This is a genomic window from Gordonia sp. VNK21 (assembly GCF_046098115.1).
GTDB lineage: Bacteria > Actinomycetota > Actinomycetes > Mycobacteriales > Mycobacteriaceae > Gordonia.
Map to the genome: position 1 here is coordinate 1 of NZ_JBJURU010000004.1, position 41362 is coordinate 41362.

At 70.6% G+C, this 41362-nt stretch carries 37 protein-coding genes, 1 tRNA gene and 1 riboswitch; of the genes, 22 read left to right on the forward strand and 16 right to left on the reverse strand.

What is annotated here, in order from left to right; translation table 11 throughout:
• Window positions 1-2123, forward strand: a 2123-nt coding sequence (locus tag ACJMNC_RS05740; protein WP_408946991.1) for a (Fe-S)-binding protein, incomplete at its 5' end; no start/stop codon positions are given.
• Between the two features lie 175 nt (window positions 2124-2298).
• Window positions 2299-3267 (forward strand): hypothetical protein, encoded by a 969-nt coding sequence (locus tag ACJMNC_RS05745; RefSeq protein WP_408946992.1) that lies wholly within the window; start codon window positions 2299-2301, stop codon window positions 3265-3267.
• A gap of 41 nt (window positions 3268-3308) precedes the next feature.
• Here ACJMNC_RS05745 and ACJMNC_RS05750 read toward each other — a convergent pair whose 3' ends face one another.
• Complete coding sequence (locus ACJMNC_RS05750; protein WP_408946993.1) at window positions 3309-4181, reverse strand: exodeoxyribonuclease III; 873 nt, start codon at window positions 4179-4181, stop codon at window positions 3309-3311.
• Between the two features lie 55 nt (window positions 4182-4236).
• Here ACJMNC_RS05750 and ACJMNC_RS05755 point away from each other — a divergent pair, with 55 nt between their 5' ends.
• From ACJMNC_RS05755 to ACJMNC_RS05790, 8 genes are all read left to right on the forward strand, one after another.
• The gene (locus ACJMNC_RS05755; protein ID WP_408946994.1) at window positions 4237-5499 is read left to right on the forward strand and encodes a pyridoxal phosphate-dependent aminotransferase; all 1263 of its coding nucleotides are present in this window, start codon (window positions 4237-4239) and stop codon (window positions 5497-5499) included.
• 123 nt (window positions 5500-5622) lie between these two features.
• Window positions 5623-7392 (forward strand): SDR family oxidoreductase, encoded by a 1770-nt coding sequence (locus ACJMNC_RS05760; RefSeq protein WP_408946995.1) that lies wholly within the window; start codon window positions 5623-5625, stop codon window positions 7390-7392.
• Between the two features lie 10 nt (window positions 7393-7402).
• Complete coding sequence (locus ACJMNC_RS05765) at window positions 7403-8332, forward strand: metal-dependent hydrolase (RefSeq protein WP_408946996.1); 930 nt, start codon at window positions 7403-7405, stop codon at window positions 8330-8332.
• Window positions 8333-8346: 14 nt separating this feature from the next.
• Window positions 8347-9468, forward strand: coding sequence for a PDR/VanB family oxidoreductase (locus tag ACJMNC_RS05770; protein ID WP_408947198.1), 1122 nt, complete (start codon window positions 8347-8349; stop codon window positions 9466-9468).
• Window positions 9469-9526: 58 nt separating this feature from the next.
• Window positions 9527-10291, forward strand: a complete 765-nt coding sequence (locus ACJMNC_RS05775; RefSeq protein WP_408946997.1) for a MerR family transcriptional regulator — start codon at window positions 9527-9529, stop codon at window positions 10289-10291.
• Between the two features lie 239 nt (window positions 10292-10530).
• Window positions 10531-11097 (forward strand): TetR/AcrR family transcriptional regulator, encoded by a 567-nt coding sequence (locus ACJMNC_RS05780; protein WP_408946998.1) that lies wholly within the window; start codon window positions 10531-10533, stop codon window positions 11095-11097.
• Window positions 11094-12665 carry an MFS transporter gene (locus tag ACJMNC_RS05785; RefSeq protein WP_408946999.1) on the forward strand — a complete coding sequence of 524 codons (1572 nt, stop codon included), beginning with the start codon at window positions 11094-11096 and terminating at the stop codon, window positions 12663-12665. The genes ACJMNC_RS05780 and ACJMNC_RS05785 overlap by 4 nt, the downstream gene beginning before the upstream one ends.
• 47 nt (window positions 12666-12712) lie before the next feature.
• Window positions 12713-13996: an acetyl-CoA hydrolase/transferase family protein gene (locus ACJMNC_RS05790; RefSeq protein WP_408947000.1), complete on the forward strand. Its 1284-nt coding sequence runs from the start codon at window positions 12713-12715 to the stop codon at window positions 13994-13996.
• A gap of 15 nt (window positions 13997-14011) precedes the next feature.
• Here the strand turns inward: ACJMNC_RS05790 and ACJMNC_RS05795 are convergent, their stop codons facing one another.
• Window positions 14012-14503, reverse strand: coding sequence for a hemerythrin domain-containing protein (locus tag ACJMNC_RS05795; RefSeq protein WP_408947001.1), 492 nt, complete (start codon window positions 14501-14503; stop codon window positions 14012-14014).
• 204 nt (window positions 14504-14707) lie between these two features.
• Between ACJMNC_RS05795 and ACJMNC_RS05800 the strand changes: the two genes are divergently transcribed.
• Window positions 14708-16147: a cytochrome P450 gene (locus ACJMNC_RS05800; protein WP_408947002.1), complete on the forward strand. Its 1440-nt coding sequence runs from the start codon at window positions 14708-14710 to the stop codon at window positions 16145-16147.
• Window positions 16148-16168: 21 nt separating this feature from the next.
• On the opposite strand, the gene ACJMNC_RS05805 is transcribed toward ACJMNC_RS05800, so the two are convergent.
• The 3 genes from ACJMNC_RS05805 to ACJMNC_RS05815 form a co-directional block, all read right to left on the reverse strand.
• Complete coding sequence (locus ACJMNC_RS05805) at window positions 16169-16693, reverse strand: hypothetical protein (RefSeq protein WP_408947003.1); 525 nt, start codon at window positions 16691-16693, stop codon at window positions 16169-16171.
• Between the two features lie 241 nt (window positions 16694-16934).
• Entirely contained in the window at window positions 16935-18587 is a 1653-nt protein-coding gene (locus ACJMNC_RS05810; RefSeq protein ID WP_408947004.1) for an amidase, read from the reverse strand.
• Between the two features lie 233 nt (window positions 18588-18820).
• Window positions 18821-18891, reverse strand: a tRNA-Gly gene (locus ACJMNC_RS05815).
• A gap of 130 nt (window positions 18892-19021) precedes the next feature.
• Between ACJMNC_RS05815 and dcd the strand changes: the two genes are divergently transcribed.
• On the forward strand, window positions 19022-19585 hold the full coding sequence (dcd, locus tag ACJMNC_RS05820; protein WP_408947005.1) for a dCTP deaminase: 564 nt from the start codon (window positions 19022-19024) through the stop codon (window positions 19583-19585).
• A gap of 12 nt (window positions 19586-19597) precedes the next feature.
• Window positions 19598-20683, forward strand: coding sequence for a hypothetical protein (locus ACJMNC_RS05825; protein ID WP_408947006.1), 1086 nt, complete (start codon window positions 19598-19600; stop codon window positions 20681-20683).
• A gap of 19 nt (window positions 20684-20702) precedes the next feature.
• On the opposite strand, the gene ACJMNC_RS05830 is transcribed toward ACJMNC_RS05825, so the two are convergent.
• On the reverse strand, window positions 20703-21017 hold the full coding sequence (locus ACJMNC_RS05830) for an AzlD domain-containing protein (RefSeq protein ID WP_408947007.1): 315 nt from the start codon (window positions 21015-21017) through the stop codon (window positions 20703-20705).
• Window positions 21014-21757 carry an AzlC family ABC transporter permease gene (locus ACJMNC_RS05835; RefSeq protein WP_408947008.1) on the reverse strand — a complete coding sequence of 248 codons (744 nt, stop codon included), beginning with the start codon at window positions 21755-21757 and terminating at the stop codon, window positions 21014-21016. The genes ACJMNC_RS05830 and ACJMNC_RS05835 overlap by 4 nt, the downstream gene beginning before the upstream one ends.
• A gap of 66 nt (window positions 21758-21823) precedes the next feature.
• On the opposite strand from ACJMNC_RS05835, the gene ACJMNC_RS05840 reads away from it, so the two are divergent.
• The 3 genes from ACJMNC_RS05840 to ACJMNC_RS05850 are packed head-to-tail and all read left to right on the forward strand — an operon-like array spanning window position 21824 to window position 25470.
• The gene (locus tag ACJMNC_RS05840; RefSeq protein WP_408947009.1) at window positions 21824-22387 is read left to right on the forward strand and encodes a helix-turn-helix domain-containing protein; all 564 of its coding nucleotides are present in this window, start codon (window positions 21824-21826) and stop codon (window positions 22385-22387) included.
• 33 nt (window positions 22388-22420) lie between these two features.
• Entirely contained in the window at window positions 22421-23782 is a 1362-nt protein-coding gene (locus tag ACJMNC_RS05845) for an FAD-binding oxidoreductase (RefSeq protein ID WP_408947010.1), read from the forward strand.
• An 11-nt stretch (window positions 23783-23793) separates the two neighbouring features.
• Window positions 23794-25470 carry a hypothetical protein gene (locus ACJMNC_RS05850; protein ID WP_408947011.1) on the forward strand — a complete coding sequence of 559 codons (1677 nt, stop codon included), beginning with the start codon at window positions 23794-23796 and terminating at the stop codon, window positions 25468-25470.
• A 10-nt stretch (window positions 25471-25480) separates the two neighbouring features.
• Here ACJMNC_RS05850 and ACJMNC_RS05855 read toward each other — a convergent pair whose 3' ends face one another.
• From ACJMNC_RS05855 to ACJMNC_RS05865, 3 genes are read right to left on the reverse strand one after another with little or no spacing between them, the layout of a single operon-like run.
• Complete coding sequence (locus ACJMNC_RS05855; RefSeq protein ID WP_408947012.1) at window positions 25481-26242, reverse strand: hypothetical protein; 762 nt, start codon at window positions 26240-26242, stop codon at window positions 25481-25483.
• Window positions 26239-27165: an ABC transporter ATP-binding protein gene (locus ACJMNC_RS05860; RefSeq protein ID WP_408947199.1), complete on the reverse strand. Its 927-nt coding sequence runs from the start codon at window positions 27163-27165 to the stop codon at window positions 26239-26241. The genes ACJMNC_RS05855 and ACJMNC_RS05860 overlap by 4 nt, the downstream gene beginning before the upstream one ends.
• A 58-nt stretch (window positions 27166-27223) precedes the next feature.
• Window positions 27224-28390, reverse strand: a complete 1167-nt coding sequence (locus ACJMNC_RS05865) for an ATP-grasp domain-containing protein (protein WP_408947013.1) — start codon at window positions 28388-28390, stop codon at window positions 27224-27226.
• Window positions 28391-28516: 126 nt separating this feature from the next.
• Here ACJMNC_RS05865 and ACJMNC_RS05870 point away from each other — a divergent pair, with 126 nt between their 5' ends.
• Window positions 28517-29455 carry an EamA/RhaT family transporter gene (locus tag ACJMNC_RS05870; RefSeq protein ID WP_408947014.1) on the forward strand — a complete coding sequence of 313 codons (939 nt, stop codon included), beginning with the start codon at window positions 28517-28519 and terminating at the stop codon, window positions 29453-29455.
• A 222-nt stretch (window positions 29456-29677) separates the two neighbouring features.
• Here the strand turns inward: ACJMNC_RS05870 and ACJMNC_RS05875 are convergent, their stop codons facing one another.
• The 3 genes from ACJMNC_RS05875 to ACJMNC_RS05885 form a co-directional block, all read right to left on the reverse strand.
• Window positions 29678-30454, reverse strand: coding sequence for a thiazole synthase (locus ACJMNC_RS05875; RefSeq protein WP_408947015.1), 777 nt, complete (start codon window positions 30452-30454; stop codon window positions 29678-29680).
• Complete coding sequence (gene thiS, locus ACJMNC_RS05880) at window positions 30447-30644, reverse strand: sulfur carrier protein ThiS (RefSeq protein ID WP_408947200.1); 198 nt, start codon at window positions 30642-30644, stop codon at window positions 30447-30449. Before thiS ends, ACJMNC_RS05875 begins: the two co-directional genes overlap by 8 nt.
• Before the next feature lie 52 nt (window positions 30645-30696).
• On the reverse strand, window positions 30697-31737 hold the full coding sequence (locus ACJMNC_RS05885) for an FAD-dependent oxidoreductase (protein ID WP_408947016.1): 1041 nt from the start codon (window positions 31735-31737) through the stop codon (window positions 30697-30699).
• A riboswitch (TPP riboswitch) is annotated at window positions 31730-31843 on the reverse strand. Its footprint overlaps the gene before it by 8 nt.
• A 49-nt stretch (window positions 31844-31892) precedes the next feature.
• On the opposite strand from ACJMNC_RS05885, the gene thiE reads away from it, so the two are divergent.
• The gene (gene thiE / locus ACJMNC_RS05890) at window positions 31893-32576 is read left to right on the forward strand and encodes a thiamine phosphate synthase (RefSeq protein ID WP_408947017.1); all 684 of its coding nucleotides are present in this window, start codon (window positions 31893-31895) and stop codon (window positions 32574-32576) included.
• 315 nt (window positions 32577-32891) lie between these two features.
• Window positions 32892-33269, forward strand: a complete 378-nt coding sequence (locus ACJMNC_RS05895; protein ID WP_408947018.1) for a hypothetical protein — start codon at window positions 32892-32894, stop codon at window positions 33267-33269.
• Between the two features lie 67 nt (window positions 33270-33336).
• Here ACJMNC_RS05895 and ACJMNC_RS05900 read toward each other — a convergent pair whose 3' ends face one another.
• Window positions 33337-33819 carry an NUDIX hydrolase gene (locus ACJMNC_RS05900; protein WP_408947201.1) on the reverse strand — a complete coding sequence of 161 codons (483 nt, stop codon included), beginning with the start codon at window positions 33817-33819 and terminating at the stop codon, window positions 33337-33339.
• 147 nt (window positions 33820-33966) lie between these two features.
• Here ACJMNC_RS05900 and ACJMNC_RS05905 point away from each other — a divergent pair, with 147 nt between their 5' ends.
• From ACJMNC_RS05905 to ACJMNC_RS05915, 3 genes are read left to right on the forward strand one after another with little or no spacing between them, the layout of a single operon-like run.
• A complete protein-coding gene (locus ACJMNC_RS05905) occupies window positions 33967-35412 on the forward strand; it encodes a hypothetical protein (RefSeq protein WP_408947019.1) in 1446 nt (481 codons plus the stop codon).
• On the forward strand, window positions 35409-36392 hold the full coding sequence (locus ACJMNC_RS05910) for a glutamate ABC transporter substrate-binding protein (RefSeq protein WP_408947020.1): 984 nt from the start codon (window positions 35409-35411) through the stop codon (window positions 36390-36392). The genes ACJMNC_RS05905 and ACJMNC_RS05910 overlap by 4 nt, the downstream gene beginning before the upstream one ends.
• A 19-nt stretch (window positions 36393-36411) precedes the next feature.
• The gene (locus tag ACJMNC_RS05915; RefSeq protein WP_408947021.1) at window positions 36412-38847 is read left to right on the forward strand and encodes a tetratricopeptide repeat protein; all 2436 of its coding nucleotides are present in this window, start codon (window positions 36412-36414) and stop codon (window positions 38845-38847) included.
• A 30-nt stretch (window positions 38848-38877) separates the two neighbouring features.
• Here ACJMNC_RS05915 and ACJMNC_RS05920 read toward each other — a convergent pair whose 3' ends face one another.
• Window positions 38878-40104, reverse strand: coding sequence for an acetate kinase (locus ACJMNC_RS05920; RefSeq protein WP_408947022.1), 1227 nt, complete (start codon window positions 40102-40104; stop codon window positions 38878-38880).
• Between the two features lie 12 nt (window positions 40105-40116).
• On the reverse strand, window positions 40117-41362 hold a 1246-nt coding region (gene pta / locus ACJMNC_RS05925), incomplete at its 5' end, for a phosphate acetyltransferase (protein ID WP_408947023.1).

The window sequence follows — 41362 nt, forward strand, 5'->3', positions numbered from 1 at the left end:
AGAAGACCACCAAGGCCGTCGCCGAGCTGCTCGACATCGCCGCCGTCGACTTCCTGGTCCTCGGTCAGGGCGAGACCTGCACCGGCGACTCGGCCCGTCGCGCCGGCAACGAGTTCCTGTTCCAAATGCTCGCCCAGCAGAACATCGAGCAGTTCGACGAGCTCTTCGCGACTGCGCCGAATCAGCGCAAGAAGATCGTGGTGACCTGTGCGCACTGCTTCAACGCTCTGGGCAACGAGTACCCGCAGATGGGCGGCGAGTACGAGGTGGTCCACCACACCCAGCTGCTGAACCGCCTGGTGCGGGAGAAGCGTCTGGTGCCGGTGGCGCCGATGGAAGGCCAGCCGGTCACCTACCACGACCCGTGCTACCTGGGCCGTCACAACAAGGTCTACGACGCTCCGCGTGAGCTTATGGCCTCCACCGGATCCACGCTCACCGAGATGCCCCGGCACGGCGAACGGTCCATGTGCTGTGGCGCCGGCGGTGCCCGCATGTGGATGGAAGAGCAGATCGGTAAGCGCATCAACATCGACCGCGTCGACGAGGCGCTCGATGTGCTCGCCACCACCCCGGAGGCCGGGGAGTCGGGACCGACCAAGAAGATCGCGACCGGCTGCCCGTTCTGCCGCGTCATGCTCACCGACGGTGTCACCGCGCAGACCTCCGGCACCGACCAGGAGGACAAGGTCGAGGTGGTCGACGTCGCCCAGATGATCCTCGAAGGCGTGCAGCGCGGGCGCCAGGAGGTCAAGCGCGAGGGCAAGATCACCCACCCGATCCAGTCCGAGCTCGCCCCGGCCCCCGAGCCGGAGCCCGAACCGGAGAAGGCAGCCCCGGCCAAGGCCGCGGCTGCGGCACCGGCGGCGCCTGCCGCCAAACCCGCCGCCGGCGGTCTGGCCCCGAAGGGCGGACTCAAGAAGCCCGGCGGTCTGAAGAAGCCGGGCGGCGCCCCGAAGCCGGGCGGCGCTGCGGAGCCCGCCGCGGAAGCGGCGGCGGAGACCACTGCGGCGAACGGATTGAAGAAGCCGGGCGGGCTGAAGAAGCCCGGCGGCATCAAGAAGCCCGGCGGTGCTCCCAAGCCCGGCGGCGCAGCACAGCCGGCTGCCTCTGAGGCTCCGGCCGAGGCGGCAGCGGAGAGCGCGACCGCGCCGAACGGCTTGAAGAAGCCGGGCGGGCTCAAGAAGCCCGGCGGTATCAAGAAGCCGGGCGGCGCCCCCAAACCCGGCGGCGCAGCGCAGCCGGCGGCCGAGGCTCCGGCCGAGGCGGCACCGGCCGCCGAGGTCGCCGAGACCGCACCGAACGGCTTGAAGAAGCCCGGCGGCATCAAGAAGCCGGGCGGCGGACTCAAGAAGCCGGGCGCTGCTGCGAAACCGGCTGCGGCGGCTCCGGCCCAGCCGAGCGACGACACCGCCGACGCTCCCGCTGAGACGGCCCCCACCGCGGCGGCCACCACCGAGGCCACCGAGGGCAAGGCCAAGGGCTTCGGTATGGGCGGCGGCCTGAAGAAGCCGGGCGGCGGGCTCAAGAAGCCCGGTGCCGCGAAGCCCGCCCCGGCCCCGGCCGCGCCGAGCGCCGAGCCGGACGAGGAAGTGGCCGAGACCATCGAGGCCGTCGATCCGGGTGCCGCCGCCGAGGCCGAGGCCGTCCAGGCTCAGGCGGCCGAGGTCGAGGCTGCCGAGGCAGCAGAGGCGGAGGCGGCAACGTCGGCAGCCGCGACGACGGAGGCCACCGAGGGCAAGGCGAAGGGCTTCGGCATGGCCGGCGGCCTGAAGAAGCCGGGCGCCAAGAAGCCGGGCAGCAGCCCGGCGAAGGCCGCCGCGGCGCCGGTGGCCGAGGAGGCCCCGGTGGACGAGGCTCCCCTGGACGAGAATCCGGCCGATGAGGCACCGGCGGAGGACTCCGCGCCCGAGCCGGATGCGGCCGAGACCGCCGACGAGGCCGTGACCGCGGCCGTCGAGGCCGAGGCTGCAGAAGAACAGGCCGCCGAAGAAGGGGCTGCAGAAGAAGGGGCTGCCGAAGTGAAGGCTCCGTCGTCGGAGGCCCCGACCACCGCAGGCACCGCCGGTAAGGCCAAGGGCTTCGGCATGCCGGCCGGCAAGAAGCGTCCCGGCCAGAAGTAGCCCGGCGATCTCGCTCTGACTCGACCTCCGCTGCTATCAAATAGCAGCGGAGGTCGAGTCTGTGGCACCAGCGCCTCGTCGTGCGCCTGTGGACGGGCGGTCTCGCCATCCACAGGCGGCGTCGCACTACCCCGGTTATCGCGTCGCAGTCCCGGCCCGCGGCGACCATCGAGTCATGCCCACGACCGACGACGCTCCACCGGGCCGGGACGCTGCGCTCGGCGACCTGCTGTTCCGGCAGGACGGGGTGATCGCCCGTCGGCAGGCTCTGGCTGTGGGCTGCTCTCCCGAGTTCATCCGTTGCCGTCTGCGCCGGCGAGAGTGGGCCAGGCCGGTCCCCGGCGTCTACGTCACGCACACCGGTCCGCTCAGCTGGCGCCAGCGCGCCTGGGTCGCGATCCTCGACCTCTATCCGGCCGCGCTCGCCGGACGGTCCGCACTCACCCCGGGTGTCGGGGCGATCCACATCGCCGTCGCCTGCGAGCGCCGCGCACCGCGCCGGCCCGGAGTGGTCGTCCGGCGCCGGTCCCGGCTGCAGGAGAGCGTCGACTGGCACCTGAGCCCTCCGCGCCTCACCGTCGACGAGGCCGTGCTCGATCTCGCCGGTCAGGCGGCGACCGACCACCTGGCCGTCGCCGTCCTCACCGATGCGGTGGGCCGTCGGCTCACCACCGCGGACCGGATCCTGGCCGCGGCACGCCGCCGGCCCCGGCTGCGCCGGCGTGCATTCCTGCTCGCGGTCCTGCACGACATCGCGGCAGGCACCTGCTCGGTTCTCGAACACCGCTATCTGACCGACGTGGAGCGGGCGCACGGCCTGCCCGTGCCGCGTCGGCAGGCACCGACGACAGTCGGCCGCCACGGTTTCCGGGATGCGGACTACCCGGACCTCGGGGTGGCGATCGAACTCGACGGACGGAGCCGGCACGACGGCCCCGGCGCCCGGGACCGGGATCTGGAACGCGATCTGGATGCGGTTGCCGGTGCGGGCCGGACGACGGTGCGCCTGGGTCCCGGGCAGGTCTTCGACCGACCGTGCCTCACCGCCGCCAAGGTGGCGGCGGTACTGACCGCCCACGGATGGACCGGAACACTCGAGCGATGCCCGCACTGCCCGGGCGACGGCCCGGTCCCGCAGCCCTGAACCGCACCGGGATCCCGGACAGCACCGTCAGTACCGTCGCCTCAACCGTCGTCCTCGGCGTAGCCGACGATCAGCGGCGCATGATCGGACAGCCGTGCCTCGGGCGCGGGCTCCTTGTCGACGTGCACGTCCAGCGCCCGCCGCGCCAGGCCGGGGGTGGCGAGCTGGTGGTCGATGCGCCAGCCGACGTCCTTGACGAACGACTGTCCCGCCCAGCTCCACCAGGTGAGCGGGCCGGGGGCGTCGCCGTGCAGGGCGCGCACCACGTCCACCAGCCGCCGCGGCCCGGTGATCGACCCGAACCAGTCGCGTTCCTCCGGCAGGAAGCCCTCCATCTTCCGGGCCGGGCGCCAGTTGGTCACGTCCTGCGGCAGGTGCGCGATGTTCAGGTCGCCGATCAGCAGGAACTCGCGGCCGCTGCGGAGCGCGGTCCGCCGGTTGCGGTCCAGCTCGCGCGCGAAGGCCTGCAGGAAGCCCATCTTCCGGGCGTACTTGGCCCCGCCGTCGGGTCGCTCGCGCATCGATCCGGGACGCTGCAGTTCGGCCGGGAGGCCGCCCTTGGGCAGATACAGGCAGGCCACGGTGAGCGGCCGGTCGGCCAGATCCACCTCCAGGTAGCGCCCTTCGTGGGCGAAGGCACCCAGCCCGCGGGCGGTGGGCGCCAGCACGGACCAGCTGCGCACCGCCGCCGGCGCGGTCCTGGTGAGCAGCGCGACCCCGTTGCGGCCGGGAATGGAGCCGACGTCCACCGACGCCGTGTAGCCGTCGAAGGTGCCCACGTCGCCGGCCCCGCAGCGCAGCTCCTGCAGTCCCACCACGTCCGGGCCGCGTGATGCCAGCCAGTCGTCGAAACCGCGGCGGCGGGCGGCCCGGATGCCGTTGACGTTGAACGAGGCGACCGTGAAGCGGCTCATGACCACCAGACTGCCGCACCGGTCTGCGGGCAAAGGATTTGCCCCGGCTGACAGAATGGAACCCGTGAGCCGACCGCATGTATCGCACCAGAACCAGGATCTGCGCATTCTCGAGCAGTCCGACCGATTGCAGAACGTGTGCTACGAGATCCGTGGCCCGGTGCACGAGCATGCGGCCCGGCTCGAGGCCGAAGGCCACCGGATCATGAAGCTGAACATCGGCAACCCGGCCCTGTTCGGCTTCGAGGCGCCCGACGTGATCATGCGCGACATGATCCACGCGCTGCCGTATTCGCAGGGCTACTCCGAGTCACGCGGGGTGCTCTCGGCCCGCCGCGCCATCGTCACCCGCTACGAGCTGATCGACGAGTTCCCGTACTTCGACGTCGACGACGTCCTGCTGGGCAACGGCGTCTCCGAGCTGATCACCATGACCATGCAGGCACTGCTCAACGTCGGCGACGAGGTGCTCATCCCGAGCCCGGACTATCCGCTGTGGACGGCGATGACCGCGCTCTCCGGCGGCACCCCGGTCCATTACCGGTGCGACGAGGCCGCCGACTGGAATCCGGACATCGCCGACATCGAGGCCAAGATCACCGACCGCACCAAGGCGATCGTGGTGATCAACCCGAACAACCCCACCGGCGCGGTGTACTCGCGCGAGGTCCTCGAACAGATCGTCGAGGTGGCCCGCCGGCATTCCCTGCTGATCCTGGCCGACGAGATCTACGACAAGATCCTGTACGACGACGCCGTGCACACCAGCATCGCCTCGTTGGCGCCGGACATGCTGGTGCTCACCTTCAACGGTCTGTCCAAGGCCTACCGGGTGTGCGGCTACCGGGCCGGCTGGGTGGTGCTCACCGGCCCGAAGGGCCACGCGAAGGGCTTCATCGAGGGCCTCAACGTGCTGGCCTCGACCCGGTTGTGTTCCAACGTGCCCGGCCAGCACGCCATTCAGGTGGCGCTCGGCGGGTATCAGTCCATCGACGCGCTCTGCGCGCCGGAGGGCCGGCTCTACGAGCAGCGCACCGTCACCTGGCAGAAGCTCAACGAGATCCCCGGTGTGAGCTGCGTGAAGCCGCGCGGCGCCCTGTACGCCTTCCCCAAGCTCGACCCGGAGGTGCACCAGATCCACAACGACGAGCAGTTCGTCCAGGATCTGCTGCTCAACGAGAAGATCCTGGTGGTGCAGGGGTCCGGCTTCAATCTGCCCGATCAGCATCACTTCCGGATCGTCACCCTGCCGTGGAAGGACGATCTGACCGAGGCCATCGAGCGGATCGGCAACTTCCTCTCCTCGTACCGGCAGTAACACCTATCTCCGGCCTCGCACCCGGCGCCGAGCCCAGTTCAGAGGCCTGGATACCACCCTCTAGCCAATTACTGTTACTGCCGGTAACGTACATTTGCACCACACCTTCGAGGGAGCGTGCACATGGTTGTCTGGAATCGATCGACGGTCTCGACCGGAGACGTCGAACTCGCCGTTTTCGCCGCCGGTGATGCGGCCGAGCAGAAGGACCGGCCGACGGTCGTGCTGGTGCACGGCTGGCCGGACACCCACCACCTGTGGAACCACGTCGCCGACGGCCTGTCCGAGCACTTCCGCGTCTTCGCCTACGACACGCGCGGCTACGGCGAGTCCACCGTCCCCGACGCCGTCGATGCCTACCGGCTCGAGTACCTGGCCACCGACCTGTTCGCGGTGCTCGAGGCCGTGAACCCCGACGGCACCACCCACGTGGTGGGCCACGACTGGGGTTCGGTGCAGACCTGGGAGGCGGTCACCACACCGGGTGCCGACGAGCGGATCGCCTCGTTCACCTCCGTCTCCGGCCCCAACCTGGACTACCTCGGCGAGTGGACGCGCAGCAACCTCGCCGCCCCCACCCCGGGGAATCTGGGCCGCGCGCTGTCTCAGGTCGCCTCCTCGGCGTACACCGCGTTCTTCCAGCTGCCGGTGCTGCCGCAGGCCTTCTTCCGCACCTTCGGCTCGGAGCGCAACTGGGCGCAGTTCCTGCACGCCGTCGAGGGCACCCCGACGGAGAACCTGGACTTCGCGCCCACCCTGCGCGAGGACATGGTCTCGGGACTGCGCTTCTACAGCGCGAACATCCGCCGCAAGCTGGCCGCACCCGATCCGCGTCCGACCCTGGTGCCGGTCCTCGAACTGGTCAACGAGCGTGACATCGCGCTGCGTCCGGCGATCTACGAGCACACCCACAGCCATGCCGCCAAGCTGTGGCGCAAGAACAGCGCCACCGGACACTGGCTGCCGTACACCAATCCCGGGTACCTCATCGACTCCGCTCGCGAGTTCATTGCGCTGATCGAGAACGGGACGTCGTCGGCGCCCAACACCATCGACCGCGCCCGGCTGCTCGGGCCGCCGCCGGCCCTCGGCGGCAAGCTGGCCGTGATCACCGGCGCCGGCAGCGGTATCGGCCGGGAGACGGCCTACCGGCTGGCCGAACTGGGCTGCGAGGTGGTGCTGGCCGACATCGACGCGGGCGCGGCCGCCGAGACCGCCAGCGAATGCAAGGCCAAAGGCGTGCTGACCGCCTCCTATGCGCTCGACGTGGCCGATGTCGCCGCGGTGACCCGCTTCGCCGAGCAGGTCCGGGCGCAGCACGGCGTCCCCGACATCGTGATCAACAACGCCGGCGTGGCCGTCGCGGGATCGGCGCTCGCCGCCTCCGACGAGCAGATCGACCGGCTCTTCGACATCAACCTGCGCGGCGTGATCAGCGGCAGCCGTGCCTTCGGCGCGCAGATGGTCGAGCGCGGGGTGGGCGGCCACATCGTCAACCTCGCCTCCGCCGCAGCCTTCACCCCCTCCCGGGACCTGGGTCTGTACGCCGCCAGCAAGGCCGGGGTGCTGATGTTCTCGGAGTCGCTGCGCGCCGAGCTGGCCGAGCACCGGATCGGGGTGACCGCCATCTGTCCGGGCATCGTGCACACCAACATCACCCGCACGACCGCCTTCGCCGGTTCGGACGACGAAGCCGCCGAACAGGCCCGGATCGACGGTCTGTACGCCAAGCGCAACTTCACCCCCGACCGGGTGGCCGACGACATCGTCAAGGCCGTGCAGAACGACAAGGCCGTGGTCCCGGTGACCCCGGAGGCCAAGATCGGCTACCGCATCTACCGCTTCGCCCCGTGGGCGTCACGGATGGGTGCACGACGGAAGATCACCAGGTGAGGAGCTGACCATGACTACGAAGAACACCGGCGTCTCCCCCATCGAGGCCTCCCGCACCTCCCACTCCGACCCGCAGACCGACCCGGGCAAGGTGGAGCTGCACGCGCGCAACGTCCACTTCGACCTCTCGCAGGCGCCGCTGCACTGGATTCCGGGACACCCGGTGGCCTCGAACTTCATCAGCGTCCTGAACCTGATGCTGCCCGAGGGTGAGCGCTGGTTCGTCCAGACCTTCAACGAGGCGCTGCCGCTGGTACAGGACGACGAGCTGGCCGCCGACATGCGCGGCTTCGTCGGGCAGGAGGCGATGCACGCCGAGGCGCACGACAAGGCCGTCGAGGAATGGCTGATCGGGCACGGCATCGACGCCACCGGTTATCAGAAGCAGATGGAGTGGATCTTCCGCAAGGCGCTCGGTCCCCGCGAGGGCGGCACCCCCGAGGAACGACGCAAGCATCTGATCGAACGGCTCTGGCTGATCGCCGCGGTCGAGCACTACACTGCGATCCTCGGCGACTTCGCCCTCAACTCGCGCTGGGCCGACGTCGGCGCCGACCCGAACATGACGGACCTGTTCACCTGGCACGGCGCCGAGGAGGTCGAGCATCGGGCCGTCGCCCACGATGCGGCCTCCTACTTCGCCGACAGCGCCTTGCGCCGGGCCCGCGCCATGAGCGTCGCACTGCCCGTGCTCGCCGTGCTGATCGTCCGCGGCTTCCGGTTCATCATGAAGTCCGACGACTCGGTCCACTACTCGATGATCGGCAAGAACCTCGAGTACTTCCGCGGTGCGCGGGCCGGTGTGCTGCCCAAGATCCGGCATCTGCTCGGCGCCACGTTCACCTACTTCCGGCCCGGCTTCAAGCCGACCGATATCGGCGACACCGCGCAGGCGGTGGCGTACCTGGCGTCCTCTCCGGGAGCACGACGGGCCGCATGACTCCGGTGGACACCATGAATCACGTCTTCCATCCGCACACGACCGACCTGGAGACCGAGCCCCCGCATCTCTACGGCCGCTGGCGACGGGATCCCTTCATGCGCTTGCTCACCGGCCTGGGCAAGGTGTGGTTCCCGTTCTGGAGTCCGCTGGCGCCGCTGTACGAGACGGCGGTCGCCGATCATGTCCAGCAGCTGACGATCGTGGGCCGGGAGGTGGTCGCGCTCGACGAGAACGTCATCGCGCTGACCCTGGGCGCGGCCGACGGATCGATACTGCCGGAATGGCATCCGGGCGCGCACCTGGACCTGCATCTGGCCTCGGGCCGGATGCGGTCGTACTCGCTGTGCGGGGATCCGGGCGATCGCCGGCACTACCGGATCGCGGTCCGCCGCATACCCGAGGGCGGCGGCGGATCGATCGAGGTGCACGACACCCTGCGCGTCGGCGACACCGTGACCGTCAAGGGACCGCGCAACGCCTTCCCGCTGGCTCTGCCCGGCTACGGGTCCCCGGCCAGGAAACTGCGTTTCGTCGCGGCCGGCATCGGGATCACGCCGATCCTGCCGATGGTGGCCACGGCCGAGCGGCTCGGCCTGGAGTGGTCGATGATCTACAGCGGCCGCAGCGCCGAGTCGATCCCGTTCATCGCCGAACTCGCGCGGTACGGCAGCAAGGTGACCGTGCGCACCGACGACGTCGACGGGCTGCCGACGATGGCCGAGCTGACCGGACCCGAACCCGAGTCGGGACTGGCCGTGTACTGCTGTGGGCCGGTGCCGATGCTCGAGGCGCTGCGTCGCCATCTGGACGGCCGCCGTGACGTCGAACTGCACTTCGAACGGTTCTCGCCGCCGCCGATCCTCGACGGCACCGAGTTCACCGTGCGGCTCAACTCGACCGGCGAGACCATCACCGTGGCCGACGACGAGTCGGCGCTGACCGCGCTCCGCCGGGTCCGGCCGGGCGTCCCGTACTCCTGTCAGCAGGGGTTCTGCGGCACCTGCAGACTGCACACCACCGCCGGCGAGGTGGATCATCGGGACAGCCTGCTCACCGAGCCCGAACGCGAGGCGGGCTACTTCCTGCCATGTGTGTCCCGGTGCAGCTCGGCGCAGCTCGACGTGGACGCCTGAATCCGCAGCCGACCCCGAGCCGGACCGGCGCGCTGCGCCGGGTGCGATAATCGGCCCCATGACCGAATACCGGATCGACGATCTGGCGCGCGCCGCGGGCACCACCACCCGCAATGTGCGGGGATATCAGGACCGCGGTCTCATCCCGCGCCCGCAGCGCCGCGGCCGGATCGCCATCTACGGGGACCACCACCTCGAACGGCTCAAGGCGATCAACGGCCTGCTGCGGCGCGGTTTCACCATGTCGCACATCGCCGAGTTCTTCACCGGGGTGCAGCGCGGTGAAGATCTGGCCGCCGTGCTGGGGTTGAAGGGTCTGGTCACCGAGCCGTGGGGACGCACCCCGTCGGCCATGATCAGTGCCGGCGAACTGCGTGAGAAGCTCGGGAGCAGCGACCCCGAGCTGTTCGGCGCGCTGATCGAGCTGGATCTGATCGTCCCGGCCGACGAGGGTGAGCCGCCGTCCGAATACCTGATCAAGGACACCGAGACCATCGACGCATACGTGGAGCTGATGGAGATCGGCGCCCCGCTCACGTACATCCTGGGGCTGCAGCGGCGGCTCGACGAGGATCTGGCGCAGGCGGCGCGGACGCTGATCTCCGCGGGCCGGCGCGCGATCACCGAGGGGCGTTTCGACGGCTGGATCCCGGAAGGCCACGACGAGGAGGACTGGGCGGCCACCTTCATCGGGCACCTGCGCCGGACCGGCCGGGTCACCGCTCACAATTCGCTGAACCGGGCGCTGGACAAGGAACTGTCCCGCCAGCTCGACGACTATCTGAACATCGCCCGGCAGCGACGCCAGCAGCCGGAGTCCTGATCCGGATCGGATCGGGTAGCCGAAGCGGGCGCCACGCCCCTCAGCGCTACCCGATCGGGTCCGATGACCCGGCGGCGGACTCGCAGCCGCCACATCTCCACGTCACGACGCCCGCCTCACGATGCCCACCTCGTGATCGCCGGCTCGTGATCTCCCTCCGAGGTCCGCCACCGTTCTTCCACCCTTGTCAGATCTCCGCGATTTCTGTACATATGTACATATCGAGTTGAGGACGTACCGTGAGCGACGCGAAGAAACCCGGCCGGCGCCAGCAGATCGTCGATGCGGCCGCCGAACTGCTCTGCTCGGGTACCGGCGGCCGGCTCACCCACCGGCAGATCGCCGCGCACGCCGGGGTCCCGCTGGGATCGACCACCTACTACTTCACCGACCTCGACGACCTGATCGCCGCGGCCCTGGCCGAGCTGGCCGCCCAGATCGACGACGAACTGAGCCGCACCGCCGACCGGGTTGCCGCCGCCGGGGATCCGGTGAGCGTGCTGGCCCAGACGTTCAACGACTATCTGACGGACCTCGACCAGGTCCGCACCGAGACCGCCATCTACGTCGCCGGCCTGCAACGCCCGGAGCTGCGCGAACTCAGCCTCCGGTGGTTCACCGGCCTGGTCGATCTGCTCAAGCGGCACACCGACCCCGCGACCGCGACCGCGATGGCGGTCTTCGTCGACGGCGCCACTCTCTACACCGCCCTGCACGACCGGCCGCTGCCGCCCGAGCTGATCGAGCACACCACCACCCTGCTGCTGGCCGCCGCCGGCAGCGCACCCTCCGGAGTTGCAGAGTGACCAGAAGAACCGCACCGGATGCGCCCGGCGCACGCCGCAGCCGCCCGCCGACCGGCAACGACGACGGATCCCTGAGCACGCCACTGCCGGCCTGGCGCCGGTGGACGGCGCTGGCCGTGCTCTCCCTGGCACTGCTGACCGTGGTGATGGATATGACGGTGCTCAATGTGGCGCTGCCGTCGATCAGCGCGGAGCTGCGGCCCTCGGCCACCGCGCAGTTGTGGATGGTCGACGCCTACTCACTGGTCCTGGCCGGTCTGCTGGTCACGATGGGCGCCCTGGCCGATCGCTGGGGCCGCCGCCGGCTGCTGCTCGCCGGCTTCGCGGTCTTCGGCCTCGCCTCTCTCCTGGTGCTGTGGGCGTCGTCGCCGGCGGCCGTGATCGCGCTGCGTGCCCTGCTGGGCCTGGGCGGCGCCATGATCATGCCGAGCACCCTGTCGATGCTGCGGGTGATCTTCACCGACCTGCGGGAGCGGACCCTGGCCCTGGGTATCTGGGCGGCGGTCTCGGCGGCCGGTGCGGCGATCGGCCCGATCGTCGGCGGGCTGCTGCTCGAGGCGTTCTCCTGGCATGCGGCGTTCCTGGTGAACGTGCCGCCGATGGCGCTCGCCTTCGTCGCGACCTGCCTGCTGCTGCCCGAATCGCGTCTGCGCAACCCCGGCGGCTGGGATCTGCCGGCCTCGCTGCTCTCGATCGGCGGCATGGTGGCGCTGGTCTGGTCGATCAAGGAGTTCGGCAAGCGGTACGTCGCCGACGGCCTGGCCAATCCGCCGGCCTGGCTGGCGCTGGCCGCGGCGGTGGTCCTGCTGACCTGGTTCGTCCGGCGCTGTCTGGTGCGCGACGATCCGCTGCTGGACGTGCGGCTGTTCACCCGGCCGCAACTCACCGCCGGCGCGCTGGCGGCACTGTTCTCGATGGTGGCGATGGGCGGCGGGCTGCTGCTGCTGGCCCAGTGGCTGCAGCTGGTGCAGGGGCACAGCGCCCTGCAGGCCGGCATCCGGCTGCTGCCCTTCGCGGCCGGCGCGGTGGTCACCTCGGTCCTGGCCCGCTGGCTCGCCGATCTGCTCGGACCGCGGCTGGTGGTGATGCTCGGGCTGTGGCTGCCCGCGCTCGGCATGGGGTTGTTGTGGGCCGCCCCCGATCCGCTCGGCTATCCGTGGGTGGCCGCGGCGATGGCGCTGCAGGGCGCCGGCGCCGGGTCCTTGACGATCGCCTCGGCGATGATCATGGGCGGCAGTCCGCAGAAGCGCGCCGGGAACGCGGCCGCCATCGAGGAAACCGCGTACGACCTGGGCAATGTCTTCGGTGTCGCCCTGCTCGGCACACTGGCCGCCGTCGTCTTCAGCGACCGGCTCGGCCCGGCGGTCCCCGGCGCCGACGATTCGCTGGCCGCGGCCCTGGAGATCGCCCGGGACACCGGCTCGCCGCAGCTCGCTCAGCAGGCGATGACGGCGTTCACCGAGTCGGTGAGCCGGGTGGGTCTGTTCGGCGCGGTGCTGCTGGCCCTGGCCGGGATCGCGGTGTACGCGCTCACCCCGCGCGATCTGGACATCGACGTCCAGCACTGATCGGCATCCTGCCCGGTCAGGCCGCCGAACCGATTAGGCTCGGCAGCGTGACCTCCCCGCATACCCGTCCGGTTCCCGCCGAACGGCTCCTCGATCTCGTCGACGACGATGCCGCCCTCATCTCGCCGATCTTCGTCGGCACGCCGGAGTCATTGATCGACGCGCTGGAGGACGGCCACGAGCGACTGTCCGGGGTGCGGGTGCACAGCATGGGCGAGTACCGCGAACGCGCATACATCCGCGGAGAGTTCGGCGACCGGCTGCGGCACGTCGACTACTACCTGGCCGGCGGGACCCGGGAGGCCTTCCGGCGCGGACAGTGCGATCTGGTGCCCAACCACTTCTCCGAGATGCCGCGTCTGCTGCGCCGGCTGCCCAACCCCAAGACGGTGATCGCCGGCGCCTCGCTGCCCGATGCGCGCGGCTACTTCTCGCTGGGCACCAACGCCGACTACTGCGCCGCCCTGATCGGCGAGGTCCCGTTCTTCCTCGAGGCCAACCACCGGATGCCGCGGACGCACGGGGAGAACGCGATCCACATCAGTCAGGTGGCCGGCTGGACCGAGGTGGACCGGCCGCTGTACACGCAGCCGTCGACCACCGGGATCGACCCGCGCGACCGGGCGATCGCCGAGCACATCGTCGAGCGGGTGCCCGACGGCGCGTGTCTGCAGTTCGGGATCGGTTCGGTGCCCGACGCCGTCGCCGCCCAGTTGCAGGGTCATCGGCGCGATCTCGGCATTCACACCGAGGTGATCACCGACGGGATCATGGCGCTGATCCGGTCCGGGACCGCCAGCGGCGCCCGCAAGACCAATCACCGCGGGCAGGCGGTGGCCACCTTCGCGCTCGGTTCCGGCGAGCTCTACGACTGGCTCGACGACAATCCGGGGGTCGTCATGCTGCCGGTGGATCAGACCAACGATCCGCGGATCGTGGGCACCGAGCCGAACATGGTCTCGATCAACGCCACCACCGAGGTGGACCTGTACGGTCAGGCGGCCAGCGAGACGATCGCCGGGAAGTACTATTCGTCGTCCGGCGGGCAGGTGGACTTCGCACGCGGCGTGCAGTACTCGGCCGGCGGGCAGGGTTTCCTGGTGACCCGCGCGACCACCACCGCGGGCGCCAGCAAGATCACCGCCCGGCTCTCCCCCGGCAGCGTGGTGACCACGCACAAGAACACCACCGACAAGGTGGTCACCGAGTACGGCGTGGCCGATCTGATCGGCCGCCCGCTGCGCGAACGCGCGAGCGCGCTGATCGCGATCGCCGCCCCCGAGCATCGCGATGAACTCACCTTCCAGGCGCGGGAGATGGGTCTGCTCTGAGGTGGGCGACGGCGGTCAGGCGCGCTCGCAGGACCAGCCGTCGGGCAGGGTGCCGGTGTCGATGAAGGCGGCGAGCACGGCCCGGGTGTCGTCGTCGAGGTCGGCCTGCAGGTGCGGGTAGATCACCGGCTCCTCCTTGCCGTTGTGGTCGGCCAGCAGCGCCAGCATCGCGGTGCAGGCGTCGAGCACCCGGCTGCGGACCGGCTCGGCGTCCGCGTCCTCGGCGGCCAGCAGTTCGTCGAGGTCGGCCATCGCCCGCCACATCCGGCCGTGTTCGGTCACCATCACCATGATCGGCATCATCAGCGGGCCCGAGCGCAGCCGTGGGAAGACGATCTCCTCTTCGAGGTAGATGTGCCGGGCCAGGGCCGCCATGGCGGTGCGCAACGGCTGCGCCCACTGCGTCACCGAGCCGTCGGGTGTGCTCGCGAGGAACTGCTCGATCCCGGCGTCGATCTCGTGGTGCTCGCGGATCAGGGCGTCGGCCAGACTGGATACGGTCGTCATCTCGACTCCTTTAGCGGACTGACTCTCCTTTAAATAGAGGGTACGCCGTCCAGGGACCCGCGGAACGGGCCGATCGTCCCGAATGCGGAATCGCAGGCCGCCGCCCCGGCCTCGGCCATCCGCCGGTTCGGGCGGACGGATCGTTCTACAGTGGAGGTACGCCCCTGCCCGGCGGCCGCGTTCGTCCCGGAGGATCAGAACGGCATGACCAGCAGACTCACCACCCCACTCGACAGCTGTGCCGCGCGCACCCGGCACTGGCATCTCGCGCCGCCCGGCAGCGACTCCGGGGTCGGCGGTCCGGCCGCCGCCCCGACCGGCGCCGTGACGGGCCCGGGCGCCCACCGTTCCCGGCTGCGCGCGCTCGCCTCGTCGGCGCATTTCGTCACCCACCTCGGCGACGTCCTGTTCGACGCCGCGTCCTCCGGCGGCGAGGTGCTGCGCTTCGAGCTGTACGGCGGACCCGGACCGGTGGCGGTGATCTTCGAGCCGTCGTACATCAAGTCGGTGGTCACCGCCGACGAGGCGATCGCCCCGTCGGCCACACACGAGTCACCGCTGCGGCCGATCGTGGGCGGCGAGTCGGTGCTCACCTCTCTCGGCCGGCGGCACCGCCAGCAGCGGGCACTGCTGATGCCGCGATTCCACGGACGATCGGTGGCCTCGTATCAGCAGTCCATCGACGACGCGACCGAGACCGCGCTGCGCTCGTGGCCGGTGGGCCGTCCGGTGCCGCTGGCGATCATCGCTCAGCAGATCACGCTGGACGTGATCATGGCCGGGATCTTCGGGCTGCCCGAGCCGTCCGCGATGACGCCGGCGGAGACCGCCATGCGGATCGAGCTGCTGCGCCTGCTCCGGTTCTCCACGACGCCGATCGCCACGGCCACCCAGCTGATGAACGCCCGCCGGGAGGATCCGGTGGGGCTGCTGAAGCTGTTCCTGCGCAGGATCGATCGGCGCATCCTCGCGGTGATCGACGAACGGCGCACCGCCGGCGACGCCGGGGCCCGCGACGACATCCTGGCACTGCTCCTCGAGGCCCGCACCGAGGACGGCGCGCCGCTCTCGGACAGCGAGATCCGCGACGAGCTGATAACGCTGCTGCTGGCGGGCCACGAGACCACCGCCAACACCGTCGCCTGGACCTTCGAGCGCCTCACCCGGTTCCCGCAGGTGTACGGCCGGGCCCGGGAGGCGGTGCGCAGCGGCGACGACGACTACCTCGAGGCGCTTCTCAACGAGTCGATGCGGTCCCGGCCGGTGGTGCCGGCCATCGCCCGGCACCTGCTCGAGCCGTGGGACTTCGGCGACGACCGGGTCCCCGACGGGGTGACCGCGCTGATCAGCATTCTGCTGCTGCATCATCGCGACGATCTCTATCCGCAGCCCTTCGACTTCCGTCCGGAACGTTTCGTGGGCGTACGTCCCGGACCGCACGAACTGATGCCGTTCGGCGGCGGCAACCGGCGCTGCCTGGGCGCCGCCCTGGCGATGGCCGAACTGCGGACCGTGGTCGGCGAGCTGCTGCGCCGGGTGGACCTGCAGACGACCGATGCGCCAGGCGAGGCGCCGCGGCACCGCAATGTGACCATGATCCCGAAGGCCGGCGGCCGGGTGACGGCGCGCTCGATTCAGCGCTGACCCCTGCGACCGCCGCCGGCGTCAGAAGACACGCAGCCGGGCGGTCGCGGTGCCCAGATTGGGCCGGTGCGGGCGCAGCGAGAAGTCGACCGGCCCCGATCCGGTGTGCACCTCGGTGTGGGCGATCCACGGTCCGCCGACGAAGTCGAGGAACGGCCCGGACGCCACCCGCACCACCGAGCCCGACTTTCCGGTGGCCCGGTTGTGCCAGGCCACGGTGACCGGCACCGTGCAGTAGCGGAGCGTGCCGGAGATGCCGAGGAAGCGGCCGCTGAGCTGGAGCTGGACATTACCGAGGTTCGACACGGGAACATCGTCCGGATAGAGGTAGGGCTGCGTGAACAGCGAGACCTGCACCGAGCCGCCGCACGCCGGTCCGTCGGCCACCGTCCACACCGGCCCCAGGTAGGCCTGGCGGCGCAGCGCCGGATCGTGCGGGTCGTAGGGATTGGCGGCGGCGGGCGCGGCGGCCAGCATCATCGCCGTCAGTGCGGCGAGCACGGCGCCCGGCATCCAGCCGGCCCGGAGCGATCCTCGCAACGACATGATCCCGCTCCTCTCGCCGCCGGCGCCGATTCTCGACGAACACCGGCTACCAGGATCATCGGCTATCGACACGGCACTGTTACCCGGATCACACATCAGGCGCGGCACGGACGCGATGGCCGGACCCGGTGCCGGCCCGCTCAGAGCTGTTCGATGATCGGCATCGGCCAGTCCGCCGGCCTCGCACATCACCTGGAGCCCGAAGCGTCCGCCGCTTCGAGGAGTGCGTACTGCTCGCGCCCTAAGGCACAGGCCGCACGCGGGCGTGATGCAGTCGGTCGAAGTCGGCGGCCAACGAGAGGAGGTCGCTGTCGGCGAATCGTCTGCCCAGGAACTCGATTCCGGTCGCGCCGCTGACCTCTCGTCCGCTTCCGTAGCGGTATCCCGCCGGAACCGTCACTGCGGGCATTCCCGACAGCGGGGCGATGTAGACGTTGTCGCCCGCGAGACCCGTCGGTGGACCGGGCGTGGTGGGGTAGACGATGGCGTCGAGACCGGCGCTGTCCATCAGTCGCGTGAGATGGGTTCGATACGAGCCGATCCGGCGCTGATGCGCAACGAGCTGCGTGCGGTACTGCGCATCGGTCACGCCCAGCCGCGCAGGTGTCCTCGGGTCGAGGGCCAAGAGACTCTGGCCGCTGTTGACGAGCTCGGCGAGCGTCTTGCCGCGAGCCGACGGTCCGGCCTGGCCGGCGAGGTAGGCGTCGATCTCGGGGCGGATCTCGAACGAGCTGCCCGACTCGAACCGGGGTGGGGTGACGGCGACGGTGCGCACGATCGCACCGGCCCGGCGGAGCGTTCGGATCGAGTCGTCCATGATCGCCCGGGTGGCAGGGTCGTCCCCGTTCAGATTCGACGCCACGCCGATCACCGCGCCCTTGAGGGCATGCGGAACAGGTTGAGCAAGCGCGACTTTCGTCGCCGCCGAGGTTGCCTGGTCGGCTGGATCCCGGCCGGCGATCACCGCCAGTGCGATCGCGGCGTCGGACACGTTGCGGGCGATGGGGCCGACGGTGTCCTGCGACAGCGCCAGCGGTATGACCCCGGTTCTGCTGACCACACCGGTCGACGGCCGGACACCGACGACGGAGTTCCACGACGACGGTGTCCGTACCGATCCGCCGGTGTCGGTACCGAAGGCGAGGGTCGAGAAGGCCAGGGCCACAGACACGGCCGATCCGCCGCTCGATCCCCCGGAGGACTGACCGGGAGAATAGGCATTCAGGGTGAGACCGCCCAGCGACGATGCGCCCAGGGTGTTGACCGCGAACTCGTCGAGGTTGGTCTTGCCGAGGATGACGGCACCGGCCCGCCGTAGCCGCTGCACCACGACCGAGTCGTCGCCCGGCCGGTTGTCACGCAGGCAGCGACACCCGGCCGTGGTCGGCATGTCCCGCGTTCCGATGTTGTCCTTGAGCAGAACCGGAACGCCGTACAGCGGAGATCGGTCCGGATGCGCCGCCCGTGCGCGATCGAGGGCTCGTGCCTCGGCGATCGCGTGACGGTTGAGGGTCAGCACGGCATTCGGCGGGCCCAGCGGCCCCAGCCGCGGCGCGTCGTCGTACTTCTTGATCCGCCCCAGGTAGGCCCGTGTCAGCCCCTCGGAGGTCACTCGGCCCGCCGACATCGCTGCCTGGATCTGTATGACCGACGATTCGAGATCATCGACGGTGACGCGGCCGTCGCCGTTGACGTCGGCGGCCGGCGCCGGTTGGGCGGAGGCGCTCGGCGGGCTGACGATGCCCGCGGCGCAGGTGAGCGTCGCCATCATGACGGCCGCCTGCACAACACGTTTCATACGACCTGACACGGTGGGCCTTTCGGGCGCAGGGGCGCGGGCTGATGCGCCCGGCGACTGTCGGGCCGCGCGGACAAGACCGCTGACGACCCGCACCGAACTCTGCCGCCCCGATGGGGAGTCGTCCAACGGAAGAGACGGCCTCACCCGTCGACCACACGCAAAGTCCCAGGTGGGCGGGTGTTTCGGTAGTGCAGCTCACATCAGGCCGTCAACGACTCGGACATCACGGTGAGCGACGCGAATCCGGGATCTGCTGCTTCGAGAAGCGCTGGGTGGGGGGTCGGTGATGCGACCCGGGCGAGCACGCCGGCCGGATCGGAGATGAGAGCCGATGACGGGAATCGAACCCGCACTCTCAGCTTGGGAAGCTGATGTTCTACCACTAAACTACATCGGCATCGCGAGGCCTCACCTCGCGCAGCACAGCCTAGCAAACGCCGGGCGGGCGGGTGCGCGTCGGCCGTCGTCGCCGACCCTGTGCCCCACTGAGCACCCTCACCGGGCCGCTCTCCCATAAACTCGGGGGCGTGCTGCTCTCCGACCGCGACATCCGCGCCGCCATCGACGCCGACCGGCTCGGCATCGATCCCTACGATCCGTCGCTGGTGCAGCCGTCCAGTGTGGACGTGCGCCTCGACAGTCTGTTCCGGGTCTTCAACAACACCCGGTACACGCACATCGACCCGGCGCGGCAGCAAGACGAGCTGACCAGCCTGGTCGAACCGGGTGAGGACGAGCCCTTCGTCCTGCACCCGGGAGAGTTCGTCCTCGGCTCCACCCTGGAGATCTGCACCCTGCCCGACGATCTGGCCGGCCGCCTCGAAGGCAAGTCGTCGCTGGGCCGGCTGGGGCTGCTCACCCACTCGACCGCCGGCTTCATCGATCCCGGCTTCTCCGGGCACATCACGCTCGAGCTGTCGAATGTGGCGAATCTGCCGATCACCCTGTGGCCCGGGATGAAGATCGGGCAGCTCTGCCTGATCCAGCTGAGTTCGCCGGCCGCCAACCCGTACGGCAGCGCCGCGGTCGGCTCCAAGTACCAGGGCCAGCGCGGCCCCACCCCGTCGAAGGCCTACCTGAATTTCCGGTGAAGTGAGCCCCCGATGACCGATCCGTCGACTCCCGCCGAGCAGCCCGCCGCCCCACGGCCGGCCTGGCTCGACGACTTCACCGTCCCGGCCCACCCTGCCGGTGCGGTGCTCGCGCTGGATTTCGGCGACGACGGCCTGTGGGCGGCCCGGCTCGGCGACGACGGCCGGCTCGCGGCCACGGCCACCGAGCCGCGGATCACCGGCCGGGTGCTCGATCTGCGGGTGGCCGGCCTGCTCCGGACCACCGGCGCCGTCCCGGAGGCCGACCGGCCGGAGGTCTTCACCGAACTGGTCGACCTGGTCCGGCGCGCCCGCGACGGGCTGGCCGACCGTGACAGCGTGCTGCTGATGGGCACCGAACATCTCCGCCTGGTGACCGTCTCACTCGACACCGTCCTCGAGGCCACGGTCCCGGAGATCAACCGGGTGCACGGCATGGTGGTGGAGCTGGCCGGCCGCGAGCCGGTGGCCGCGATCCTGCTCGGTCCGGGCACCGACGCCTGGCCCGGCCTGTGGGAGGCGCTCACCGAACGCGGCTACTCGCTGCTGCTGCCCGGCGACGACTTCCCGACGCTCTTCGCCGGCGACGAGGAACCCACCGGCGCGCTCGACGCCGTCGACCAGGAGCAGGCGGCGCTGGCCTGGTCGGCGAGCGAGACCGTCCCGCCCGTCGGCGACGATCCGGGGGCGCGTCGGCGCAACCGGGTGGCCGCCGCCGTCGGCGTGGTGGCCTGTCTGGCGATCCTCGGCGGGGCCGTGGCCGTGGCCGTGACCTCCACGCGCCCCGCGGACGACGACTCGGGACCGATCGCGGTGGCCACGCCGTCCGCCGACGACGACGAGGTCTCGGGCACCGAAACCACCTCCGCGGGTGCGCCGAGCACCGCACTGCCCGCCGACATCGCGGCCGCCCGCGCCGAGATGTCGCGCTACCGGCCGCCGACGAGCACACCGACCCAGACCTCCCAGCCCCGCCAGCCCACGCAGACCGCGACCGAGGCCCCCACCGGCGCCAATCCGCGGCCGCGGCCGCGACCGAACCCCCGGCGCACCATCCCCAACCCGATCCCGGGCCTGCCGCCGATCGTCATCGGCTGACCGCCCGCACCCGATCCGGTCAGGCCGCCCAGCCCAGTCCCCGCAGCAGTGCGGCGACCGCCGCGGCGGCGATCACCACCACCAGGAACGGCGCCCGCCGCCACAGCAGCAGGGCGGCCACGCCGAGCGCCGGCAGCCGGGCATCGATCGCCAGGGCCTGCCCGTCGCCGACGGTCTGCACCACCACCAGCGCCGCGAGCAGCGCGACGGTCAGCAGATCGGCGATCCGCAGGGCGCGCGGCGCCCGCAACCAGCGTTCGGGCAGCAAGTAGCCGATCAGTTTCAGCGCCAGGGCCGCCACCCCGGCGATCAGCACCGCGACGGTCAGACTCATGTCGCCACCGCCGTCTCACGGCCGGGCTGCTGCGGCGGCCACAGCAGGCCGACGATCACCGCGACCGCGCCGGCCAGCAGGATCGGCAGGCCCGGGGTGAGCACCGGGGTCACGGCGGCGGCGACCACCGCCGCCCCGGCACCCACCGCCAGCGGCTCTCGGCCGCGCAGCCGTGGCCACAGCAGAGCCAGGAAGGCGGCGGCCGCGGCGGCATCGAGCCCGTACTGCCGCGGATCACCGAGCACGTCCCCGGCCAGCGCGCCGCACAGGGTCATCAGGTTCCAGCCCGCGAACACCCCCAGACCGGTCACCCAGAAACCGACCCGCCGCGCCGTCGGCGCGCTCTGCGCCAGGGCCACCGCCGCCGATTCGTCGATCGTCACCTGTGCGGCGGCCAGCCGGCGCCACCGGCCCGGACCGACGATCGGCGCCATCCGCATGCCGTAGACCGTGTTCCGCACACCGAGCAGCGTGGCCGAAGCGATCGCCGATCCGGCCGCACTCACTCCGCCCGAGGCGATCACGCCGACGAACGCGAACTGGGACCCGCCGGTGAACATCAGCAGGCTGAGCAGGCAGGTCTGCGGCACCGACAGCCCGGACGCCACCGCGAGCGCACCGAAGGAGATCCCGTAGGAACTGGTGGCCAGCGCGACCGCCAGCCCGTCGCGACGGGCCCGCCGCTCCGCCTCGCTGGTCGCCGGCGACACCGTCGTCGCCGTTCGCTCTGATGAACGCATGACAATCATGGTGAACAGTCGCGGTTCGTTCGTCAACCCGAATTATCGTTCGGCACAATGAACGTCATGGACAGCAACCCGACCGCGGGCCTGGGCGCCCGCATCGCCGCCTCCCTGCGCGCCGAACGCACCCGGTCGGGCCTGTCGGTCTCCGAGCTCGCCCGCCGGGCCGGAGTCTCCAAAGCCACCGTCTCGCAGCTCGAGACCGGCGGCGGCAATCCGAGCGTGGAAACCCTGTGGGCGCTCGCCGACGCCCTGGGCGTTCCGTTCTCGGTGCTCGTCGAGGAACCCGCGGCCCCGGCCCGGCTGATCCGGGCCGCCGAGACCACCGCCATCGAGGCGGCCGGCGCCCCCTACAGCGCCGCCCTGCTCTCGGCCAGCCCACCGCACAGCCGCCGCGACCTGTACGTGATCCACGCCGAACCCGGACCACCGCGCGACTCGGCCCCGCACGCCCGGGGCACCGTCGAGCATCTCGTACTGCTGTCCGGCCGGGCCGTCGCCGGACCGTCCGGCGACCCGGTCGAACTGCATCCCGGCGACTATCTGTCCTACCCCGGCGACGCTCCGCACATCTTCGAAGCCCTCGAGACCGGCACCCGCGCCGTCCTGATCACCGAGGTCCGCTGACGGTCCGGTCCACTCGGCCTTAGGGTGATCGGCATGCCCGATCTCAGCGCCCTGATCGCCGCACTGCCCGACGGCACGGTGGTGACCGACCCCGACATCCTGGCAGGCTACCGGCAGGACCGCGCCGCCGATCCCGACGCCGGCACCCCGCTCGCCGTGGTGCGGCCGCGGACCACCGAGGACGTCCAGCTGACCGTGCGCTGGTGTGCCGACCACGCGGTGCCGGTGATCACCCGCGGGGCCGGCACCAGCCTGTCCGGCGGTGCCACCGCCGTCGACGGCGCCCTGATGCTCAGCACCGAGCGGATGCGCGACATCGCCGTGGACCCGGCCACCCGGACCGCCGTCTGCCAGCCCGGCCTGCTCAACGCCGAGGTCAAGGCCGCCGTCGCCGAACACGGCCTCTGGTATCCGCCGGATCCGTCGTCGTACGAGATCTGCACCATCGGCGGGAACGCCGCCACCAACGCCGGCGGCCTGTGCTGCGTCAAGTACGGCGTCACCACCGACTACGTCCTCGGCCTGCAGGTGGTGCTGGCCGACGGCCGGGCGCTGCGGCTCGGCGGCAAGCAGCTCAAGGACTCGGCCGGGCTGCCGCTGACCAAACTCTTCGTCGGCAGCGAGGGACTGCTGGGCATCATCACCGAGGTGACGGTCCGGCTGCTGCCGCCGCAGGCACCGGCCTGCACGGTGGTCGGCAGCTTCGCCACCGTCGGCGACGCCTCCCGCGCCGTCCTGGCCGTCACCGCCCAGATCCGGCCCGCCATGCTCGAATTCATGGACTCGGTGTCGATCAACGCCGTCGAGGACATGCTGCACATGGATCTGGACCGCGACGCCGGGGCGCTGCTCGTGGCACAGTCCGATGCGCCGGGCCCGGCCGGCCGCGCCGAGGTGGAGATCATCGAGCGCGCCTTCCGCGAACACCGTGCCACCGAGGTCTTCGCCACCGACGACCCGGACGAGGGCGCGGCCTTCACCGCCGCCCGCCGCGCGGCCATTCCGGCCGTCGAACGCCTCGGCTCCCTGCTCCTCGAGGACGTCGGCGTCCCGCTCACCGAACTGCCGGCCCTGATCGACGGGGTCGCCGCCATCGCCGAGAAGCATCGGGTGATGATCTCGGTGATCGCCCACGCCGGCGACGGCAACACCCACCCGCTGATCGTCTTCGATCCGGACGATCGCGACGAGGCCGCCCGCGCCCAGAACGCCTTCGGCGAGATCATGGATCTGGCGATCGCCATGGGCGGCACCATCACCGGCGAACACGGGGTGGGCCGACTCAAGAAGGGCTGGCTGCCCGATCAGGTCGGCGACGACGTGATGGCACTGACGGCCACCCTCAAAGCGGCACTCGATCCGCAGGGCCTGCTCAATCCGGGAGTCCTGCTGTGAGCAGCGCGCCGATGAATAGTTCTTCTGCCCAACGGTATTCGCGTACCCGACGCGTCCGCCGGTGCGCGGCCCGGGCGGTGGCCGTCGTCGCGGCCATCACACTTCCGTTGCTGCCGTCGGCCGGCGCCGGCCCGGCCGGCGCCGACCGCTCACGGCCTGCCGCCTGCGTTCCCTTCGGCACCGCGCAGCTGCCGCCGGGCGCACCGTCGACCGGAGACCGGCGGGGCTTCGGGGACTTCGCCCGCTACACCGGCACCGCCGCACCGAAGCGGGTGGACCTGCGCACCGAACGCACCCAGTTCAACCGCTACTGGGAGTTCGCACTGCTCCCGGGCGGACTGCTGCTGACCCGGCCCCGGCACACCGGCACCTGGCGGATCGTGCCGCTCCCGTCCTGCCTGCGCGGCACCCTGACCGCGATCTCCCTCGACGACGACGAACTGGTCGGCATCGACCGGCACCGGTGGATCTACACCATGGACCAGGTCAATCAGTCACCGCTGCTGTGGAACTGGACCTCGGGCTGGGGCGCGATGCTCTGGCTCGGCCCGGGCCAGACCATCCCCGCCGACACCGTGCGGCCCGGCGGCTGGGCGCTGTCGGTGACCTCGCCGTCGGACAACCGGGAATACCTCGACATCGCCGGCCGCGTGCATCGCAGCGGCGACGCCAAGATGACCATGATCCCCACCCTCCGGGGCGACGGCAGCCGCATCGCCTACGCCGACCCGTGGCTGCCCAACGACCGCAGCTACGAGATCGGCGGCCCGCTGGGCGGACGCTTCCAGTCGGCCGCGCTCTCCGCGTCGGCATCGACCCTGTTCGTCACCAACCGGTACGGCGACATGTTCACCCGCACATTCGACTTCGATTCGTCCGGCTCGGATTCGGTGTTCTTCCGGTACAGCTGGGAGCCGCAGGACGGAAAGCCCTCGGCCGGCACCCTGACCCAGGAGACCTGGGACCGATCGACGGCCGCAGTGCAGCTGCCCGCCCCCGACTGGGACCGCCAGCCCAAGATCCCCGGCGAGATCACCTCGGCGATCACCGTCGTCTCCCCCGGACCGGGTGCGGAGAACCGCGAGCTGCGCGTCGAAGGCCGCAGCAACGGACGGACCGGCTACTGGCACAAGCCCCTTCGCGCCCGGCAGTGGCAGTTCACCGCGACCGGCACCGCCCTGCAGGGTGCGCTGCTCGAGAACTCGGCGGCCGACCGGTCCGCCGAGACCCTCGCCGCCCCGGCCCCCTGGAATCTGTCGGCCGCGCTGCCGTCGCGCACCGCGCCGGTCGACGGCCAGACGCTGATCGACATCGGTCTGCCCTACAGCGTCGTCGATCCCCGGCTGCTCGATCAGGTGGGACTGCAGGCCGGGCCCTCCGGCTACCGGCTGTCGGTGAAGAACTTCGATCCCGCCGTGACCACGCGGGAGGCGACCGTGACCACGCCGTCCGGCACTCGGATCCCGGTACTGCTGCACACCGCCGACGGGATGAGGATGACGCCGTCGCAGCCCGGGCTCACCCGCACTCCGCGGCATCTGGTGGGCGCCATCGAACTGCCCGGTCGGGTGTGGGCCACCCGCGGCTCCGATCCGGCGGTCACGCGTTTCGCCGACGGCTGGATGCGCGGCACGCAGATCGCCCCGATCACGCTCAGCGCCACCACGACCGACCTGGTGATCCGCTGACCCCGAGCCGCTACTTGACCTCGCTGACCTGCACCCGGTACGCGCCGAGCGCCCCCGGCAGCACGATCCACACCAACGCGCACACCAGCAGCGGCAACCACGGACTGCCACTGCTGGTGGTTCCGGGTGTGAACTGATCGAGCGCCATGCTCGGGGTCACCCACGTCTGCGCGTCCGAATCCTGATCGGAGACCAGGCCCACCAGCAGCGGCACCAGCAGCGTCGGCAGGATGAAGAAGGCGACGATCGCGCCCGGGGTGTTCAGCAGCAGCAGGGCGAAGGCGAAACCCATCAGCACCAGGAAACCGATGTACAGGGCGGCCGAGACCAGGGCCTCGCCCGCGTGGTCCATCGTTTCCCCGTTCACCGCCGAGATCAGCCATGCCAGCAGCAGGCAGACCACGAACGCCACAGCGCCGAGCGCCAGCGCCGCAAGCGCTTTGGCGACCACCACCCGTTCCCGCCGCGGCTCGAGCGTGAACGTCGACACCACCGAACGCTGACTCCACTCCGCGGTCACCAGCATGATGGCGATGATCGCCAGGAAGTTCGCCGCCGTCGCCGACAGCGCCGACAGCGCCGAGTCGAAGGCGATCGTCCCGTTGGACATGCCGGTGATCGTGATGATCAGCAGCAGCACTCCCAGGGCGATGAGCACCCCGAGCGCCCCGCGCGAGTCGGTCAGCTTCCGGCTCTCCACCCGCACCAGCGAGCCGAAGCGCACACCCGGCACCTGCGGATCGATCAGATTCGGCACACCCGGCGCGGTCATCGCGGTCCTCCCGTCGTCGGGGCGATCGGTCCTCGATCGTGCCCGGCCGTCAATTGCAGATACAGCTCCTCGAGGCGGCCGCTGCCGGCCCGCCGGAGCTCTTTGAGAGCCAGCCCGTGCTGGGCGGCGATCAGCCCCACCTGCTCCGGTTCGGCCTGCACGTACAGGCCGCCTTCGGTGGAGGTGCGGGCCACCAGTCCGGCGGCGGTCAGCGCCTGCCCGAGCGCGGCGTCGTCGCCGGCCTGCACCTGCGTTCCGGGGCCGCCGACGAGCTGCTCGGTGGAACCCTGCGCCATGATCCGGCCCTGCCCGATCACCACGATGTGGTCGGCGATCATCTCCACCTCGTGCAGCAGATGCGAGGACAGCAGCACGGTGCCGCCGTTGTCCGCGAAATGCCGCAGCACCCCGCGCATCCAGTGGATGCCGGCCGGGTCCAGGCCGTTGACCGGCTCGTCGAGCAGCAGCACCCGCGGATTGCCGAGCAGTGCCGCCGCCAGGCCGAGACGCTGGCGCATACCCAGCGAATAGTTCCGGATCCGGCGCTTGGCCTCCTGGTCGGTCAGACCCACCACTTCGAGCATCTGCTGCACCCGGGAATCGGGCAGGCCCATGGTCATCGCGGCCAGCTTCAGCGTCTCCCGGCCGGTGCGGCCGTTGTGGAAGGCCGACGCATCGAGCAGGGTGCCCACCTGCGACGCCGGATTCGGGATGTCCCGGTAGGCCAGACCGCCGATGGTGGCCGAACCCGCGCTCGGCAGCGTCAGGCCCGCCAGGATCCGCAGCGTGGTGGACTTCCCGGCCCCGTTGGGTCCGAGGAATCCCACCACCTGGCCCGGCAGCGCGCTGAACGAGACATCGTTCACGGCCACCATGGAGCCGTAACTCTTGGTCAATCTGTCGACGACGATCACGCGAACGATTGTGCCCTGCCGAGCGGCCGAGTACTCCAGTCGACCGACAGACCGGCGTGGCGGAATGCTAGATCTGGTGGCCGTCCCACTCGTGATCGTGCATGAAGCCCTGCGCGAGATTGACCTTGTACTTGACGCAGTTCCGCAGAATGTTCGAGTACGCCGGGACCAGCATGGCCGCCGGCCGCTGATCCCCCTTCTCCGCGATCACGTCGTCGGCGGCCCGGAAATCCCGCCAGAAGCCGCGCAAGGTGTTGTCCGGCAGGGCGTTCTTGCGCCAGCCGTACAGCGCCATCCCGATGCCGATCATCCGGGTGCGGTCGGTCGGCGGGGTGATGATCTCGGTGTTCGTGCCGAGGAACGCCCGATCCACCCGGTTCTCCGGGGTGAACAGCATGATCCCGCTGGTGCCCCGCGGATTGCATTCGATGGTCCGCAGCCCGTGCACCGGGTTCTCGATGAAATCGAAGCCCACATGACCGGTGAAACCGATCGCGCCGACGACGTGCTCCACCCATTCCTGGATGCCCGGATGGTCGACGTGAGTGAAGGTCAGGCACGACTTCCCGTCGATCGCATAGCTCACCGGATAGGTGGCGTGCGCGTACACCTTGCCGTCCCGGCAGACCGAATACGTGCAGTAGCGGTCGCCCTCCATCCACTCCTGAGCGATCCACGGATTGGTCGGATCGAAGGTGAGCTGATCGAGGGTGTCGCCGGGATAGGCCTTGTAGATCTGCTGCGATCCGCGCGAATACGCCTGCTTCACCGCGAACGGGGTGTCGAAGTCGAGCTTCGGAATGTCCTGCGGCCCCGAGATCGACGTGAACTTGAGCGCGGGCACCCCCAGCTCCACCAGCTTGCGCTGGAACAAGAGCTTGTTGTGCAGCATGTCCTCGATCTCGAAATCGGACAGGAACAGATCCACCGACGGCGGGAACAGGCCCGCCATCATCGCCAGGATGTCGGTCTCCTCGTGAATCGGGATCACCATGTCGATGCCCTCGGACTCCACGATCGCCGCGATCTGGCGGCAGTACTCCTGCGGCTCATACCGGGGCGGCACCACCCGATGGAATCCACTCACCGCCTTCGAATAGCGGCTCACGGCGATCGGCACACAGTCGGCCACGCTCACCCGATGCCCGGCGGCGTGCAGCAATCGCGCGAGATTCAGCGTGAGGAACGAGCGTCCGAAGGTCACCAGAATGTGCATGCGCTTGTCCTCTTCCACGCCCACAGCGTATCGGGTCGGCTCGGAACAACCTGATAGCGTTCAGGGTTATCTCAGATTTAGAGTGAAGCGGGCCACCACCGGCCCGGAATCGCCGCCGCACAACCACCCCGGAGAACATCAGCCGTGTACGCCATCGGAATCATCGCCGCGATGATGGCCGCGCTCGCATACGGCATGTCCACCGTGTTCCGGGCGCTCGGCGCCCGCCGGGTGGCCGTCGCCGAACGCGAAGGCGGCGCACCCGCGCCCAGCGAGACCGATTCGGCGCCGTCGATGTCGTCGACGATGTCCACGCTCACCGATCCGGCTTTCATCCTCGGCACCGTCATGGTGGTCGTCGGCTTCGCCGGCGGTGCGCTGGCCGCCCGCTTCCTGCCGCTCTTCCTGGCCCAGTCGATCGTCTCGGCCAACCTCGTCGTCACCGCCCTGGCCGGCACCTTCCTGCTCAACATCACCCTGCACACCCGTGATTGGGTCGCCATCTGGATGGTGGTGCTCTCGCTGTGCATGCTCGGCATCTCGTCGTCGCCGCACACCGACGACCACGCCACCGACACCTTCCACTGGGTGCTGCTCGGGGTGGCCATCGGGATCGGCGCGCTCGGACTGTTCGGCGTCTACCGCTTCGGTAAATACGCCGCCTTCTTCGGCGGCTTCGCCGGCGGTCTCCAGTTCGGCGTGATCGCCATCGCCGTTCGCGTCCTCGACGGCGTCGCTCCGTTCGAGCCGGTCACCCTGCTCACCGACCCCGCCGCCTGGGCCATCGCCGTCGCCGGCGCCAGCGGCTTCTTCGTGCAGACCGTCGCCCTGCAGGTCGGCGCCGTCAACGGCGTCACCGCCGTCCTCGTCGTCGGCGAGACCGCCGGCCCGAGCATCATCGGTGTGCTCTTCCTCGGCGATCACGCCCAGCCCGGCCTGGGCTGGATGGCCGTGGCCGGCTTCATCGGCGCCGTCATCGGCGCCATCCTGGTCGCCTACTACGGCAGCGGGGACCCGGACCACTTCGGGGAGGCGCCGGAAGAGCTCGGCGGCTGGCGCCGCGGGCGTGCCGATCCCGAATAACTCTTCTGGATCCGGGGGTGGGCCGGGTGGGGTGTCGCCCCTCGGCAGTCCTCACTCCTCGCCTGGCGGCTCGTCGCTGCGGAGGGCTCGGGACGACACCCCACCCGGCCCTGCTCTATGAGGTTTTCTGGGGGGGGACACCGTGGTGTCGGGGCCGTCGTGGCTCACCTTGGTTAGAGCGTATGACTGGGGATCGGGGGCTGTCGGGGTGCGGGGCCGGGGTCAGCAGTGGGGGTCGGGGGCCGGGGAGGAGGCGTGGGCCCAGAAGCGTTTGGGGATGCGGCCGGCGCGGGCCGCGAGACGGCCGCCGAGCACCGCATGCCGCATGGCCACGGCCATCGCCTCCGGGTCCACCGCGCGGGTAACCGCCGAGGCCAGCAGCACCGCATCGCAGCCGAGTTCCATCGCCAGCGCCGCATCGCTGGCCGTGCCGATACCGGCGTCGAGCACCACCGGCACCCCGGCCCGGGCGACGATCATCTCGATGTTGTGCGGGTTCGCGATGCCCAGACCGGTGCCGATCGGCGAGCCGAGCGGCATCACCGCCGCCACCCCCAGGTCCTCCAGTCGCCGCGCCAGCACCGGATCGTCGTTGGTGTAGGCCATCACCTCGAAGCCGTCAGCCACCAGCGCCCGGGCCGCATCCACCAACTCCACCGGATCGGGCAGCAGGGTGCGTTCGTCGGCCACCACCTCCAGCTTCACCAGCGACGTCCCGGTGGCCTCCCGCGCCAGTTGCGCCGTCAGCAGCGCCTCCGCCGCCGTATGACAGCCCGCCGTGTTGGGCAGAACCGCAATCCCCAAGCGGCGCAACAGATCCAGTACCCCGGTCCCCGAGCCCGGGCGCACCCGGCGCATCGCCACCGTGGTCAGTTCCGTGCCCGAGGCCACCAACGCCCGCTCGAGCACGTCCAGGCTCGACGCCCCGCCGGTGCCCATGATCAGCCGGGAGGTCAGCTCACGACCGGCCACCACCAGCGGCGGATCCTGCTCAGCCACCCTGGACCGCCGTCAGCACGTCGATGCGCGAATACTCCGGGACCGGCTCACCCCACTGCGTCCTGGGACGCACGACGCCTTCGACGGCGACGGCCACCCCCTCGTCCGGAAGCTCGAGATGCGCCAGCAGCGCGTACACGTCCGGGGTTCCCGGCATCCGCACCTGGTCACCGTTGACCGTGAATTCCATCGTCACTCTCCACCTTTCGTCCGTTCTGTACTCGAATCCTCCGCCGCCCCGGTCATCCGGGCTCCCCCAGCAAGTCCACCACCTGCGCCGCCGTACCCGGGGTGAGCGCGATGCCGTTGCGGCCGTGCCCGGCCGCCACCAGCAACCGGTCGTCGAGGCGGCGCACCACCGGAACGCCGTCGCGGGAGACCGGCCGGATCCCTGCGCCCGCCTCGAGGAGTTCGTAGGTGCGCAGCCCCGGCATCAGCTCGCAGGCATCCAGCAGCAGATCGGCCACACCGCCGGCCTGCGGCAGCAGGTCGCCGGGACCGTCGGCCTCGTACTGGGTGGCGCCGACCACCACCCCGTCGGCCCGGGGCACCAGGTACACGTTGCGGCCGTGCCAGCGCCCGCGCACCACGTGCTCCGGCGGCGGTACCGACCAGCCGGTCCGGCGCAGCCGCAGGATCTCCCCCTTCTCCCCACGCAGCCCCAGCTCGTCCGCCCAGCCGGGCAGCAGTTCCGCGCTGCCCAGGCCGGCCGCCACCAGCAGCTGGTCGCCGGGCAGTGACGCCAGGTCACCGGCACTCACCCGTCCCGGCGCCGCGAACTCGCCGCCGGCCGCCGTCACCGCACGGCGCAGCGCGGCCAGCAACCGGCGGTTGTCCACCGCCCCCTCACCGCGCAGCCGGTAGCCGCCGGCCGTGTTGCGGCTCAGCGCCGTCTCGGCCTCGCGGATCTCGCCGGCCGACACCGGTTCGAGCACAGCCTGCGGCAACCGCAGGCGCAGATAGGCCGCCTGCTCGTCCAGGTGGGCACGGTCGGTGGCCGAACCGGCCACCAGCAGCGTCGACGCCGCCGCCTGCACCTGCGGATCGCCGAGACGCTCGAGCAGCGCGGGCCAGCGCGCCACTGAGTCGGCGGACACCGCGAGCAGCGCATCCTCGCCGGGGTGCGCCTCGCCCAGGCAGCCCAGCATGCCGCCGGCCACCTGCGCGGCGCGGCCTTCGGGACCGGCGTCGTACACCCGCACCCGCCAGCCCGCGTCGGCGGCGGCCAGCGCGCAACCCAGGCCGACGGCGCCACCGCCGACCACTGTCATCTCACGTGCCATCGCACTTCCTTCCTTCGCCGGCATTACCCGGATCAGGTACGACGGTCAGCGGCGGCGGCTCCGCGATCTCAGCCCGGCGATCCTCCGGGCACCCGTGGACCACGCGGGCGATGCCCGCGTGCTTTCCATGCGGGCCCTAGCCTACCGTCGACACCATGACCGCCTCGTCCCACCCGATCCCGCCCCGCAACCGGCTTGCCGACGCCCGCCTGTACCTGTGCACCGACGCCCGGCGCGAACGCGGCGACCTGCTCGACTTCGTGTCCGCGGCGCTGGCCGGCGGCGTGGACATCGTGCAGCTGCGGGACAAGGGATCGGCCGGCGCCCAGCGCTTCGGCGCCCTCGAAGCCCGGGAGGAACTGGAGATCCTGGCCCGGCTCAAGGAGCTGACCCGGCGGGCCGGGGCACTGCTGGCGGTCAACGATCGCGCCGACGTCGCCGCCCTGTCCGGCGCCGACGTCCTGCACCTGGGGCAGGACGATCTGCCGCCGGCCGCCGCCCGCACCCTGGTGGGACCGGAGACGGTGATCGGCCGGTCCACCCACGACGTCGAGCAGGCCGCCGGTGCGATCGCCGACGGCGACGTCGACTACTTCTGCACCGGACCGTGCTGGTCCACCCCCACCAAGCCGGGCCGCGAGGCCACCGGGCTCGACCTGGTGCGCAGCACCGCCGACCGTGCGCCGGACAAGCCGTGGTTCGCGATCGGCGGGATCGACGCCGGCCGGGTGCCGCAGGTGCGGGCGGCCGGCGCCGAGCGCATCGTGGTGGTGCGGGCGCTGACCGCGGCCGACGACGCCGCCGCCGCGGCCCGGGAGCTGCGCGCCGGTCTGTCCTGAACCCGGGGAACCCGAAAAGGATTTGCGCCCACCGCCGATCCGAGTAGGCTGGCTCCATCATGAACCGGCAGCTTCTCGTAACCCGCCGCAGCGGGGTCTGATTTCGACCGACCCCCCGCTGCGGGTTCGTCGTCTCTGCCTTTCGACTCATTCTCTCGTCGGTCACCGAATCTTCGACCGGATTGAAGCCACGAGATGTCCACCGTTTTCCGCCAGCGCGCACGCTGTAGCCGTGAACAGCAGATCACCGGAACCGCCCCGGCCGGCGCCGCCCACCCACGTCCACCGCGCTGGTTCCCCGCCGAGGCGGCCGGCATGACCGACCAGCGCCTGAGCGCCGCCTACTGCCCGGACGGCGCCATCGCCCTGCACGAGCTCGAGGTGGAGCCGGACGCCGGGTACTCGGTCCGCTGCCGCGCGCGGCTGGCCCTGCGCGGGCGCACCGAATACCGGGAGGCCAGCGCGCACGGAGCCATCAGCGCCATGAGCGAGATCCTCTACGGCCTGAACGCCGGCGTCGAGATCGTCTCCCTGCACCATCAGCACGACGGCGCCGGCACCGCCGCCTACCTGCTGTGCGAACGGGACGGCCGGCAGTGCTGGGCGTACGGTCGCGGCACCGACGGCGACGAGGCCACCATCGCCGCACTGGTCGCCGGGGCCAACCAGCTGGCCACCCCGATTCTGGACTGAGCCCTCCCGATCCCGGACTGGGCCGCCACCGGACTGGTTCAGGCCGGAAAGATCCCGCGTATCCGGTTCAGCGCAGCAGCTTGCGCAGGGACGGCCAGGACCGGCCGAACCCCGGATGCAGCGGGAGGGTGTCCACCTCATCGTCGGGCACCCAGCGCAGTTCGGCCGATTCGCCGTTGGCGGTGGTGGCGATCGGCGCGTCGGCGCGCGCCAGCACGGTGGTGTAGGTCCAGCCGCTGACCGCCTCGTGGGTCACCTTCTCGTCGAGCACCTGGATCTGGTCCTCGGCGATACCGGTCTCCTCGTGGGCCTCGCGGACGGCCGCCTGCACCGCCGTCTCATGCGAGTCCCGCGCACCGCCGGGCAGCCCCCAGGTGCCGCCCTGATGCGACCAGACCGCACGGTGCTGAAGCAGGATCGCGAAACCCCCGCCGGTGTCGGCCCCTGCGGCCTCCCGGCGCACGCACAACAGCAGACCCGCCGCACCGTGGCGCCCCCAATAGCGCGCACCGTCGGGGTCGAAGACCCAGCCGTCCCCATCTCCGCGCACTCCGGCGACCTCTCCTCGGATGGTCCGGGCGCACCGCCACGCGGCGATGTTCCCGACTCGCATGCATTCGTCCCCAACGGTACCGGGTGTCGCGATCGGCACGCACGATTGCGGACTAGGGTTGGGGCCACGACAGAAGGGACGGTCGTGAGTGCGCAGCAGTCACCGGTACGCTCCGCGCTGACTCATGCCGGTCACCGGGTGGTGCCGGAGTCGTCCCAGGCCAATCCCCGACTGCGCCAGGTGATCGCCGACCGGCGCGAGCTGGCCGCGATGACCCGTGACCGGGTGAGTTCGCCGATCGCCGCCTTCCGGTTCTACGCCGGAACCACCCCGGGCCGGCTGGTGGTGATCATGCTGGCGATGATCTTGGCGTGCGCTCTGACCGGCTGGTATTCGTCGTCGGCGCTGAGCACCCGCAGCGAGACCCTGGCCACCCTGATCGACCGCACCGAGCCGCTCGCCGAATCGGCGGAGGTCCTCTACAGCTCGCTCTCGGTGGCCGACGCCGCCGCCAACTCGGCGTTCATCTCCGGCGGCCGCGAATCCACGCAGCTGCGCCACCAGTACGCCGACGCGGTGGCCAGCGCCGGCACCGCGCTGGTAGCCTCGGCCGACGCCGCCCCGCCCGGCGAGGAGACGACCGACGGCGACCAGCCCGCGATCCGCAGCGATCTGGCGCTGCTCGCCACCCAGATCCCGGTGTACACCGGTCTGATCGAGACCGCCCGCACCAACAACCGGCTCGGCAATCCGGTGGGCTCCGCCTATCTGGTTCAGGCCTCGAGCCTCATGCAGGATCAGATCCTGCCGGCCGCCAAACGCCTCTACGATCAGAGGTCGACGGCCATCTCCGAGCCGCAGCGGACCCTGACCGTCCCGCCGTGGGGCGTGTACGTGGCGCTGGCCGGCACCATCCTGATGCTGGCGCTGGTGGCACGCTATCTGGCGCTGCGCACCCGCCGGCATTTCAACATCGGCCTGATCCTCGCGCTGGCCTCACTGGTCGTCGGCACCCTGTGGCTGCTGGTGACCGGCCTGACCTCGGTGGCCGCGGCGAACACCGCCAAGAACGGCGGCGCCGACCCCCTGCACGAGCTCACCTCGATGCGGATCCTCACTCAGCAGGCCCGCTCGGTAGAGACCCTCTCCCTGGTGCGACGGACCGCCCCGGCCCAGCTCGATCAGGACTTCACCGGTTCCATCGACCGGATCACCGCGATGGCCGACACCCTGATCGCGCAGAACCCCGACGCCGCGGAGATCACCGAACCGCTGGAGAAGACCAAAGCCGCCCTGCGCCAGTGGGCGGAGGCGCACAGCGGTGTCACCGACGAGCTCACCTCCGGGGACTTCGCGGCGGCCGTAGACCAGACCATCGGCACCAGCGAGTCCAGCACCGCGACCGGCTACACCGCGGTCAACGATTCGCTGCTGCGTGCCATCGCGGACACCCGCGCGACCTTCCGCGACAAGATCCACACCGCTCAGCAACTGCTCGGCTTCACCGGCAGCGGGATCGGCCTGCTCTGCGCCTTGGCCGCATTGTCGGTGGTCGGCGGCCTGATCCCGCGCATCCGGGAGTACCGGTGACCGGCCGGCGGCCCGCCCGCGCCGCTCTGGCGGCCCTGCTCGTGCTGGTCCTGGCGCTGGCCGGCTGCACCCTCGACGGCGCCCCGCACGGCGATCCGCCGACCACCACCGCGGTACTGCCCACCCCGCCGGGCGCATCCAGCGGTGTGCCCGCCCCCATCGGGATCGACGCCCAGACCTGCGACGCCGACGTCAGCCTCCGGCCGCCGGCGACGATGCCCGAACCCGGCGACATGCCGCGCGGCTCCACCATGCGCCGTATCGCCGACCGGGGCCGGCTGGTGGTCGGCACCGATCTGGGCAGCAATCCGCTCAGCTTCCGCGACCCCATCTCCGGCGACATCGAGGGCTTCGACGTGGACGTGGCGCACTGGATCTCGGATGCGATCTTCGGCGAATCCCGCATCGAGTACCGGATCCTGTCGACCGGGGACCGGATCCGGGCACTACAGAACGGCGAGGTGGACATCGTCGTGAAATCCATGTCGATCACCTGCGAGCGGCTCGATCAGGTGGCCTTCTCGTCGCCGTATTACAGTGCTTCACAACGGATTCTGACCTATCGCGGTTCCGGGATCCGGGACGCGCAGTCGCTCAACGGCAAGACCGCCTGCGCCACCGGCGGCGCCACCGCCATCACCCGGCTGCTCAAGCGGGCGCCGGAGGCGCACATCGTGACCACCAACAACTGGTCCGACTGCCTGGTGATGCTGCAGCAGGACCAGGTGGACGCCATCGCCGGCGACGACCCGATCCTGGCCGGGATCGCCGCGCAGGATCCGCAGGTGCAGGTGGTCGGCGAATCGCTCGGTTACGAGAACTACGGCGTGGGAATCCCCTTGGGCCAGAACGATCTGGTCCGCTTCATCAACGGCGTGCTGGCCGAGCGCATCGCCGACGGCAGCTGGCAGAGTTCCTACAACCGGTGGCTCTCGGTGCTCGGTCCCGGGTATCCACCGACCATCCGCTATCGCGACTGACTCGGTGAGCTGAGGAGAGATGACACCCACCCCACCACACAGCGATCCGGATCCGGCGACCGGCGCCGGGTCGACGGCCTCCGAGCCCACCGTGCAGACACAGCGCGCCACCGAGGCCACTCCGATGCCGACCGAAGTCACCCCGATGCCGACCGAGGCCACCCAGGGAACGCAGGCCGCCACCCCGGATCTGTCCGGCGAGACCGAGGCCACCGCGCTGCGCCGGATCATCGGCGATACGCCGCGGCGGACGCTCCGGCGCGCCACCGCTCCCGTGCACGACCGCCGGCTCGGCGCCGAACTGGTACCGCTGCCCACCATCCAGGACATCGATCCCGACGACGCGGTGCTGTCGAATCCGATCATCGTCGAGAGCAAACGCTTCTGCTGGAAGTGCGGCAAGCCGGTCGGCCGGAGCGACGGCGACGGTGCCGGGCCGCTCACCGGGCACTGTCCGCACTGCGGCGCCCGCTACTCGTTCGTCCCCGGGCTCGCCCGCGGCACGATGGTCGCCGACCAGTACGAGATCGCCGGCGCGATCGCCCACGGCGGCATGGGCTGGATCTATCTGGCCGTCGACCACAACGTCTCCGATCGCCCGGTGGTGCTCAAAGGTCTGCTGAACTCGTCGGATTCGGCGGCGCGCGCCGTCGCCATCGCCGAGCGCCAGTTCCTGGCATCGGTGAACGATCCGGGCATCGTCAAGATCTACAACTTCGTCGAGTACACCGACCCGGACGACCGCCAGTTCGGCTACATCGTCATGGAGTACGTGGGCGGTCACACGCTCAAACAGCTGACCACCGACAGCCGCGGCGAGAAGATCAACCTGCCGATCGAGCAGGCGATGGCCTACATTCTCGAAGTGCTCTCGGCCGTGGGGCATCTGCATTCGCTCGGGCTGGTCTACAACGACGTGAAGCCCGACAACATCATGATCACCCAGGACGAGGTGAAGCTGATCGACCTGGGCGCGGTCTCGGCGATCAACGGCTACGGCCATCTGTACGGCACCCCCGGGTTCCAGGCCCCGGAGATCGTCGAGACCGGACCGCAGGTGGTCACCGACATCTACGGCATCGGCCGCACCCTGGCCGTGCTGACCCTGGACATGCCGATGACCAAGGGCCGCTACGACGACGGCCTGCCCGACCCGGACACCACCGAGCTGTTCCTGGAGAATCCTTCGTACTACTACCTGCTCCACCGGGCCACCGCCGCCGACCCGGCCGAGCGCTTCGAATCCACCGAGGAGATGACCAACCAGGTGCTGGCGGTGCTGCGCGAGACGGTGGCCCTGCACACCGGCGTGCCGCGGCCGTCGATGTCCAAGGTCTTCACCCCGCAGCGGTCCACCTTCGGCACCCGGCTGATCCTCGCCCCGGTGGACGGCTTCTTCGATCCGGGCGAGGCCCCCGTGCCCGACCCGGACGAGATCGCCCGCGCCCTGCCGCTGCCCCTGGTCGACCCCGACGATCCGGCCGCGGGCCTGCTCTCGTCGGCGGCGCTCTCCTACCCGCAGCAGGTGCTCGACAGTATCGCCGCTGCCCGCGAAGACGGTTTCAGCACACTGAATCTCGACCTCGACGACGACGGGATCGATCCGGTGCATCCGTCGGTGGAGATCGCCCTCGCCGAGGCCCGCGCGCACCTCGAGCTGGGCAATCTGGGTACCGCCAGCACCCTGCTCACGCAGACCGCCGAACGGTTCGGCGACTCCTGGCGGGTGCACTGGTATCTGGGGATCTGCGCCCTGCTCAACACCGAGACCGAGCTGGCCTACCGCCGCTTCCACGAGGTACTCGAGGCGGTGCCCGGCGAGCTGGCGCCCAAGCTGGCCGTCGCCGGCACCGCCGAGCTGATCGGCTACTGGCTCTCGCAGACCGAGGACCTCACCAACGAGCAGGTCGCCCAGGTCGAGCAGTGGTACGACATCGCCCGTCAGCACTACCACGACCTGTGGATCACCGACCACGCGATCGTCACGGCGGCGTTCGGGCTGGCCCGGATGCTGCTCGCCGAGGGCCGGCACACCGATGCGATCGAGCCGCTCGACGAGGTGCCCGCCACCAACCGGCACTTCGGCCGGGCTCAGCAGAGCGCGATCATCGCCCTGGTGCACGGCCGCCCTCCCGGCGAGGTCTCCCGGGAGGAGCTGGTCGAGGCCGCCGACCGTCTCGCGCAGATCGCCGACGACGACGGCCGCCGCAGCCGGCTGCAGATCATCGTGCTGGGCACCGCCCTGGGCTGGATGGAGGCGCACCCCGACCGGCTCACCGTCCCGGAGGGTCAGTCGCCGCCGGAGTTCCTCGGCTTCCCGTTCACCGAACAGGGCCTGCGGGCCGGTACCGAACGGTCGCTGCGCGAGCTGGCCCGGCAGACCCGGGACAATCGGGCGCACCGCTTCCTGCTGGTGGATCTGGCCAACCTGATCCGGCCCGCGACGCTCTTCTGAGCCGGCTCCGGTCCGCCGGCCCCCGGGCTCTCAGCCGCGGACGACGCCCGCCGCCTGGCGGGCGATCTCGAGTTCCTCGTTGGTCGGGACCACCAGCACCGCGACCGCCGAATCGTCGGTCGAGATCCGGCGGCTCTCCTTGCTGCGCACCGCATTACGGTCCGGATCGATCGCGATCCCGAACGCCTCCATCCCGGCCAGAGCGTCGGCGCGCACCGGCGCGGCGTTCTCCCCGACTCCGGCGGTGAAGGTGATCGCGTCCACCCCGCCGAGCTCCACCAGGTAGGCGCCGATGTAGTGCCGGAGCCGGTGCACGTAGACCCGGTAGGCCAGGTCGGCGGCCGCGTCGCCGTCCGACCGTCGCTGCAGGACGGTGCGGAAGTCGTTGTCGCCGCACAGCCCGTAGAGTCCGGATCCCTTGTTGTAGAGGCGGTCCAGTTGGTCGACGCTCATCCCGCCGACCCGGTGCAGCTGAAAGGCGATCCCCGGATCGATGTCGCCGGTGCGGGTTCCCATCACCAGGCCTTCGAGCGGGGTCATCCCCATGGAGGTGTCCACGGCGCGGCCGCCGTCGATCGCCGACGCCGAGGCGCCGTTGCCCAGGTGCAGCACGATCTGCCTGAGCTGTCCGTCCGGGCGGCCCAGGAACTCCGCGGCCCGCCGCGACACGTACTGGTGGCTGGTGCCGTGGAAGCCGTAGCGGCGCACCCCGTGTTCCGCCGCCACCTGCGCATCGAGCGCATAGGTGGCGGCGGCGTCGGGCAGGTCGTGGAAGAAGGCGGTGTCGAAGACCGCCACCTGCGGCACCTCGGGCAGCAGTTCGGTCACCGCGTCGATGCCGATCAGGTTGGGCGGATTGTGCAGCGGGGCCAGCGGAGCGATCCGTTCGATCTCGGAACGGACCTTCTCGGTGATCACCGTCGGCGCGTGGAAGCTGCGGCCTCCGTGCACCACCCGGTGGCCCACCGCGGACAGGCCGGCGGCACGCAGATCCAGTCCGCTCTCACGCATCAACCGCACCACGACGGCGATCGCCGCAAGATGGTCGGCCACCGGTTCGGTGACCACCCGCTCCACGCCGAAGGCGGTGTGGGTGATCACCGGCGCGCTCTCCCCGATCCGTTCGGCCAGACCGTCGGCGAAGACCTCGGCGGTGTCCGGATCCACCAGCTGATACTTCAGCGACGACGAGCCCGCGTTCACCACCAGCACCGCACCGGCCAGCCGCTGCTGGTCCACTGGATCCGCTCCACTCATGGGCCTGCTCCCTCAGCTCGGGTGATCGGCGACGCTCGACTGCGCTCGCTTGTTGTTCTGGGCCTGGATGGCGGTGATCGCGACGGTGTTGACGACGTCGGAGACCAGCGCACCGCGGGACAGATCGTTCATCGGCTTGTTCAGCCCCTGCAGCACCGGCCCGATCGCCACTGCGCTGGCGCTGCGCTGCACCGCCTTGTAGGTGTTGTTGCCGGTGTTCAGGTCCGGGAAGATCAGCACGGTGGCCTGTCCGGCCACCGGCGAGTCCGGCATCTTGGTCGCAGCCACCGACGGGTCGATCGCGGCGTCGTACTGGATCGGACCCTCCACCAGCAGTTCCGGGGCCCGGGTACGGACCAGTTCGGTTGCACTGCGGACCTTTTCGACGTCTGCGCCGCTGCCGGAGCCGCCGGTGGAGTAGCTGAGCATGGCCACCCGCGGCTCGATGCCGAAGGTCCCGGCGGTGGCCGCCGAGGAGATCGCGATGTCGGCCAGCTCCTCGGCCGTCGGATCGGGCACCACGGCGCAGTCGCCGTAGGTGAGCACCTTGTCGGCCAGACACATGAAGAAGACGCTCGAGACGGTGTCCACACCGGGCTGGGTCTTGATGATCTCGAAGGCCGGTCGGATGGTCTGCGCAGTGGTGTGCACCGCGCCGGAGACCATGCCGTCGACCATGCCGGTGTAGAGCATCATGGTGCCGAAGTACGACTCGTCACGGACCACCTCGAGCGCCCGCTCGACGGTCATGCCCTTGTGCTTGCGCAGCTCGGTGTAGATGCCGGCGAACTCGTCGACCAGTTCGCTGGTGCGCGGATCGATCACGTCCACTGCGGCCAGATCGATGCCGAGTTCCTCGGCGCGGCGGCGGATCGCATCCTCGTTGCCCAGCAGGGTCAGCCGTGCCACGCCGCGCCGCAGCAACCGGCCGGCGGCCCGCAGGATGCGGTCCTCCTCCCCTTCCGGAAGGACGATGTGCTGCGGGTCGGCCTTGGCCTGGGCCAGCAGCTGGTACTCGAACATCTGCGGGGTGACCGCCTGCGGCACCTGCAGATTCAGCTGCGCGAACAGCTCGTCGGAGGCCATGTGGCGTTCCATCAGCGAGAGCGCCGCCTCGATCTTGCGGACCGATCCGGCGGCCATCGCACCCCGAGTGTGCGAGGCGATCCGGGCGGTCTCGTAGGTGCCGTGTTCGCACTGCAGGATCGGCAGGGTGGGCCGGAGCCCCTTGACCAGTGCGTCGATCATCGGGTGCGGA

Coding starts and splice junctions, on each gene's coding strand:
- thiS (WP_408947200.1), bottom strand. CDS start 30,644: ATGGAATTCACGGTCAACGGTGACCAGGTGCGGATGCCGGGAACCCCG.
- ACJMNC_RS05885 (WP_408947016.1), bottom strand. CDS start 31,737: ATGGCACGTGAGATGACAGTGGTCGGCGGTGGCGCCGTCGGCCTGGGT.
- ACJMNC_RS05825 (WP_408947006.1), top strand. CDS start 19,598: ATGACCGATCCGTCGACTCCCGCCGAGCAGCCCGCCGCCCCACGGCCG.
- ACJMNC_RS05915 (WP_408947021.1), top strand. CDS start 36,412: ATGACACCCACCCCACCACACAGCGATCCGGATCCGGCGACCGGCGCC.
- ACJMNC_RS05795 (WP_408947001.1), bottom strand. CDS start 14,503: ATGACGACCGTATCCAGTCTGGCCGACGCCCTGATCCGCGAGCACCAC.
- ACJMNC_RS05770 (WP_408947198.1), top strand. CDS start 8,347: ATGAATCACGTCTTCCATCCGCACACGACCGACCTGGAGACCGAGCCC.
- ACJMNC_RS05750 (WP_408946993.1), bottom strand. CDS start 4,181: ATGAGCCGCTTCACGGTCGCCTCGTTCAACGTCAACGGCATCCGGGCC.
- ACJMNC_RS05775 (WP_408946997.1), top strand. CDS start 9,527: ATGACCGAATACCGGATCGACGATCTGGCGCGCGCCGCGGGCACCACC.
- ACJMNC_RS05835 (WP_408947008.1), bottom strand. CDS start 21,757: ATGCGTTCATCAGAGCGAACGGCGACGACGGTGTCGCCGGCGACCAGC.
- ACJMNC_RS05895 (WP_408947018.1), top strand. CDS start 32,892: ATGACCGACCAGCGCCTGAGCGCCGCCTACTGCCCGGACGGCGCCATC.
- ACJMNC_RS05830 (WP_408947007.1), bottom strand. CDS start 21,017: ATGAGTCTGACCGTCGCGGTGCTGATCGCCGGGGTGGCGGCCCTGGCG.
- ACJMNC_RS05920 (WP_408947022.1), bottom strand. CDS start 40,104: ATGAGTGGAGCGGATCCAGTGGACCAGCAGCGGCTGGCCGGTGCGGTG.
- ACJMNC_RS05765 (WP_408946996.1), top strand. CDS start 7,403: ATGACTACGAAGAACACCGGCGTCTCCCCCATCGAGGCCTCCCGCACC.
- ACJMNC_RS05850 (WP_408947011.1), top strand. CDS start 23,794: ATGAATAGTTCTTCTGCCCAACGGTATTCGCGTACCCGACGCGTCCGC.
- ACJMNC_RS05840 (WP_408947009.1), top strand. CDS start 21,824: ATGGACAGCAACCCGACCGCGGGCCTGGGCGCCCGCATCGCCGCCTCC.
- ACJMNC_RS05855 (WP_408947012.1), bottom strand. CDS start 26,242: ATGACCGCGCCGGGTGTGCCGAATCTGATCGATCCGCAGGTGCCGGGT.
- ACJMNC_RS05845 (WP_408947010.1), top strand. CDS start 22,421: ATGCCCGATCTCAGCGCCCTGATCGCCGCACTGCCCGACGGCACGGTG.
- ACJMNC_RS05805 (WP_408947003.1), bottom strand. CDS start 16,693: ATGTCGTTGCGAGGATCGCTCCGGGCCGGCTGGATGCCGGGCGCCGTG.
- ACJMNC_RS05745 (WP_408946992.1), top strand. CDS start 2,299: ATGCCCACGACCGACGACGCTCCACCGGGCCGGGACGCTGCGCTCGGC.
- ACJMNC_RS05760 (WP_408946995.1), top strand. CDS start 5,623: ATGGTTGTCTGGAATCGATCGACGGTCTCGACCGGAGACGTCGAACTC.
- ACJMNC_RS05755 (WP_408946994.1), top strand. CDS start 4,237: ATGGAACCCGTGAGCCGACCGCATGTATCGCACCAGAACCAGGATCTG.
- ACJMNC_RS05800 (WP_408947002.1), top strand. CDS start 14,708: ATGACCAGCAGACTCACCACCCCACTCGACAGCTGTGCCGCGCGCACC.
- thiE (WP_408947017.1), top strand. CDS start 31,893: ATGACCGCCTCGTCCCACCCGATCCCGCCCCGCAACCGGCTTGCCGAC.